This window comes from Stenotrophomonas genospecies 3, from assembly GCF_054473855.1.
In genome coordinates this window covers 82,476-138,634 of record NZ_JBTMUR010000009.1, presented here as the reverse complement: position 1 = coordinate 138,634, position 56,159 = coordinate 82,476, and the positions used below count along the sequence as shown (strand labels likewise).

48 protein-coding genes, 1 tRNA gene and 2 pseudogenes (1 of these 51 only partly in view) are annotated in these 56,159 nt (G+C 65.7%); 28 read left to right on the top strand and 23 right to left on the bottom strand.

The window, feature by feature from the left end; all coding sequences use genetic code 11:
* A protein-coding gene (locus tag ACX9OT_RS13585) for a monovalent cation:proton antiporter-2 (CPA2) family protein (RefSeq protein WP_134951290.1) crosses the window boundary here: on the bottom strand, nt 1-466 show its 5' end (the start). Its footprint begins 1,313 nt before the window's first position; only the first 466 of its 1,779 coding nucleotides appear in the window; its start codon is at nt 464-466; its stop codon lies beyond the left edge, outside the window.
* Nucleotides 467-807: 341 nt separating this feature from the next.
* On the opposite strand from ACX9OT_RS13585, the gene mgtE reads away from it, so the two are divergent.
* The 3 genes from mgtE to ACX9OT_RS13570 all read left to right on the top strand — a co-directional run bounded on the left by mgtE (nt 808) and on the right by ACX9OT_RS13570 (nt 5,721).
* Nucleotides 808-2,178, top strand: a complete 1,371-nt coding sequence (gene mgtE / locus ACX9OT_RS13580) for a magnesium transporter (protein WP_059035874.1) — start codon at nt 808-810, stop codon at nt 2,176-2,178.
* A 144-nt stretch (nt 2,179-2,322) separates the two neighbouring features.
* Nucleotides 2,323-5,043 (top strand): bifunctional acetate--CoA ligase family protein/GNAT family N-acetyltransferase, encoded by a 2,721-nt coding sequence (locus tag ACX9OT_RS13575; RefSeq protein ID WP_277778835.1) that lies wholly within the window; start codon nt 2,323-2,325, stop codon nt 5,041-5,043.
* A gap of 366 nt (nt 5,044-5,409) precedes the next feature.
* A complete protein-coding gene (locus ACX9OT_RS13570; protein WP_223224680.1) occupies nt 5,410-5,721 on the top strand; it encodes an integrase core domain-containing protein in 312 nt (103 codons plus the stop codon).
* Nucleotides 5,722-6,158: 437 nt separating this feature from the next.
* Here ACX9OT_RS13570 and ACX9OT_RS13565 read toward each other — a convergent pair.
* Nucleotides 6,159-6,584 (bottom strand): annotated as a pseudogene (locus tag ACX9OT_RS13565) (transposase); the annotation flags it as partial.
* A 211-nt stretch (nt 6,585-6,795) separates the two neighbouring features.
* On the opposite strand from ACX9OT_RS13565, the gene ACX9OT_RS13560 reads away from it, so the two are divergent.
* The 7 genes from ACX9OT_RS13560 to ACX9OT_RS13530 all read left to right on the top strand — a co-directional run bounded on the left by ACX9OT_RS13560 (nt 6,796) and on the right by ACX9OT_RS13530 (nt 13,778).
* Nucleotides 6,796-6,966 carry a hypothetical protein gene (locus ACX9OT_RS13560; protein ID WP_157805916.1) on the top strand — a complete coding sequence of 57 codons (171 nt, stop codon included), beginning with the start codon at nt 6,796-6,798 and terminating at the stop codon, nt 6,964-6,966.
* Between the two features lie 8 nt (nt 6,967-6,974).
* The gene (locus ACX9OT_RS13555; protein ID WP_152911143.1) at nt 6,975-7,160 is read left to right on the top strand and encodes a hypothetical protein; all 186 of its coding nucleotides are present in this window, start codon (nt 6,975-6,977) and stop codon (nt 7,158-7,160) included.
* Between the two features lie 51 nt (nt 7,161-7,211).
* Entirely contained in the window at nt 7,212-7,589 is a 378-nt protein-coding gene (locus ACX9OT_RS13550) for a hypothetical protein (protein WP_149908938.1), read from the top strand.
* 701 nt (nt 7,590-8,290) lie between these two features.
* Nucleotides 8,291-8,644, top strand: coding sequence for a transposase (locus ACX9OT_RS13545; RefSeq protein WP_053093390.1), 354 nt, complete (start codon nt 8,291-8,293; stop codon nt 8,642-8,644).
* Between the two features lie 301 nt (nt 8,645-8,945).
* On the top strand, nt 8,946-10,193 hold the full coding sequence (locus tag ACX9OT_RS13540; protein WP_049462126.1) for an HlyD family secretion protein: 1,248 nt from the start codon (nt 8,946-8,948) through the stop codon (nt 10,191-10,193).
* 623 nt (nt 10,194-10,816) lie between these two features.
* Nucleotides 10,817-12,943, top strand: coding sequence for a peptidase domain-containing ABC transporter (locus tag ACX9OT_RS13535; RefSeq protein WP_049462130.1), 2,127 nt, complete (start codon nt 10,817-10,819; stop codon nt 12,941-12,943).
* A 127-nt stretch (nt 12,944-13,070) separates the two neighbouring features.
* Complete coding sequence (locus ACX9OT_RS13530) at nt 13,071-13,778, top strand: alpha/beta fold hydrolase (protein WP_277778837.1); 708 nt, start codon at nt 13,071-13,073, stop codon at nt 13,776-13,778.
* Between the two features lie 157 nt (nt 13,779-13,935).
* On the opposite strand, the gene dkgB is transcribed toward ACX9OT_RS13530, so the two are convergent.
* Together dkgB and ACX9OT_RS13520 are read right to left on the bottom strand one after the other, a co-directional pair.
* Nucleotides 13,936-14,745, bottom strand: coding sequence for a 2,5-didehydrogluconate reductase DkgB (gene dkgB, locus ACX9OT_RS13525; RefSeq protein WP_071228575.1), 810 nt, complete (start codon nt 14,743-14,745; stop codon nt 13,936-13,938).
* Nucleotides 14,746-14,833: 88 nt separating this feature from the next.
* A complete protein-coding gene (locus tag ACX9OT_RS13520) occupies nt 14,834-16,048 on the bottom strand; it encodes an MFS transporter (protein ID WP_049424175.1) in 1,215 nt (404 codons plus the stop codon).
* A gap of 107 nt (nt 16,049-16,155) precedes the next feature.
* Here ACX9OT_RS13520 and ACX9OT_RS13515 point away from each other — a divergent pair, with 107 nt between their 5' ends.
* Entirely contained in the window at nt 16,156-17,058 is a 903-nt protein-coding gene (locus ACX9OT_RS13515) for a LysR substrate-binding domain-containing protein (RefSeq protein ID WP_277778838.1), read from the top strand.
* 329 nt (nt 17,059-17,387) lie between these two features.
* Here the strand turns inward: ACX9OT_RS13515 and ACX9OT_RS13510 are convergent, their stop codons facing one another.
* A complete protein-coding gene (locus ACX9OT_RS13510) occupies nt 17,388-19,508 on the bottom strand; it encodes a methyl-accepting chemotaxis protein (protein WP_277778839.1) in 2,121 nt (706 codons plus the stop codon).
* Nucleotides 19,509-19,691: 183 nt separating this feature from the next.
* Between ACX9OT_RS13510 and ACX9OT_RS13505 the strand changes: the two genes are divergently transcribed.
* Together ACX9OT_RS13505 and ACX9OT_RS13500 are read left to right on the top strand one after the other, a co-directional pair.
* Nucleotides 19,692-20,147 carry an Rrf2 family transcriptional regulator gene (locus ACX9OT_RS13505; RefSeq protein WP_032129154.1) on the top strand — a complete coding sequence of 152 codons (456 nt, stop codon included), beginning with the start codon at nt 19,692-19,694 and terminating at the stop codon, nt 20,145-20,147.
* Nucleotides 20,137-21,042, top strand: a complete 906-nt coding sequence (locus ACX9OT_RS13500; RefSeq protein ID WP_049398662.1) for an NAD(P)/FAD-dependent oxidoreductase — start codon at nt 20,137-20,139, stop codon at nt 21,040-21,042. Before ACX9OT_RS13505 ends, ACX9OT_RS13500 begins: the two co-directional genes overlap by 11 nt.
* Nucleotides 21,043-21,206: 164 nt before the next feature.
* Here the strand turns inward: ACX9OT_RS13500 and ACX9OT_RS13495 are convergent, their stop codons facing one another.
* The 4 genes from ACX9OT_RS13495 to ACX9OT_RS13480 form a co-directional block, all read right to left on the bottom strand.
* Entirely contained in the window at nt 21,207-22,427 is a 1,221-nt protein-coding gene (locus tag ACX9OT_RS13495; RefSeq protein ID WP_049460613.1) for an RtcB family protein, read from the bottom strand.
* 56 nt (nt 22,428-22,483) lie between these two features.
* A complete protein-coding gene (locus ACX9OT_RS13490) occupies nt 22,484-23,608 on the bottom strand; it encodes a slipin family protein (RefSeq protein ID WP_277778840.1) in 1,125 nt (374 codons plus the stop codon).
* A 357-nt stretch (nt 23,609-23,965) separates the two neighbouring features.
* A tRNA-Lys gene (locus ACX9OT_RS13485) sits at nt 23,966-24,039 on the bottom strand.
* Between the two features lie 682 nt (nt 24,040-24,721).
* Nucleotides 24,722-25,678, bottom strand: a complete 957-nt coding sequence (locus tag ACX9OT_RS13480; protein WP_277778841.1) for an aldo/keto reductase — start codon at nt 25,676-25,678, stop codon at nt 24,722-24,724.
* 169 nt (nt 25,679-25,847) lie between these two features.
* Between ACX9OT_RS13480 and ACX9OT_RS13475 the strand changes: the two are divergent.
* The 4 genes and pseudogenes from ACX9OT_RS13475 to ACX9OT_RS13460 all read left to right on the top strand — a co-directional run bounded on the left by ACX9OT_RS13475 (nt 25,848) and on the right by ACX9OT_RS13460 (nt 28,145).
* Nucleotides 25,848-26,705 (top strand): annotated as a pseudogene (locus ACX9OT_RS13475) (class I SAM-dependent methyltransferase).
* 63 nt (nt 26,706-26,768) lie between these two features.
* The gene (locus ACX9OT_RS13470) at nt 26,769-27,089 is read left to right on the top strand and encodes a hypothetical protein (RefSeq protein WP_277778842.1); all 321 of its coding nucleotides are present in this window, start codon (nt 26,769-26,771) and stop codon (nt 27,087-27,089) included.
* A gap of 135 nt (nt 27,090-27,224) precedes the next feature.
* Nucleotides 27,225-27,476 carry a hypothetical protein gene (locus ACX9OT_RS13465; protein WP_223224685.1) on the top strand — a complete coding sequence of 84 codons (252 nt, stop codon included), beginning with the start codon at nt 27,225-27,227 and terminating at the stop codon, nt 27,474-27,476.
* Nucleotides 27,477-27,605: 129 nt separating this feature from the next.
* On the top strand, nt 27,606-28,145 hold the full coding sequence (locus ACX9OT_RS13460) for a pseudouridine synthase (protein ID WP_049398657.1): 540 nt from the start codon (nt 27,606-27,608) through the stop codon (nt 28,143-28,145).
* A gap of 95 nt (nt 28,146-28,240) precedes the next feature.
* Here ACX9OT_RS13460 and ACX9OT_RS13455 read toward each other — a convergent pair whose 3' ends face one another.
* Nucleotides 28,241-28,615 (bottom strand): hypothetical protein, encoded by a 375-nt coding sequence (locus ACX9OT_RS13455; RefSeq protein ID WP_019336760.1) that lies wholly within the window; start codon nt 28,613-28,615, stop codon nt 28,241-28,243.
* 155 nt (nt 28,616-28,770) lie between these two features.
* Entirely contained in the window at nt 28,771-31,275 is a 2,505-nt protein-coding gene (hrpB, locus tag ACX9OT_RS13450; RefSeq protein WP_277778843.1) for an ATP-dependent helicase HrpB, read from the bottom strand.
* 67 nt (nt 31,276-31,342) lie between these two features.
* Between hrpB and ACX9OT_RS13445 the strand changes: the two genes are divergently transcribed.
* Complete coding sequence (locus tag ACX9OT_RS13445) at nt 31,343-32,140, top strand: TatD family hydrolase (RefSeq protein ID WP_277778846.1); 798 nt, start codon at nt 31,343-31,345, stop codon at nt 32,138-32,140.
* A gap of 76 nt (nt 32,141-32,216) precedes the next feature.
* Here the strand turns inward: ACX9OT_RS13445 and ACX9OT_RS13440 are convergent, their stop codons facing one another.
* From ACX9OT_RS13440 to ACX9OT_RS13420, 5 genes are all read right to left on the bottom strand, one after another.
* A complete protein-coding gene (locus tag ACX9OT_RS13440; protein ID WP_277778847.1) occupies nt 32,217-33,047 on the bottom strand; it encodes a Rossmann-fold NAD(P)-binding domain-containing protein in 831 nt (276 codons plus the stop codon).
* Nucleotides 33,048-33,097: 50 nt separating this feature from the next.
* Nucleotides 33,098-34,036, bottom strand: coding sequence for a 2-dehydropantoate 2-reductase (gene panE / locus ACX9OT_RS13435; RefSeq protein ID WP_277778844.1), 939 nt, complete (start codon nt 34,034-34,036; stop codon nt 33,098-33,100).
* 297 nt (nt 34,037-34,333) lie between these two features.
* Nucleotides 34,334-35,101, bottom strand: a complete 768-nt coding sequence (locus ACX9OT_RS13430) for a hypothetical protein (protein WP_277778729.1) — start codon at nt 35,099-35,101, stop codon at nt 34,334-34,336.
* 335 nt (nt 35,102-35,436) lie between these two features.
* Nucleotides 35,437-36,228, bottom strand: a complete 792-nt coding sequence (locus tag ACX9OT_RS13425; RefSeq protein WP_010482250.1) for an ABC transporter permease — start codon at nt 36,226-36,228, stop codon at nt 35,437-35,439.
* Nucleotides 36,225-37,193, bottom strand: coding sequence for an ABC transporter ATP-binding protein (locus tag ACX9OT_RS13420; protein ID WP_049400895.1), 969 nt, complete (start codon nt 37,191-37,193; stop codon nt 36,225-36,227). The genes ACX9OT_RS13425 and ACX9OT_RS13420 overlap by 4 nt, the downstream gene beginning before the upstream one ends.
* A gap of 84 nt (nt 37,194-37,277) precedes the next feature.
* Between ACX9OT_RS13420 and ACX9OT_RS13415 the strand changes: the two genes are divergently transcribed.
* On the top strand, nt 37,278-38,027 hold the full coding sequence (locus ACX9OT_RS13415; RefSeq protein ID WP_080291795.1) for a ferredoxin--NADP reductase: 750 nt from the start codon (nt 37,278-37,280) through the stop codon (nt 38,025-38,027).
* Between the two features lie 75 nt (nt 38,028-38,102).
* On the opposite strand, the gene ACX9OT_RS13410 is transcribed toward ACX9OT_RS13415, so the two are convergent.
* The 3 genes from ACX9OT_RS13410 to ACX9OT_RS13400 form a co-directional block, all read right to left on the bottom strand.
* Nucleotides 38,103-39,278: a lytic polysaccharide monooxygenase gene (locus ACX9OT_RS13410; RefSeq protein ID WP_277778717.1), complete on the bottom strand. Its 1,176-nt coding sequence runs from the start codon at nt 39,276-39,278 to the stop codon at nt 38,103-38,105.
* A 178-nt stretch (nt 39,279-39,456) separates the two neighbouring features.
* Nucleotides 39,457-40,629: a lytic polysaccharide monooxygenase gene (locus tag ACX9OT_RS13405; protein WP_277778716.1), complete on the bottom strand. Its 1,173-nt coding sequence runs from the start codon at nt 40,627-40,629 to the stop codon at nt 39,457-39,459.
* A gap of 233 nt (nt 40,630-40,862) precedes the next feature.
* Nucleotides 40,863-41,348: a DUF1203 domain-containing protein gene (locus ACX9OT_RS13400; RefSeq protein WP_032129137.1), complete on the bottom strand. Its 486-nt coding sequence runs from the start codon at nt 41,346-41,348 to the stop codon at nt 40,863-40,865.
* A 154-nt stretch (nt 41,349-41,502) separates the two neighbouring features.
* Here ACX9OT_RS13400 and ACX9OT_RS13395 point away from each other — a divergent pair, with 154 nt between their 5' ends.
* The 4 genes from ACX9OT_RS13395 (at nt 41,503) to ACX9OT_RS13380 (ending at nt 46,224) form a co-directional block, all read left to right on the top strand.
* Nucleotides 41,503-42,705, top strand: a complete 1,203-nt coding sequence (locus tag ACX9OT_RS13395; RefSeq protein WP_164080910.1) for a GGDEF domain-containing protein — start codon at nt 41,503-41,505, stop codon at nt 42,703-42,705.
* Nucleotides 42,706-42,773: 68 nt separating this feature from the next.
* Entirely contained in the window at nt 42,774-44,300 is a 1,527-nt protein-coding gene (locus ACX9OT_RS13390) for an alpha/beta hydrolase (RefSeq protein ID WP_277778715.1), read from the top strand.
* On the top strand, nt 44,297-45,043 hold the full coding sequence (locus ACX9OT_RS13385) for an ABC transporter ATP-binding protein (RefSeq protein ID WP_012512433.1): 747 nt from the start codon (nt 44,297-44,299) through the stop codon (nt 45,041-45,043). The genes ACX9OT_RS13390 and ACX9OT_RS13385 overlap by 4 nt, the downstream gene beginning before the upstream one ends.
* Nucleotides 45,040-46,224: an ABC transporter permease gene (locus tag ACX9OT_RS13380; RefSeq protein WP_277778713.1), complete on the top strand. Its 1,185-nt coding sequence runs from the start codon at nt 45,040-45,042 to the stop codon at nt 46,222-46,224. The genes ACX9OT_RS13385 and ACX9OT_RS13380 overlap by 4 nt, the downstream gene beginning before the upstream one ends.
* A gap of 34 nt (nt 46,225-46,258) precedes the next feature.
* On the opposite strand, the gene ACX9OT_RS13375 is transcribed toward ACX9OT_RS13380, so the two are convergent.
* Complete coding sequence (locus ACX9OT_RS13375; RefSeq protein ID WP_049460585.1) at nt 46,259-46,957, bottom strand: transposase; 699 nt, start codon at nt 46,955-46,957, stop codon at nt 46,259-46,261.
* Nucleotides 46,958-47,058: 101 nt separating this feature from the next.
* Nucleotides 47,059-47,856 carry an AraC family transcriptional regulator gene (locus ACX9OT_RS13370; RefSeq protein ID WP_459002501.1) on the bottom strand — a complete coding sequence of 266 codons (798 nt, stop codon included), beginning with the start codon at nt 47,854-47,856 and terminating at the stop codon, nt 47,059-47,061.
* A 77-nt stretch (nt 47,857-47,933) separates the two neighbouring features.
* Between ACX9OT_RS13370 and ACX9OT_RS13365 the strand changes: the two genes are divergently transcribed.
* Nucleotides 47,934-48,188: a hypothetical protein gene (locus ACX9OT_RS13365; RefSeq protein ID WP_049462828.1), complete on the top strand. Its 255-nt coding sequence runs from the start codon at nt 47,934-47,936 to the stop codon at nt 48,186-48,188.
* Between the two features lie 83 nt (nt 48,189-48,271).
* On the opposite strand, the gene ACX9OT_RS13360 is transcribed toward ACX9OT_RS13365, so the two are convergent.
* Together ACX9OT_RS13360 and ACX9OT_RS13355 are read right to left on the bottom strand one after the other, a co-directional pair.
* Complete coding sequence (locus ACX9OT_RS13360; RefSeq protein WP_049400878.1) at nt 48,272-49,273, bottom strand: energy transducer TonB; 1,002 nt, start codon at nt 49,271-49,273, stop codon at nt 48,272-48,274.
* A gap of 201 nt (nt 49,274-49,474) precedes the next feature.
* Nucleotides 49,475-50,104: a TIGR00645 family protein gene (locus ACX9OT_RS13355; RefSeq protein ID WP_032129129.1), complete on the bottom strand. Its 630-nt coding sequence runs from the start codon at nt 50,102-50,104 to the stop codon at nt 49,475-49,477.
* A gap of 110 nt (nt 50,105-50,214) precedes the next feature.
* On the opposite strand from ACX9OT_RS13355, the gene ACX9OT_RS13350 reads away from it, so the two are divergent.
* From ACX9OT_RS13350 to ACX9OT_RS13335, 4 genes are all read left to right on the top strand, one after another.
* Entirely contained in the window at nt 50,215-50,904 is a 690-nt protein-coding gene (locus ACX9OT_RS13350) for a glutathione binding-like protein (protein ID WP_032129128.1), read from the top strand.
* Nucleotides 50,905-51,048: 144 nt separating this feature from the next.
* Nucleotides 51,049-53,274 carry a S9 family peptidase gene (locus ACX9OT_RS13345; RefSeq protein WP_277778712.1) on the top strand — a complete coding sequence of 742 codons (2,226 nt, stop codon included), beginning with the start codon at nt 51,049-51,051 and terminating at the stop codon, nt 53,272-53,274.
* A 25-nt stretch (nt 53,275-53,299) separates the two neighbouring features.
* Entirely contained in the window at nt 53,300-53,815 is a 516-nt protein-coding gene (locus tag ACX9OT_RS13340) for a cytochrome c oxidase assembly factor Coa1 family protein (RefSeq protein ID WP_277778711.1), read from the top strand.
* Nucleotides 53,816-54,009: 194 nt separating this feature from the next.
* Nucleotides 54,010-55,809, top strand: a complete 1,800-nt coding sequence (locus ACX9OT_RS13335; RefSeq protein ID WP_277778710.1) for a DUF885 domain-containing protein — start codon at nt 54,010-54,012, stop codon at nt 55,807-55,809.
* The last annotated feature ends 350 nt before the right edge of the window (nt 55,810-56,159 follow it).

Here is a 56,159-nt window from a genome sequence, read left to right as displayed (position 1 = left end):
CCTGGAACAGCAGGATGGCGAACCCGAGCCGGCCATGGTCGCTGTTGATCGCCTTGTGTTCTGACAGCAGCTGCAGGCCGACCGCGGTGGACGACAGCGCCAGTGCCACGCCCACCACCAGTGCGCTCTTCCATTGGAAATGGTCGAGCAGCAACAGGCCGCCCAGCACCAGCCCGGACAGCGCCACCTGTGCCGCACCGGCACCAAACACCGAGCGCCGCATCACCTTCAGGCGGGCCGGTGACAGTTCCAGACCGATCACGAACAGCAGCATCACCACGCCGATCTCGGCGGCGCCGAGGATGCGGTCGGCGTCCTGCACGAAGCCCAGCCCGTCCGGGCCCAGCACCACGCCGGCCGCCAGGTAGCCCAGCACCGCGCCGAAGCCGAACTTCTTGAACACCGGCACGGCGATGACCGCCGCCAGCAGCAGCACCAGGGCCAGTTCCAGACCACCGCTATGCATGGGAATACCTGGTCATCGGGGAAGCCCGCAGTGCGTCCGTTCGGGTGGGGGAAGGGGAGGCGAGTGCCACCGCGTCATTATGCGCGCCGGCCTGTGTATGCACGAGAACAACTCGCCGGCCGTCGGCGCGGGGTGGCCGGGTTGACCTGCATGGCCCACGGGTCCAGACTGCCCGCCGCTGGCGGCGCGTCCGTCGGCATACGCATCCCGGAGTCCCCAACCCATGTCCAGCGACAGTAGAAGTCGACCTCGTTCGACGCCAGCGATGGCCACCGCCTGACATCGGGACGGTTTGCCTGCGTTGGCGTTGCGCGAGGTCGCACCCCCACAAGGCAAAACCGATGAACCAGAAGCAATTGCTGCGCCCGGTGGCCGATGCCGCCGCACTGGCCGCACCGCTGGCGAACTACAACACCGCCGACGCGGTGGAATTCCTCAATACGCTGGAACTGACCCGCGCCGCGGAAACGCTGGCTGCGCTGCCGTTGCCGCGTGCGGTGAAGATGCTCGAAGCACCGGAGCTGCACCGCAGTGGCGAACTGGTGGCCGCGCTGCCGCCGGCGCGGGCTGCGGCGCTGCTGGGGCTGATGGCCGACGACCGTGCCACCGACATCGTCCACGAGCTGGACGAAGAAGAACGCGCGCGGCTGATCCCGCTGCTGGGCACCGACGCCCGCCAGGCCATCCAGAAGCTGCTCAGCTACCCACCGAACACTGCCGGTGCGCTGATGACCACCGAGTACGTGGCGGTGCCTGCCAGCTGGACGGTGGCGCAGACCCTGCAGCACATCCGCCAGGTCGAGCGCACCCGCGAGACGGTGTACGCGATCTACGTGCTGGAGCCGGCCAGCCAGCAGCTGCAGCAGGTAGTGACCATGCGCCGGCTGATCACCGGCCTGCCCGAGGAATCGATCCTGGACGTGGCCCAGGTCAATCCGCCGGTGACGGTGGATGCGCTGATGGACCAGGAGGAAGTGGCGCGGCTGATCCGCCGCCACGATCTGCTGGCGATTCCGGTGGTCGACGCGCAGCAGCAGATGCTTGGCATCGTCACCGTCGACGACGTGCTCGATGCGCTGATCGAAGAGTCCACCGAAGATGCGCACAAGTTCGGCGGCATGGAGGCACTGGACAAGCCGTACATGCAGATCGGCTTCTTCGAGATGCTGCGCAAGCGCGCCGGCTGGTTGAGCGTGCTGTTCCTGGGTGAGATGCTGACCGCCAGCGCGATGCAGCACTACGAGGACGAACTGGCACGCGCGGTGGTACTGACCCTGTTCATCCCGCTGATCATGAGCTCGGGCGGCAACTCCGGCTCGCAGGCCACCTCGCTGCTGATCCGCAGCCTGGCACTGCGCGAACTGCGCCTGCGTGACTGGTGGAAGGTGGCCCTGCGCGAAGTGCCCACCGGCATGGTGCTGGGCGCGATTCTCGGCTGCCTGGCCATCGTGCGCATCGTGATCTGGCAGCTGGGCGGCCTGCACGACTACGGCGAGCACTGGATCCTGCTGGCGATCACCATCGGCGCCGCGCTGGTCGGCATCGTCACCTTCGGTTCGCTGTCCGGCTCGATGCTGCCCTTCATCCTGAAACGGCTCGGCTTCGACCCGGCCAGCGCTTCGGCGCCGTTTGTGGCCACCCTGGTGGACGTGACCGGCCTGGTGATCTACTTCAGCATCGCCGCGATGATCCTGCACGGCACGCTGCTGTAAGCCGGAGCCATCGTGCTCTGGTAGCTGCCGACCTTGGTCGGCATGCAGAACAAAAAGGGGACGGAGGGGATTAAGTCGTTCAAGGCACATGAGGCACAAACGACTTAATCCCCTCCGTCCCCTTTTTTTGGGTACCGTAGGCGCATGAGTACCTACCACCTGCAGTCCGTGTTCCGTCCGCAGTCGGTCGCGGTGATCGGCGGCAGTCCGCGTGAGCGTTCGGCCGGGCGCGCGGTGATGCGCAACCTGCGTGGCACTGGCTTCCCCGGCAAGGTGGCCTGGATCAACCCGCGGCATGCCGAGATCGATGGCATCCGCACGATCAAGCGGTTGAAGGATCTGGACTGGGTACCGGACCTGGTCGTCATCACCGCACCGGCGGCGATCGTGCCGCAGGTAGTGCGTACCGCCGCCGAACGCGGCGTGCAGGCCGCGATCATCCTCACCGCGCACCTGGGCGAAGGCCCGGGCTCGTTGTCGGAACAGGTGGAAACGGTGGCGCGCAAGCACGGCCTGCGCATCCTTGGCCCGCACTGCCTGGGCGTGATCGCACCGCATGCGCGGCTCAATGCCAGCATCGCCGCGCACTTCCCGCAGGCCGGTGACCTCGCGCTGATCTCCGAATCCTCGGCGATTGCGGCGGCGCTGGTGGAATGGGGTGTGGCGCGCTCGGTCGGCTTCTCCGCCGTGGTCTCGCTGGGCGACACGATGGACGTCGACTTCGGCGACCTGCTCGACTACTTCGCCACCGACTACCGTACCCGCGCCATCCTGCTCTACGTCGAGCAGATCAAGGATGCGCGCAAGTTCATGTCGGCCGCGCGTGCCGCCGCGCGTGCCAAGCCGGTGGTGGTGGTGAAGTCCGGCCGTGCCGAGCGCGTGCAGCCGGGCAGCCGCGATACCCATGTGCAGGCCCTGGCCCGCGCCGATGATGTGTACGGTGCTGCCTTCAACCGCGCCGGCCTGCTGCGCGTGGGGGCGCTGGACGAGCTGTTCACCGCCGCCGAATCGCTGGGTCGGTTGGGGACGTTCCCCGGTCGCCGCCTGGCCATCCTCAGCAACGGTGGTGGCGTGGGTCGCCTTGCGGTGGACCAGTTGATCGCGCTGCGCGGCACGCTGGCCAACCTGTCCGACAGCACCGTCGAGAAGCTCGACGCGGTGCTGCCGCAGGGCTGGTCCCGCAGCAATCCGGTCGACATCGTGGTTGACGCCGATGGTGACCGCTATGCCGCGGCCATCGAAGCGCTGCTGGCCGACAACGAGAATGATGCGGTGATGGTGGTCAATGTGCCGACTGCATTCACCTCGTCCGCTGATGCCGCACAAGCGCTGACCCGCACGCTCGGCCTGCGGCCGCGCCATCACCGCGACAAGCCGGTGTTCGCGGTGTGGCTGGGCAACGACGATCAGGCCACCGCGACGCTCAATGCGGCACGCGTGCCGACCTATCCGACCGAAGCCGAGGCGGTACGCGGCTTCCAGCATCTGGTGCGCTACCGCGAAGCGCAGAACGCGCTGATGGAAACGCCGCCCAGCCTGCCGCAGGACTTCAGCGTGGACGCGGCGGCCGCGCGTGCACTGGTCGATGCCGCGCTGGCCAACGGCCAGCAGTGGCTGGACCCGCTGGCCACCCATGAACTGCTCAAGGCCTATGGCATTCCGTCCGCGCCGGTGATGCATGCGCGCGATGCGCACGAGGCGATGGACCTGGCGCAGCCGCTGCTGGAACGCGGTGCTACGGTCGCACTGAAGATCCTGTCGCCGGATATTCCGCACAAGTCCGAAGTGGATGGTGTGCGCCTGAACCTGGCGGCGCTGCCGGCGGTGCAGAGCGCGGCCCATGCGATCCTGTCGCGCGCGCGCCAGCTGCGGCCGGATGCACGCATCGATGGCCTGCTGGTACAGCCGACCATCGTCCGCCCGAAGGCGCGCGAACTGATCGTCGGCATCGCCGATGACGCGACGTTCGGTCCGGTGATCGTGGTCGGTCGCGGCGGCACTGCCGTCGAAGTGATCAATGACAAGGCGCTGGCGCTGCCGCCGCTGGACCTGCGCCTGGCCCACGAGCTGATCGGCCAGACCCGCGCCTCGCGCATCCTCAAGGCTTACGGTGACGTGCCGGCGGCTGACGAGCGCGCACTGGCGCTGGCGCTGGTGAAGCTTGCACAACTGGCTGCCGATATCCCCGAGGTGCGCACGCTGGACATCAACCCGCTGCTGGTCGACGGCAAGGGCATCCTCGCCCTCGATGCCCGCGTAGCGGTGGCGCCGTCGCGCATCCTGCACAAGGGCCGCGGCCATCCGCGTTTCTCGGTGTTCCCGTACCCGAAGGAGTGGGAGCGCACCATCGAGCTGTCCGATGGCGGCCGTGCCTTCGTGCGCCCGGTGCGGCCGGAGGACGACGCACTGTTCCGTGCGTTCTTCGCCCGCGTCAGTGACGAGGATCTGCGCCTGCGTTTCTTCCAGTCGGTGAAGCACTTCAGCCACGAGTTCATCGCGCGCCTGACCCAGCTCGATTACGCACGCTCGATCGCGCTGGTGGCGATCGAACCGCGCAGCGGCGAAATGCTGGGTGCGGTGCGCCTGCACGCCGATGCCGATTACCATCGTGGCGAGTACGGCATCCTGATCCGTTCGGACCTGAAGGGCCACGGCATCGGCTGGCGGTTGATGGCGATCATGATCGAGTACGCCAAGTGGCTGGGCCTGGACGTGGTCGAAGGCCAGGTGCTGCGCGAGAACAGCACCATGCTGGCGATGTGCCAGAGCCTGGGCTTCAAGACCAGGCTGGATCCAGACGATCCGACGGTGATGATGGTGACCCTGCCGGTGCAGCAGGTCGAAGTACCGCAAACCCCGATGTAGAACCGAGGCTACGCTCGGATGTTCCAGAGGCAGCCGAGCACGGGCTTGTATGTTCCTTGTATGTTCCTCCCGGCTCCTACGCGGTATGTAGGAGCCGGTGTGGAGGGACTGACGAGCATGGATCTGCGGATATGAGCCGACAGACGAGCCGACAGACGAGCCGACAGACGAGCCGACAGACGAGCCGAGCGATCCCCATCCCGCACACGAACGTCGATAGGGGATCGCACGGCGCCCAAAGGGGATTGTCGATGTAGGCAAGCTAACGCCGGTGCGATACCACTTGTCGTGGTCAAGTTTTGGTAGACACGTAGACAGGGGATTTGAGGCGGTGGCTTTGTCGTAGTCGGCCGGGGATCGACACCCGTGCGCATCCTGCTGCGATCTGACAATGGCTTGGTGTTCAGCGGCCGCGACTACACGCGACTGATGCGCAGCTATGGCTCGAAGCAGGAGTTCATCACGCCACACTGCCCGCAACAGAACGGATTGATGGAGCGAGTGATCCGAACGCTGGAAGAGCAATGCGTGCACTGGCATCGTTTCGAAAGCCAGATGCACGCTACACGGTTAATCACTGACTGCATCGCCTTCGACGACCAACAGCGCACTCATCAGTGCGCTGAAGATGATGACCGCAGATGCGGCCTATACCGCTACATTAACCCCATGACCTGAGCAGAAACCGATGGGTCATTACATGGCTCGATAGTGTCCCCCAATGCGGCAATCTGGGTCGGGCACTGCCCCATATTTCGCAGGGAGTTGTTTAGAAAACTCCCAACATCAGGTATTCCTTACGAGTCTTGTGGAGAAGTCGATTTCTCATCCGCATAGAACGAAGTGGATGGCTTACATTGATGTCGCAAATGCCTCTTGGATCTCTGCGGCAAGTCACGCTACGGTTTGGTACACGTTAGGGTGATGCGCCCGCCAACAGCGTTCGGAGACGGGATGTCGGATTCGTTGTTTAGAAACCAAGTGTTGGATGCAAAGCGAAGTAGCTGGTTGAGTGGAATTGTGCTCACCCAATCCTTGGGGCTTTGGGCGTTTACTCTGTTTGCCGCACTCTCGGTGTTGACTGCTGTTTGGTTCTCGGTTCTAGGGGCGTATATGGCATCCACGATCGAGCTGGCGCGCAGACTCTGGTCTTTGCGTGCGAGATTAACGTCCATCACCTCCAGCATATTTGCGGCAAGCCTATGCCTCTCCAACGGACGACGGAAGTTGATGATCGTGGACTCATCCGGGATCGCATCGAGCCCGCTGAGCCGGTGGAACAGCCGCATCGAAGCAATCTAGTGCAGGGCTTCCTCCATGTCCGGATCGCTCAAGGCATACCACTGCAGCAGGTGGATGCGCAGTGTCGTCTCCATCGCATACGGTGGCCGAACCGCGCGACCGGGACGCAGATAATGCGGCTCAATCTAGGCCAGCAGTGCCTTCCACGGCACTATCTGGTCCATCTCGTAAAGGAAAATATCGCGCCGGGTCTGCTTGCGCTTGCGCAGGCCCTGCGCATCCCCAAATGTCAGCCGTATGATGCATTCCACTACGCAGCTAAATAGTGTCCCCCCAAAGCGGCAATCTGTGGCGGGCACTACTGCACAGTTCGCAGGAAGCTGTTCAGAAGCTCCTTAGCGAATGCTCTTGCTGTGAAAAGTAAGTGCCAACTGACCTCCGATTCAAATTTCCGGGAATCGTCCCGGATCCCCGTGCGTGGAAATGCACGTATTAAGAAGGAGTTGTACTATGCGCGAAATGACCATGGAAGAGATTAATAATGTTGATGGCGCGGTGCTGCCTTTGATGTTCGTTGGCGCAGTTGCTCTTTCCCAGGTAAGTTGGACCAGTGTTGCGTTCATGGCCGGCACGATGACTGGAATTGGCATCGGTGGTTCCGTTCTATACAATGCAAAATAACTAGTTTGATGTCCAATTCAAAGCGGGAGAATGATGTGCGTGAATTGACCGGTCTTGAAATTGAGAGCGTCGACGGTGCAGTTGTGCCGGTCGTCATTGGGATTGGAATCGCGTTTGGTAAAGGTTTTGTTGCCGGCGTTGGTATCGCTGGTGCTGGTTATGCGGGTTATCAGTTTTATCAGATGGCTTGGTAAATAGTTAGCTGGATCGCAGGGCTTTTGCCCTGCGATTCTTTGAGGGTTGATATGAAAATTACTGGTGGATTTGATGGGCGACATGGAAAGTTCTATTTTATTTCCTTGGTAGCAATGGCGTCTGCCTCAGCGCTGATGCTGGTGGCGGCGCTTCGGGGTGCTGCGCCTTTGCAGGTTCCTCAAGAGGTTGGAGTTTTCGTTGCCGCATTTTCGCTGCTGTGTTCGACGGCAAGTTACCTGTTAATAAAGAAAGTTAAGTGCTCGTTCCTGCTGCTTGGGGTTTCGGCTGTCGTATTTTCTGCTGCTCTATGGTCGTTTGGTGCGCCTTTTTCGTTCGTGCTGCTTCTGGCACTTCCAGCTCTGCTCTTGTCTTTCATCTCAGCTATTTTTCGGGATAAGGTCGATGTCCAGGTCGAGAGGGATGACTAGCGTTCTGTATCTATAGATTGGTTTATTTCTAGTCCATTGATCACTCATGGCTGTGCGAGATTTGTCGTCCTCATGGCCTGCATCTGCGGACGCTCTGAACAACTATTTCGGTAGTGCCGTCCGCTGGCCGGCAGCCTGAGAGACAATAGAGGCACACGTTGAGAAGCCATCCATGCAGCTGACATTGTTTGCGCTGTGCAATCTGTGGATGGTGCACTGGCAGTTACTGCTGGCATAGGGATCAATCCGTCTCGAGGTGCTCGGAAGGGGCACTTCGAGCACGAAAGGACATGGCAACCCACTGCGGCTGATGACTTAGGAGCATTCTGGTGCTGGAAATCCAGCACTCAGCAACGATTGTTCAGTGCATCCCAAGCGACCGCCCGTTACGTGAAGAAGGAGAGCGATCGTCTGCGTGAATACGTACCGCGTACCGACGAGCAGCAACTGATGCACGATTTGCTGCACAAGCGGCGGGCCCGGGTGGAGACACGCGTGCGCTCGTAGCAATCCTTCGGGGTAAGCGGAAGTGGCCCCCTAGAGAACTGTCAGATCTGTTCCGCGCCCTAGCTGGGACGCTAGCCGAGCTTGAAAGCGCGCTGTGGCGCTTGAGTCGCGATGGAGGGCACTGCGCGCTCTACAAGCGTCTGGTGACCACTCCTGGTGTCGGCTCTGCCGTCGTGGCTCACTTGATCTACTACATGACGCGCTGGCCGTTGGCTAACGTCGACGTATGGATCGCCTGCATCGACCTGGATCCCCGGCCCAATGAGTCTGGCGGCAGAACTGGGCGGCGTCGGCTGTCCAAACAGGGTACGCAGATGCTGCGCCAGATGCTCTACATGGCCGCGATGGGCCTCAAGCAGTGTCGCCGGGGGCAACCGCTCTACGATGAACTGTCAAAACGCGGTCACCCCTGCAGCACCATCTTCAACCTTCTGCCAAGGAAGCTGGCCAGGATCGCTTGGGATGTCTTCAAGAGTGGCCGCGATTTCGATCCGGCCATGCTGAAGGTGGGTAAAGCCCACTTCCAGCGGGCCTTACCACGAACATAGGATCTCGGCTCTACAACATCGTCCGGTCATCATGCTGGGTGGTGACGTAACGCGTGCCGATCAGAGCGTTGACGCCGGTTGTTCTGATGGCTGAACGCGGACCACGACGACGGCGTATGCCATCCTGGACGGCGCGCGGATGGCCCTGCGCGTCGGTGCGCTGAGTAGTTGGTGCTTCTCTCGGAAGAGATGAATGAATCATGGTCACTGTATGGGAGGAGAGCTGACGCATTTCGCTCTTTAACTCTGCGAAGAGACCTCGCTATCATCCAATGAACGCGGGCAAAGTTACTTTCTAAGAGTGTCTTCAGATCTGTTTCGCAGGGAAGTTCTGCAAGGAAAGCGCGCCGGTTGGTTGGGGTCGATTTCCATCACGCAACCGCTCAGGCTTTGGGTTTTTGCCATCGTAGCCTCTTCCACCGCACTAGTAGTAGTGCTGCTGCTTACATTTGGCACCTATACCCACCGTTCGCACGTGGGTGGACAGCTTGTGCCAGTCAATGGAATCGCGCAGGTCATGGCGCCCGCCAATGGGTTCATGTCGGAAGTCAGAAGTGCCGAAGGCGAGTACGTCGAAGCGGGTGAGGTAGTTGCGGTCCTGACTGTTCCGCGAGCCACCACCACTGATGGGGATACGCTGGCTGCGATGGAATCTCGCTTCGAGCGCAGGACGTCCGGCCTTGGGGCGGTACAGACTGCCAAGAAGATGCGGTTGAGCGCGCAGCAGAAGGGATTGCGTAGGCAGCTTTCCAACGCACAGCGGGAGCTGGCGCAGTTCGACGCCGAAGTGCTGACAAGACGGGATCAGATCAGGATTGCAGAGGAGACGCTGGAACGCCTCCGGCTCCTTGAAGAGGATCGTTACGTCAGCCTCCTCCAGATCAAGCAGCAGGAATCTGCAGCGCTCACACAGAAGGGTGAGATGCAGGCATTGCAGCGACAGGCCATTGCCACGCGCAGGATGATCGAGCAGATCATCCAGGCGCTCAATGAGCTGCCTGGCGAGCATGAGGCCGCGGAAGCGACATTCCAGCAGGATCTCGCCTTGCTTGAGCAGGAACGTGTGGAGAATGTCGCGCGCGGACGGTTGGCTATTGTCGCGCCAGTCTCTGGAATTGTAGCCAGCCAGCAGATCAAGGCCGGCCAAGCCGTGCAAAGCGGCCAGCCGATCATGAGCGTGCTGCCTGGGGATGGTCATTTGGAGGCGGAGCTGCTCGTTCCTAGCCGCGCGGTAGGATTCATAGAGCCCGATGATAAGGTCCTGCTCAGATACCAAGCATACCCTTACCAGAAATTTGGACACCATGAGGGGCGGGTTTCACGGATTAGTCGAAGCACACTGGGTGCAACACAGAACGGTGGCGCGACAGAACCGATGTATCGAATCACGGTCGTTCTCGCATCGCAAACCGTAAGCGCATACGGCAAGCCCGAGTCACTCAAGCCCGGAATGCTGGTGGATGCAGATGTTCTGGGTGAGACGAGATCGTTCTTTGAGTGGGCCCTTGAGCCTATCTACTCAATCAAGGGAACTGTATTCGGGCAATGACTGCAGCATTGGATGAGACATCGTGTCGCTGGCTAAGGCAGCCCATGCACAATGAACGTGTGCCAATTCTAGGGAGACTCACTGTGCGTGAACTGACCACGGATGAAGCTTTCGAAGTCGAGGGGGAAGCTGCTTGCATCAACGGTGCCGGTGCGCTAGTTGGCGGTCCTGCCGGGCCCGCTGCCGGTGCGTGCATCGGAGGTGGAATCGCCGTTGCACTTAACCCGTGCAGGTGTGTTCGTGCACTCCTACGCAGTTTGCTTGGAGGCACACGCTTCTGGAATGAACTGGCACGAGGAGAAAAGATCATGAAGTTTCCGGGTATCGACCAAAGGACTTTCGCCATCTGTGTGTGCTGCCTGGCCGTGATCGCGGCATCTTCAGACAGCCGGATATGGCCACTTCTCTGTGCTGGTGCGGTTGTGGTAGCTACCGCTAGATTCGCTGATACAAGACGCAAGCGGATTCAGAAAAATCATACGTCGCATTGAAGTCTGTGCGCGGTGGGGCAATCACGCGGCCGAGGGCGAACATGCGGCGTACTTGGTATAGGCCATTGGTACTGAAGTTTGCACCAGCCGCGTCTTTTTCAGATTGACTGGGATCTTGGGCTTGTCATCGGAATGAAAGCGATACTGCAGTCGGAGACAACGGAGTGTGGACTGGCGTCGATCGCGATGATCGCCGACTTTCATGGAAAGAAGATCGGCCTAAGCGAGATTCGCCGACGCTATCCGTTGTCGCTCAAGGGTGCCAAGCTGGGCCAGCTCATCCACATTGCACAGCAGTTGGGACTGTCTTCGCGGCCCTTGCGGCTTGAGATGGAGCACCTTTCCGAACTCAAGCTGCCTTGTATTCTGCATTGGAATCTGAACCACTACGTGGTGCTGGTAAAGGTGGGCCGCAGCGGTTTCAGGATTCTTGACCCCGCCATCGGTGAGCGGGTGCTTGCACTGGAGGAAGTGTCCGAGCACTTCACGGGTGTGGCGCTTGAGCTGACTCCCACTGCGGAGTTCCAGAAGGAGGCCCGGCCGGCCCCGATCTCACTACGGCAGCTGACGGGGCAGATCAACGGTCTGTGGCCCTCACTGGCGTTGGTCCTGCTTCTCTCGGTCGCACTCCAGATCTTCGTGGTCCTTGCGCCGTTCTATACCCAGTGGGTGGTGGATCAGGCACTGGTTTCGGCAGATCGGGATCTGCTTACGGTACTGGGGATAAGCTTCGGGCTTGCCATGCTGTTGCAGGTGGCCATCGGGCTGTTGCGCGGTTGGTCTGTCATTTATCTCTCCTCCACTCTGGGCTTGAGATGGATGGGGAATGTTATCGGGCATCTGCTGCGATTGCCGTTGGACTTCTTCGAGAAGCGACACCTGGGCGATATCATTTCTCGGGTCTCGTCGGTGCAATCCATCCAGAAGACGTTAACGACCAGTTTCGTCGAAGCGCTCATCGATGGCCTGATGGCGATCGTCACGCTAGGAGTCATGGTTCTCTACAGCTGGAAGCTGGCGTTGGTGACGCTGGCGGCGGTGGTGCTGTACACCTTGGTCCGCGCCACCGCGTACGCGCCAGTTCGCAATCGTACCGAGCGCCAGCTCGTTGCCAGTGCAAAGCAGCAATCGCATCTGCTTGAGTCGATCCGCGGCATGCAGAGCATCAAGATCGCCGTCCAGGAGCCGATGCGGAGGGCAGCCTACGAGAACCTGATGGTTGGCACGGTCAATGAGGAAGTTAGGCTTTCGAAGCTGACGCTCGGCTTCACCGTTACCAGTCAGCTGATCTTCGGAGTCGAGAGGATTGCTGTCATCTGGATTGGCGCGGTGCTGACCATGAACAATCTGTTCTCGGTCGGCATGCTGGTAGCCTATCTTGCGTACAAGGACCAGTTCGCACTACGAATGGCCGGTCTGATCGACAAGGCCGTCGAGTTCAGGATGCTTCGGCTGCATGGCGAGCGATTGGCGGATGTCGTTCTGAGTGAACCTGACCAGGATCTCGATCAAATCGAGACAGTGGTACCAATTTCGTCCTCCATCGAGGTCGAGAATCTCTCCTTCCGTTACGCCGAAGGTGAGCCCTGGATCGTCCGCAACTGTTCCTTCCGCGTGGAACAGGGTGAAGCAGTGGCCATCGTGGGCGCATCGGGTTGCGGCAAGTCGACCCTGATTAAACTGCTGCTCGGATTGCTCAAGCCCAGCGAAGGAAGCGTAAGCATCGGCGGGGTAGATATCCAGAAGCACGGTCCACGTGGCATCCGCTCCATGATCGGAGCGGTGATGCAGGATGACCAGTTGTTTGCCGGAAGCATTGCCGACAACATCAGCGGCTTCGATAGCGGCTTCGATGAACAGCGCATCGAGGAAGCTGCTCGGATGGCAGCCGTGCACGACGATATCGCGGGGCTGCCGATGGGCTATCACGGTCTTATCGGAGACATGGGCAACTCGCTTTCAGGCGGTCAGAAACAGCGCGTGATTCTGGCCCGTGCCCTCTACCGCCGGCCTCGGATTCTGTTTCTGGATGAGGCCACCAGCCATCTTGATGTCATGCGCGAGCGCTTGGTCAACGAAGCCGTGCAACGTATGAAGCTGACCAAGGTGATCGTGGCCCATAGGCCGGAGACCATAAGCAGCGCCGACCGTGTCCTGATAATGGAGCAGGGGCGGATCGTCCAGGAGGTGCGGCCACAGCGTGAGGCGTCGACGGCGCCTGCTTCCGATGCCGAGGAAGCAGGCGCGGCATCGGTCTGACTGGCGTCCCACAGGGTATCCAGAAGCGGGCGCCGGTCCGGCGTGCCTGGCTCATCCGGGGCACGTCCCCGCGCTCTGCGCGGTCGCTGGCATGGCTCCGTCACCGTGATGACGCGACAATAGCCCCATGACCAACCGTATCCCCCTGTTGCTGCTGCCCGGCCTGCTCAACGACGCCGAGCTGTGGCGCTCACAGTTGGCTGACCTGGCCGACATCGCCGATTGCACGGTGGGCGACCAGACCCGCGGCGAAACCCTGCAGGGCGTAGCCGAGGACGTGCTGGCGCAGGCGCCGGAGCGCTTTGCGCTGGCCGGTTTCTCGCTGGGCGGTTTCGTCGCCCAGCAGATCCTGCGCATCGCGCCGGAACGTGTGCTGCAGCTGGCGCTGATCGATACCTCGATCCATGCCGATTCGCCGGAACGTGCCGAGCAGCGCCGCAGCCAACGTGCCAGCGTGCGTCTTCCGGGAAAATTCCACGGCTTCGGTGACGTGCTGATGCGCAGCTACATCGATGCTTCTCGGCTGGATGACTACGTGCTGGTGCAGCGTGTGCGCGACATGACCGCGCGGTTGGGCGCCGAAGTGTTCCTGCGCCAGAGCGCGCTGGAGCGCCGCGACGGCCATGACGTGCTGGCCGGCTACCGCGATCCGCTGCTGATCGTCTGCGGTGCGAACGACCGCATCACGCCGCTGGCGGTGAGCGAGGAGATGCACGCCCTGGTGCCGCACTCGCAGCTGGTGGTGGTGCCCGATTGCGGGCACCTGGCACCGATGGAAAAGCCGGACGAGGTCAGTGCGGCCATGCGTGGGTGGTTGCTGCAAGGCGAGGGATAGCTCTGCCTTTGGTAGGTGCCGACCTTGGTCGGCACGATGTGTCATCGACTGACCAGAGGCCAGTGCCGACCAAGGTCGGCATCTACCTGTAGAGCCGAGCCATGCTCGGCTGCAGACGGCCCGGAGCCGAGCGTGGGCTCGGCTCTACAACAATGCCTCAATCCCAGGCCGGGGCAATCCCTTCCGGATTCGCGAGGCGATGGCCGCGATCCAGCTTGGCGATCTGCGCCATGTCTTCGTCGGTCAGGCGTACGGCCGCTGCTTCCAGGTTGGCTGCCAGGTTTTCGCGCTTGGTCGACGACGGAATGACCGAGAAGCCCTGCTGCAGCGCCCACGCCAGCGCAACCTGCGCCGGCGTAGCCTGGTGACGGCCGGCAATGGCCTGGATCACCGGGTCCTTCAGCACTTCGCCATAAGCCAGGCTCATGTAGGCGGTGATGTGGATGCCGTTGTCCTGCAGGAACTTCACCAGCAGGCGGTTCTGCAGGTACGGGTGGATCTCGATCTGGTTGGTGGCGATGGCTTCGGCGCCGAGGATCTCGATCGCCTTGCGGGTCTGCGCGATGGTGAAATTGGAGATGCCGATCTCGCGGGTCAGCCCCTGCGCCTTGGCTTCGGCCAGTGCCGGCAGGTATTCCTCCATCGGCACATCGACCTTGTCATTCGGTGACGGCCAGTGGATCAGCGCCAGGTCGACGCGGTCGGTGCGCAGCTTCTCCAGGCTGATGCGCAGGCTGGCCAGCAGCGCATCGCGCTTGAACTCGGTGATCCACACCTTGGTGGTCAGGTACAGATCATCACGCGGCACGCCCGACTCGGCGATGGCCTGGCCGACCTCGGCTTCGTTGCCGTAGATCTGCGCGGTATCGATGGCGCGGTAGCCGACCTCCAGTGCGTTGCGCACCGAGTCGATCACGGTCTGGTCTTTGAGGCGGAAGGTGCCGAGACCAAAAGCGGGGACAGTCATGGGAAGCTCCAACGGGGGGAAGGGAGTAGCAGAAGGAAGAGGGTAGGACAGGCACCGTATGCATGCCGGCAACGGTGCATTGCATGGATCAATGCGCGGTGGCGGCAATGCCGTCGGCGCGGTGGTCGACGCCATCACGGCGGTCGAGGCGGCCACTGAGCACGGTCAGCGCGTAGGCCAGTACGACCACCAGCGCGCCCAGCCAGGGCGTATGCATCAGGCCGATGTGCTCCACCACCAGACCGCCCAGCGAGGCGCCCATGGCGATGCCGACGTTGAACGCGGCAATGTTCAGGCCCGATGCCACGTCGGTGGCCTGCGGTGCATAGCGCTGCGCCTGCTTGACCACGTAGACCTGCAGGCCGGGCACGTTGCCGAATGCCACCGCACCCAGCGCCAGCACCGTCAGCAGCATCAACCAGGTGTTGTAGGCAGTGAACGTGAGCACGAACAGCACCAATGCCAGCAGTCCGAAGATGCGCTTCAGCGCGGGCACCGGGCCCAAGCGGTCGGCCATGCGCCCGCCCCACAGGTTGCCGATCGCCACCGACACGCCGTACACCAGCAGCACCAGGCTCACGGCGTTGGCCGGAAGGCCGGTGACGTCCTGCAGGATCGGCGCCAGGTAGGTGAAGGCCAGGAAGGTGCCACCGTAGCCCAGCGCGGTCATCGCATAGACCAGCAGCAGGCGTGGCTGGCCGAGCACTGCCAGCTGCTGGCGGAGGCTGGCCGGCGCACTCTGCGGCAGGTTGCGCGGTACGAACAGCAGCGCGCCGATCAGGGCGACCACGCCGAGGCCGGCCACCGCCAGGAAGGTCGCGCGCCAGCCCAGATGCTGGCCGATGAAGGTGCCCAGCGGCACGCCGGTCACCAGCGCCACGGTCAGGCCGGTGAACATGATGGCGATCGCGCTGGCCGCCTTCTCCTTCGGCACCACGGCGGTGGCGATGATCGCGCCGATCGAGAAGAACACGCCGTGCGCCAGGCCGGTGAGGATGCGGGCGATGATCAGCGAGGTATACCCGGGTGCCATCCAGGCGACGACATTGCCGAGCGTGAACAACACCATCAGCGCCACCAGCAGTTGCTTGCGCGGTACGCGTCCGGTCAGCGCAGTCAGCACCGGCGCACCGATGGCCACACCCAGCGCGTACAGCGAGACCAGCAGGCCGGCCGAGGGCAGGCTGACCTGCAGGTCGCCGGCGATGGTCGGGATCAGGCCGACGATGACGAATTCGGTGGTGCCGATGGCAAAGGCACCGAGGGTCAACGCCAGCAGGGCGAGGGGAATGCCACGGATCATGACAGGGTCCAGCAGGAGGAAGAGGCTGCGCAGTCTGCGCCGCCGACCTTTGCTGAAAAACCGGTCTTCACGCCAATCACTATTGCCGTGCAGTCAATAATAGGGGCATGAAGACCACTCTCGATGAAATGCAGGCGTTCCTTTCGGTGATCGACAGCGGTTCGATCAGTGCTGCCGCCGAGCAGCTGGGGCAGACGCCCTCGGGCGTGAGCCGCGCGCTGGGGCGGCTGGAGGACAAGCTGGGGATCACCCTGCTGACCCGCACCACCCGCCGCCTGCACCTGACTGCCGAGGGCGAGGCGTTCCTGCGCCATGCGCGCGCGATCATCGATGCGGTGGAATCGGCCGAGGAACAGATGGCGGCGCGCCGCGAACGCCCGGCGGGGCGCCTGCGCGTGGATGCGGCGATGCCGTTCGTGCTGCACGTGATCGCGCCGCTGGTGGCCGGCTATCGCGCGCGTTACCCGGAAGTGCAGCTGGAACTGAACAGCTCCGACCGCTACATCGACCTGCTCGAACGGCGCACCGATCTGGCGATCCGGATCGGCCCGCTGGCCGACTCCACCCTGCATGCGCGGCTGCTGGGCCGCTGCCAGCTGCGGCTGGTGGCCAGCCCGGCCTACCTGGCCAGGCACGGCGAACCGGCCAGCGTCGCCGCACTGGGCCAGCACACGCTGGTCAGCTTCAACGAGCCGGAATCGCTGAACCGCTGGCCGCTGCCCGGAGAGTCGGATGGGCTGCTGCTGGTGCGGCCGGATATCGCCGTGTCCAGTGGCGAGACGCTGCGCCGGCTGGCGGTGGAAGGTGTGGGCATCACCTGCCTGTCTGACTTCGTCACCGATCGCGACCGCAGCGCCGGCACCCTGGTGCAGGTGCTGGCGGCGCAGACGCTGGATGTGTACCAGCCGATCCATGCGGTGTACTACCGCAACACCGCCGTATCGTCGCGGATCAGCTCGTTCGTGGATTACCTGGCCGACGCGATGGCGCAGAGCGACTACGTGCGCTGAGGTTGCCGGCCAGCGGCCGGCACTACCGCATGCGCCGGTGGGCGCGGCCGCTCTGGTGGGTGCGGACCGTTGGTCCGCACTGATTCTGTCGTCGCCCGACCAACGGTCGGGCGCTACCCATGTGGCGGCGGACGCTGCCGGCCAGCGGCCGGCACTACCGCACGCGCCGGTGGGCGCGGCTGCTCTGGTGGGTGCGGACCGTTGGTCCGCACTGATCCTGCCGTCGCCCGACCAACGGTCGGGCGCTACCCATGCTGGGGCGGACGCTGCCGGCCAGCGGCCGGCACATCGCACGGGTGGTACCGCCCGCTGGCCGGCAACCGGATCACTCAGGCCGCACGCGCCAACGCGTCCTTCGCTGCCGCCGTGGTCGACAGATCGAACACATCCACCGCATCGATCAACCGGTTCGCCTGTTGTTCCAGGCTGCGTGCGGCGGCACTGGCTTCCTCCACCAGCGCGGCGTTCTGCTGGGTGGTGCCATCCATCTGGATCACGGTCTGGCTGACCTGCTCGATACCCGCGCTCTGCTCCTGCGAGGCCGCCGAAATCTCGGCCATGATGTCGGTCACGCGCTGCACCGATGCCACGATCTCGGCCATGGTGTCACCGGCCTCGCGCACGCGCTGCGCGCCGTGGCCGACCTGCTCAACCGAGGCTTCGATCAACGCCTTGATCTCCTTCGCGGCCGCCGCCGAGCGCTGCGCCAGCGTGCGCACTTCACTGGCGACCACCGCGAAGCCGCGGCCCTGTTCGCCGGCCCGCGCGGCTTCCACTGCCGCGTTCAGCGCCAGGATGTTGGTCTGGAATGCGATGCCATCGATCACGCTGATGATCTCGGCGATCTGCCGTGACGAGGTCTCGATCGCACCCATCGTCGCCACCACCTGGCCGACCACGCTGCCGCCCTGCGAGGCGACCGTGTGCGCGCCGATCGCCAGCTGGTTGGCCTGGCGTGCATGCTCGGCGTTCTGGCGCACGGTGGAGGTCAGTTCTTCCATCGACGCGGCGGTTTCTTCCAGATTGGCCGCCTGCTGCTCGGTACGGCGCGACAGATCATTGTTGCCGGCGGCGATCTCTGCAGCCGCAGTGTGGATGTTGCCGGAGGCGTGCTTGATGTCGGTGACGATGGTCGCCAGCTGCGCGGCGGTGGTGTTGGCATCGCCGGCGATGCGCGCGAACACGCCCTGGAAATCGCCATGCATGCGCGCGCCGAGGCGGCCATCGGCAATCGCGCGCAGCATGCTGGAGACCTCGCCGAGGTTCAGTTCGGTCGTCTGCATCAATCGGTTCAAGCCGTCGACCATCGCGCGGAAGTCATGCTCGAAGCGCGCGCTGTCGCCACGCTGGCCGAAGTCACCCCTGGCGGCGGCTTCGGCCAGGCGGCGGATCTCGCCATTGATCATGCCGAGATTGACCTTGGCGGTATCCAGTGCGTCGGTGATCACTGCCTTCTCGCCGGGCAGGCGTTCCATGTCCTGGCTGAGGTCACCGATGGCGTAACGGCCCATGATCGCAATCGCGCGCAGCTTCACCTGGATGTGCGCATCGACCAGCGCGTTGCTGTCGGCCACCATCGTGCCGAATGCGCCGGGGAAGGCACTGGCATCCATGCGGTGGCTGATGGTGCCGGCTTCATGCGCCTGTGCCATCGTGGCCTGCGCATCGAGCACGCCGCGCAGTGTGGACTGCACCGCCTGCATGGCCTGCGCGAGCCGACCGATCTCATCGCGGCTGCGCACCTGCACAACATGCTGCAGATCACCGGCGGCCACTGCACGCGCAGCGGCTTCCACCGCCAGCACCGGCTGCACCACCGCACGCCGCAGCCACCAGCCCAGGCCCATCAGCAGCAGCACGGCGGCCAGCACGGTCAGCGCCGCGCACAGCAGCAGCGTCTGCCGCGCCTGCTGCGAACGGGCCGCTACCGCCGCTTCGGCCACCTGCGTGGCGTGCGTACTCAACGCATCCAGCGCGGTTGCCACCGGGCGGTCCTTGCCGCGCACGAGGTTGTCGCCGGCGGCGGGATCGTAGCTGGCCTCGGCGAACGCCTGCAGCGCCGCGTGATAGTCCTGCTGCAGCTGCGCATGCAGGCCGATGAAGGCCTGCGCCAGTTCGCGCGTGCGTGCATCCGGGCTGCTGACCAGGCCCTTGGCCAGCTGCTCGACCAGACGACCCTCGCTGTCGAAGGCGTCCAGGTGGCGTTGGCGCAACGCGTCGTCGTGGCCGCGCAGCAGCACGTTCTTCCATTCCTGCACCTGGCCGCGGAACTCGCGCTGCAGGCGTTCGGCATCGCGGCTGTGCGCGACTTCGGGTGGAACCTCGGTGGACAACTTCAACCAGGCGGAGGCCAGGCCGGCCAGAGCGCACAGCAGGACCACCGCCAGACCAACAGAAACCGCGCCGAGCAGCTTGGACTGCAGGCGCGGAGCACGGACAGACGCATTCATGGGGAAGAACTCTCGGGAAGGGGCACTGCGGTATCGACCCGCTGCGCACGCCCTGAAGTGGGATGTTGATCACATTCGCGTTTCGTTTAGTGATGTGAAGGAGATGTTTCATAGGACAGATGTGTCCATATGGAACGAAAGCAGACCCTCGACAGAGGAATTAAATGTAACTAATGTTGTTACATGAAATCCGCGAACCCACTCTCCGACGCCCTGCACGTGATGGCGCACCTGGTCGGCCATGCCGCCCCGCGCACGTCCGAACAGCTGGCGTCCTGCCTGCCGACCCATCCGGTGGTGATCCGTCGTCTGCTGGCACAGCTGCACAAGGCCGGCCTGGTGCGCAGCACCCGTGGTCACGGCGGCGGCAGTCAGCTGGCACGCGATGCCGCGGCGATCACCCTGCATGACATCTATCTGGCGGTGGGAGCACCGCCGCTGGTCCAGGTCGGCGCTCGCGATTCCGGCGGTGGCTGCCCGATCCAGCAGCTGGTCAACAGCGCCCTGCTCGAAGGCGCGCGCGAGGCGCAGCGGTTGCTTGAGCAGCGCCTGCAGGCGACCACGCTGGACCAGCTCGGCGCCGACTTCGCCCGCCATCTTGCCCATCACCGTTCCCTGGAAGGTCACCATGAATCCTGATGTGCTCATCGTCGGCGGCAGCTACGCCGGCATTGCCGCCGGCCTGATCCTGGCCCGTGCCCGTCGCCCGGTCACCGTCATCGATGCCGGTTCACCGCGCAATCGCTTCGCCAGTCATTCGCACGGGGTGCTGGGGCTGGATGGCATCAGTGGCGCCGAGCTGCTGAAGACCGCGCGTCAGCAGCTGCTGGACTACCCCACGGTGCGTTGGGTGCATGCCGAAGTGGAGCACGCCCGCACCACCGCCGAAGGCGTGGAAGTGCGTACCGCCGATGGCCAGGTGCTGGCCGCGCGCAAGCTGCTGCTGGCCAGCGGCATCGCCGACCAGCTGCCGGAACTGCCCGGACTGGCCGAGCGCTGGGGCAGCACCGTGCTGCACTGCCCCTACTGCCACGGCTATGAAGTCGGTGGTGGTGCCATCGGCCTGCTCGGCGGCCATCCGATGTCCGCCAGCAAGGCGCCGCTGTTCGCCGACTGGGGCAATGTCACGTTCTTCAGCATGGGTCTGGAGATCACCGATGAGGAACGCGCCGCCATGCAGCAGCGTGGCGTGCACATCGAGACGTCACCCGTGCTGGGTGTGCAGGGCGACCAGCCGACCTGGCTGGAAGTGGAGCTGGCCGATGGCCGCCGTATCGCACAGCGGGCGTTGTTCGTGCCGGCCACCCAGGCGATGGCCACGCCGCTGGTGCAGCAGCTGGGGTGCACATTGGTCGAGAGCCCGCTGGGGGTGCTGATCGAGGTCGACATGATGAAGCAGACCTCGGTGCCGAACGTGTACGCCGCTGGCGATGCGACCACGGTCGGCAATATCACCCTGGCCACCGCCGAGGGCGTGCGTGCGGGGATCGGCGTGCATCATGCGCTGGTGGCCGAGGACAGCGTGCCGCGCTGACCCCCGACGCGACGTGCTGCTCTGGTAGATGCCGACCTTGGTCGGCGCCGTTTCATCCACGCATGGCGTGGAAGAGCAGTCGAGCAAGCTCGACGCTACGGATCCCGGGCATCCATTCGCCCGTGCCCGTCGAGCAGGTGCCGGCCGAGGCCGGCACCGTTCCATCATCCCTTCACGCACAGCACCTGCCGCAGCGTGTGCACCACGTCGACCAGGTCGAGCTGCGCCGCCATCACGTCGTCGATCGACTTGTACGCGGCCGGTGACTCGTCCAGCACGCCGCTGTCCTTGCGGCATTCCACATGCGCGGTGGCCTCGCGGTGCTGGGCCAGCGTGATCTGCTGCCGCGCAGCGCCACGGCTCATTACCCGGCCGGCACCGTGGCTACAGCTGTGGAAGCTGTCCGCGTTGCCCTTGCCACGCACGATGTAGCTGCGCGTGCCCATGCTGCCGGGAATGATGCCCAGCTCGCCCTCGCGCGCGCTGACCGCGCCCTTGCGCGTCACCAGCAGTTCCTGGCCGTGGTGCGTCTCCTTCTGCACGTAGTTGTGATGGCAGTTCACCGCCATCGTTGCCAGCTGGAACTTCGGCAGCCGGTGGCGCATCTCGGCCAGCACCCGCGACATCATTGCCTCGCGGTTCTGCCGGGCATAGTCCTGCGCCCACGACACCGCCTCGACGTAGTCATCGAACAGCGGCTCGCCCTCCATGAAGAACGCCAGGTCCTTGTCCGGCAGATGGAAGCCGAGCACGCGCCGGGCCAGTTCCTCGCGCGCCTTCTCGATGAAGTAGGTGCCGATCAGGTTGCCGGTGCCGCGCGATCCGCTGTGCAGCATCACCCACACCGTGTCCGTCTCGTCCAGGCACAGTTCGATGAAGTGGTTGCCGCCGCCCAGCGTACCCAGCTGGCGGTCCAGCTTGTCGGTGCGGATCCTGCGGTGCTTGTCCTTGATGTTCTCCAGACCGGCGGCCAGCCCGGACTGCACCAGCCGCGTGTGGATGCTGTCGGGCATGCGGTGGTGCTCGCCGCCGCGTCCGTTGCCGACCGGGATGCTGCGCTCGATGCTGTTGCGCAGCTGCCGCAGGTCATCGGGCAGGTCGTTGGCACGCAGCGTGGTGCGCACGGCGGCCATGCCGCAGCCGATGTCGACGCCGACCGCCGCCGGGATGATCGCACCGCGGGTCGGGATCACCGAGCCCACGGTCGCGCCCTTGCCCAGGTGCACGTCCGGCATCACGGCCACCCACGGCCCGACGAACGGGATCGCGGCGATGTTGCGCAGCTGCTCATGCGCCTGCGCTTCCAGTGGCACACCGTTGACCCAGCCCTTGATCGGCGTGGTGCCTTCGGCGTGCAGCCATTGATAGTTGTGTTGAGTGTCCATGTCTTCGTGTTTGTCCTTGATGGGCCGGCGGCGCGTCCCTGCGCCGCCGCGACCCCCTACCTGATCGTCACCAGCTGCTTCAGCACGCCATCCAGGCCGCCGAACACGGTGAGCTTGTCGATCTTCTCGGTGACCTTCTCCAGTGCCTCCAGCTCCTTCAAGCGCATCAGCACCGGGTTGTCCTCGATCAGCTTTGCGGTGTTGAGCTGCGAACGCGTGGCGTTGGCCTCCTCGCGACGGCGGATCACGCTGGCCTGGGCCTGCTTCTCGGCCAGCACCACACCGTTGAGGATCTCCTTCATCTCACCCGGCAGGATCACGTCCTTGATGCCCACGCCGAGCAAGCGCACGCCGTGGCCCTCGATCGCCGCCTGCACATGCGCGGCGATCTCGCCGTCCAGTGCCGCCTTGTCGCCCAGCAGCTCGTCCAGGCTGCGCGCGGCAATCGCCTGGCGCAGGCCGAACTGCAGCTGCCGGTAGACGAACTCGTCGGCATTGCTGAGCGTACGGTGTGCACGCACCGGGTCGACCACCTGCACGGTCGCGGCCAGGTTCACCCGCAGGGTCACCTTGTCGCGGCTGAGCAGTTCCTGGCCGGACACGTCCAGCGAACGTGCACGCAGCTCCACACGCTCCACCGATACGTTGCCATTGAAGTTCCAGAACGCGTGCAGGCCGGCGTCCAGCGTCTGTCGCAGCGTGCCATCGATGAACAGCAGGCCGACCGACTCGCTCGGCACGGTGCTGATCACTGCCACACGCGGCAGCACGCCCAACTGGCCCAGGCGCTGCTGCACGTCCGCCGGAATGCGCGGCTCGTCACCCAGCGCCATCACGCGCACCTGGGTGTCGACCGAACCCCGCCAGTACAGACGGCGGCTGCCCGGCGGCAGCACTTCATCGATGCGGCCGTTGCGCAGCAACAGACCGACCTCGCTGGCGCCGACGTTGGCCAGCACGAAGTGCGTGTCCAGCTCGGTGCCCAGCGCTTCGATCAGGCTGTCCTGGTCGCTGCTGGTATAGGCCGCGCCCTTCGATGCGGTGTGGATGTCCACGTGCGGGCGGCCGCCGAACGGCGACAGGCGGTGCACGCCCGGCAGCAGGATCTGCTGGAAACGACGGTTGCGATACACCAGGCCGCGCTCGCCGTCGCCGATCACGACCTTGATGGTCCAGAACATGGGAGTCTCTCCTTGTATGGCTCTGGTGGTTCGACCCGTTGCGGATGAATCGCCATGACCCGGGCCGATCAGGTCGTGGCGAGGCCGCCTGCACACGACGTGCAGGCAGCGGAAGAGGGCGGCCATCGGCGGACGGTCCACGCGCGGAGCCTTCGGTGCACCGGCACTGCTGCCGTCGTCGTTCCCGGCAGGCAGCACCGGTGCGGAACGTGGCTGGCAGTGGCGGCGGGCCGGGGCCCGGCGTGCGGTCCGTTGCCTTCCACGTTCCTGCCCGAAGGCGTTGTCCGTGGACGGCGACGATGGCCGCTGGGGCTTGCGCCCCGGGTGTTGCTTCAAGTCATGACGTGACAGGTCATGTGGTTTGGAGTGGGAATCGAACCCACGACAGACGGATTAAGGATCCGTTGCTCTGACCAAGCTGAGCTATCCAGTTGGGGACCGCGCGGAATCGAACCGCGTACCGGCGAACCGGCGCCTGCTTCCAGCAGGCGATCCAGGCGATGGCATGTTCGAGACCTCCGGCATACGCCACGGCAACGCCGCGCGCACCAGCCCGTGGTGGAAACGGGACCGTTGGAGAATCGAGGGTGCAGGCCATCGACATTATCGCGAGCGATAATGTTTTGATGCGATGCAGATAATGTCCAGGCGTCGCCACTCGCGCGAAGTAAATCCTTCGGCGGAGCGGAAAAAACCTGTGTCAGTGAGCGGCGGGTTGCCGCGCGGGGTGCAGTTCTGGCATCGCGGGTCCTTGTGCCGACGCAAACGAAAACGCCCCCGGGACTTGCGTTCCGAGGGCGTCGTCAAGCCTCGGAGATCGGGGTGGCCGATCTCCGCAGGGCGGGTATCAGGCCGTTGTCAGCTGGACTTCCTTGCCGAACACGCGCGCCAGCACGTCCATGCGCAGGCATGGCAGCAGTTTGGCGATGGCGACGGAATGCGCGTTCAAGGGAAGTTTCCAGTGGTTGTTGAAACGAGGTGCGCACGATAAACCACGATTTACTCGCGCGCAACCATTTTGTTCAATTATTTTCTTCGGCATTGTGCGATGCCGGCCAGCGGCCGGCACTACCGGACTGTGCAATGCCGGCCAGCGGCCGGCACTACCGGGTCTCAAGCTTCAGTGCTGGCGGCATCCAGCTGCGCGACATCCTGCACGCTCAGCGACACGTTGGCTGCGGCCAACAGATCGTGCAGCTGCTCGACGCTGGTGGCGCTGACGATCGGCGCGGTGATCGACGGCCGTGCGATCTGCCATGCCAGTCCGATCTGCGCGGCACTGGCGTTGTGCTTGCTGGCCACGTCATCCAGTGCCTGCAGGATGCGCAGGCCACGCGGATTCAGATAGCGCTTCACCACGTTCTCGCCACGCGCCGGGCTCTTGGCCGCATCGGCCGGCGTGCGGTATTTGCCGCTGAGGAAGCCACTGGCCAGCGCGTAGTAGCCGATCACGCCGATCTGTTCGCGCTGCACCAGCGGTTCCAGTTCCTTTTCGTAGCCGGCACGGTCATACAAGTTGTACTCCGGCTGCAGGGTTTCGTAGCGTGGCAGTTTGTAGTCGGTGGATACCTTCAGCGCATCGGCCAGGCGCGTGGCGCTGTAGTTGGAGGCACCGATCGCGCGCACCTTGCCGGCTTCGATCAGCCGGCCGAATGCGGCCAGGGTCGCTTCCAGCGGCGTTGACTCGTCATCCTCGTGGGCCTGGTACAGATCGATCACGTCGGTCTGCAGGCGGCGCAGCGAATCTTCCACCGCGGCGTTGATGTTGTCCGGGGTCAGGCCGGGGCGCTCGGCCCACTTGGCCACCTTGGTCGCCAGCACCACCTTGTCGCGCTTGCCGCTGCGGGCAAACCACTTGCCGATCAGCGTTTCCGATTCGCCACCGGCATTGCCCGGCACCCAGGCCGAATACACATCGGCGGTGTCGACCAGGTTGAAGCCGGCGTCGACGAAGGCATCGAGCAGGGCGAAGCTGGCCTTCTCATCGGCGCTCCAGCCGAACACGTTGCCACCGAAGGCGAGCGGACGTACATGCAGGCCGGAACGGCCCAGTTCGCGGGTTGCCGTCATGGGCACGGACTCCTTGGGGGAAGTGCTCCAGAATAAAACGCGTTGTGTGACCGTGCTGCGGCGGTGACCACAAAACAGTGTTCCGCGATACGCACGCAGCTAACGTTTTGTGAACACCTGGGACGCCGCGGCTGCTAGTCTCGCCGCATCTTCCGCTGGAGTCGCTCCGATGATGCCTGCTTCGTCCCTGCGTGGTTGCCGCCTGCTGCTTGCTTCGGCCCTGCTTGCCGCTGTTCCCGCGTTCGCCGCACCGGCCACGGTGGCACCGGCGAAGATCCAGGTGTCACCGACCATCGATGCGGCGGTGAAGGCGTCGACCCGTGATGCCAACAACGTCAAGCGCGATGGCTTCCGTCATCCGGCGCAGACGCTGTCGTTCTTCAAGGTGACGCCGGAAAAGACCGTCATCGAGATCACCCCCGGCAACGGCTGGTACTCGGAAATCCTGGCGCCGCTGCTGCAGGACAAGGGCCACTATGTTGCCGCCGTGGTCGACCCGATGGCGGTGCCCGAGGGCCGCGGCCGTGACTACCAGCAGCGCAGCCGCGACAGCCTGGAAAAGAAGTACGCCGGTGCGCCGGCACAGTTCGGCAAGACCGCCGTGGTCGCCTACGATCCGGCCAAGCCGGTGTTCGGCCCGGCCAGTTCAGCCGACGTGGTGCTGACCTTCCGCAACGTGCACAACTGGCGCAAGGCCGGCCAGGCGCAGGGCATGTTCCAGGGCTTCTTCAACGTGCTCAAGCCGGGCGGCGTGCTGGGCGTGGTCGAGCATCGCGCCAAGGCCGACGTGGCCGACGACGATGACACCGGCTATGTCGGCCAGCAGCAGGTGATTGCGATGGCCTAAGCCGCCGGCTTCAAGTTGGACGCGCGCAGCGAGGTCAATGCCAACCCGCGCGATACCAAGGACCACCCGAACGGCGTGTGGACGCTGCCGCCGACCAACCAGCACGACAAGGCCGATGATGCGAAGTACCAGGCGATCGGCGAAAGCGACCGCATGACCCTACGCTTCATCAAGCCGTAAGAGGGGTGCCGGTCAGGACGGCCGACATCGTTCCTGCTCGGCTCATCGCGCGTAGCGCGGCGCATGGCTGGTCCCAAGACCGGCCATGCGCCGGAATTCGATCGTATGCAAGGACATGAATTGTTGAAGAAGGTCTTTTACATCGCTGTCGCGGTGCTGGTGCTGGGGCGGTTGATCGATTTTGTGTTCTACGGTGGTCATGCCCACGATCTGATGGCGACGGTAGGGTTTGCCGTGCTGTTCGCGGGTACCCTTCTGGAGGAACGTTCGCGCAGGGCCGACCCGCCGGCCGCAGGCCTGCGGCGGCGGGCCAATGTCATCGCCGCGTGCGGCATCGCACTTGTGCTGGGCTCGTTCCTGCTGGAATGGAAGGTTTTCGGCTGAGCCGGCCGAGATTGGGGCGGCAGGAAAGCGCAGCCGCAACCACGCTCACCGCGCGCAGCGCAACGTATGGCTGGCCCCAGGTACGGCCATGCGCCGGAGTCCAATCGAATTCAAGGACATGGACCGTTGAAGAAGGTGCTGTATATCGTCATCGCGGTGCTGGTGCTGCCGCGGCTGTATGACTTTGTGTACCACGGTGGGCATGCTTACGACCTGCTGGGAGCGACGGGTTTTGCGGTGCTGTTCTTTGGCGGGGTGCTGGACGAACGCGCCCGCATGACCTGTCCGCCACCCGCGGCGCTGCGTCGCCGGGCCAATGTCGTCACGGCATGCGGTTTCGTGTTGGTGCTGGGGTCGTTCCTGCTGCAGTGGAAGGTATTCGGCTGAGCCCTTCGTGTTCGTGGTCGCAGGAAAGCGCAGCCGGGCATGGGCTATGCCGGCCGACTTGACCGGTACCTTTCGAGCCGCCGCACGCGGCATGGGACAATGCCCCACCCGCCGCCTGCCGTGCCCGCAATGCTGATCGCCTTCAACAAGCCCTTCAACGTGCTCTGCCAGTTCACCGACCGCAGCGTGCCGCCGCGGCCGACCCTGGCCGGGTTCGGCCTGCCGCCGCGCGTGTATGCCGCCGGTCGCCTGGACCATGACAGCGAAGGCCTGCTGCTGCTGACCGACAATGGCACGCTGGCGCACAAGCTGACCGACCCGAAGCACAAGGCTGACAAGACCTATTGGGTGCAGGTGGAAGGCATGCCCAGCGACGAACAGCTGCAACAGCTGCGCGACGGCGTGGTGCTCAATGACGGGCCGACCCTGCCGGCGAAGATCGAGCGCCTCGATCCGGCGCCGTCGCTGTGGACACGCGATCCGCCGGTGCGCTTCCGCAAGACCGTGCCTGACAGCTGGTTGGCGATCACGATCCGGGAAGGCCGCAACCGGCAGGTGCGGCGGATGACCGCGGCGGTGAACCTGCCGACGCTGCGGCTGGTCCGCGTGTCGATGGGGCCTTACCGGCTGGACGACCTGCAGCCGGGACAGTGGCTGCAGATCGGTTGATGCAGAAAGGGCCGGATACCTTCCGGTGTCCGGCCCTCATGTAGTGCCTTGGGGGTCAGCGCCCTTCCTGTGGAAAGGATCCGACCCCGGCAGGCTCAGGCGTCGCTGCCGATATCGCTGTGCTCGTCCACCACGGTGTCGTTGCGGCGGTCACGTGCGTTGATGCGCTGCGCCTGGCCATTCACCACGTGACCATTGGCTGCCTTCTTCTTCTGCTGCTTGCGGTACAGCGCGTAGCCGAGCAGGCCTACACCGACCGCAGCGGCGGCCACGGCCACTGCCGGATTGCGGCGCACGAACTTGGTTGCGGCCTTGCCGCCGGTCTTCACTGCGCCGATGGCGGCGCCGGTCTTGATCCAGTCCGCATTGCGCAGGCTGCCACCGGCGCTCTTCAGGCCATCGCCGGCGGTGTGGGCCAGCTCCAGGGCGCGCTCCAGAGCGCGGTCGGTGATTACGGTCAGCTTGCTCATGCGGGGGTCCTTTGCCTCGGGTCGAAGTCCAGTGTCGCGTGTTGCCCGTAAACGGTATGTCAGTCGAGGTCACACGTGGCGTGACTTTACCGCAGCCATTCAGGATCAGGCAGGGTCCGCAGCCGGTAGTGCCGTCCAGCGGCCGCCATTACCGGTCAGGTGCCACGCGGCTTGGCCCGATGGGTGGCCGTCGCCGTCCACGGGTCATCCGGCCATGGATGGCGCGGGTAACGGCCCTTCATTTCCTTCTTCACCTCGGCGTAGGTGTTTTCCCAGAAGTTGCGCAGGTCCTGGGTGACCTGCAGTGGGCGGCCACCGGGCGAGAGCAGGTGCAGGGTCAGCGGCACGCGGCCGTCGGCGATGCGCGGCGTGTCGGCCAGGCCGAACAGTTCCTGCAGTTTCACCGCCAGCACCGGCGGCAGCGGTTCGCCGCTCTCGCTGTCCAGCGCGTAGGTGATCGGCCGCTCCAGCCCGGAGGGTACGGTGATGCGGGTCGGTGCATGACGCTCGACCAGCTGACGCTGTGACCATTCCAGGGGCGACTTCAGCGCTTCGCCGAAGCTGGACTCGTCCAGCGCATCCAGGCGGCTCTTGCCGGCGAACGCAGGCTGCAGCCATTGCGCACGCGTGGCCAGCAGGGCGTCGTCGCTGCAGTCGGGCAGGCCGAGTTCGGGCATCCAGCGCCGCAGCGACTCCACGCGTGCCTGCCATTGGCGCAGGCCTTCGGTCCACGGCAGCGCCTGCAGGCCGAGTTCGGCCACCGCGTCGGTCAGCGCCTGTGCGGCGTGCTGCGGATCGACCCGGCCTGCCGAGCGGCTGTCCAGCACGATGCGGTCGAAACGGGTCTCGCGCAGTGCCACCAGGGCGCGACGCTCGCTGTCCCAGCGCACTACGTCCTCGGTCACGAAGCGCTCCGGCCAGGCCTTGCGCAGCTGGCCTTCGTCCACCGGTGCGGCACGCAGCAGCAGCGCGTCGCGTGCCTCGAAGCGCAGTTCACTGGCTACCAGCCACGGCTCGCCACGCAGGTCGCTCAGATCGTGCAGGCGTGCGCTGCGACCGTTGGCCAGCAGGTAGCGCAGTGGGTCGCTGGGGTGCTGGACACCGATGCGGTCCGGGAACGCGTGCGCGAGCAGGTCGCCCATTTCGTGCGCCTCGATGCTGGCCGGTGGTGCGGCCTCGCAGCGCAGGCGGCGACGCCACTGCTTGGCGGCGGCATCGATCGCGGCCAGGCCGCTGCGGTTGGCGTCGCCCGGTGCGCGGCCATTGCGGAACGCCGCCAGCGCACGCCAACGCGCGGCCAGCGCATCACCGCCCTGGCGCAACGGATCGCGCGCCTCCAGCAGGGCGGCCAGATCGGCGGCCAGCGCCTGTGCGCGGGCATCGGGCGCGGCCAGCAGCATCGCCGCCATCCGCGGATGCGTGCCCAGCGCCAGCACACGGCGGCCAAGTGCGGTGATCGCACCGCTGCTGGACAGCGCGCCGAGCCGCTGCAGCAGTTCGCGGGCGGCACCCATCGGGCCGGCCGGTGGCGGATCGAGGAAGCGCAGGTCGCTGCTGCCCCAGGCGGCCAGTTCCAGCGCCAGTCCGGCCAGCTCGACCTGATCGATTTCGGCGCGGCGCTGCGGCTCCAGCCGCTGCGACTGCGGCCACAGCCGCCACGCCACGCCTTCGGCCACGCGACCGGCGCGACCGGCGCGCTGGTCGGCCGATGCCTGCGCGATGGCCACCACGTCCAGCCGGGTGAAGCCGCTGTTGGGGTCGTAGCGCGGCTCGCGTGCCTGGCCGCTGTCGATCACCACGCGCACGCCCGGCAGCGTCACCGAGGACTCGGCCACGTTGGTGGCCAGCACCACGCGCCGACGACCATCACTGGCCGCTTGCAGGACCCGCGCCTGCTGCTCCACCGGCAGTTCACCGTGCAGGGCCAGCACTTCAACACCCGCATCCAGCGATTCCTGCAGCCCGGCCTGCACCCGCGCGATCTCGCGCTGGCCGGGCAGGAATACCAGCAGGTCACCCGGGTGCTCGGCCAATGCCTGCTGCACCGCGCGGCGCACCTGCAGTTCCAGCGCCTCATCGCGGCGCGCCGGGAAATGGCTGATCGCCACCGGGTAGCTGCGGCCTTCGCTGCTCAGCCGCGGTGCATCGAGGAAACGGGCCAGGCGCTCACCATCCAGCGTCGCCGACATCACCACCAGGCGCAGGTCATCGCGCAGCTGTGCCTGCACGTCCAACGCCAGCGCCAGGCCCAGATCGCCACTGAGGTGGCGTTCGTGGAATTCGTCGAACAGGATCGCACCGACCTCTTCCAGCATCGGGTCGTCCTGCAGCATGCGGGTCAGGATGCCTTCGGTAACCACCTCGATGCGGGTGCGCGACGAGACCTTGTTCTCGAAGCGGATGCGGTAGCCGACGGTGCCGCCCACCTCTTCGCCCAGCTGCCGCGCCATGAACAGCGCGGCGCTGCGTGCGGCGACCCGGCGCGGTTCCAGCAGGATGATCTTCCGCCCCTGCAGCCACGGTGCATCGAGCAGCGCCAGCGGCACCTGGGTGGTCTTGCCGGCGCCGGGCGGTGCCTCCAGCACCAGTCGTGGCTGCGCGGCGAGGTGCTGCTGGATCTGCGGCAGCAGCGGGGAAATCGGGAAGAGCGGGGCGTTCATGTGCAAAGGATAAAGGGCCATGGCAGCCGCAGGTACAATGCGCGGGCACTTTTCCCCCGCGATGACCATGCACCTGATCGATATCGGCGCCAACCTGACCCACGACTCCTTCGACCGCGACCGCGATGCCGTGCTGGACCGCGCGCGCCAGGCCGGCGTGGTGCAGATGGTCATTACCGGCGCCAGCCGCGAGCACTCGCCGCTGGCCGTGCAGCTGGCGCAGCAGCATCCTGGTTTCCTGTATGCGACCGCCGGCGTGCACCCGCACCATGCGGTGGAATACACCGAGGAATGCGACGCCGAGATGCGCGCGCTGCATGCCCACCCGGAAGTGGTGGCGGTGGGCGAGTGCGGGCTGGACTACTTCCGTGACTTCTCGCCGCGCCCGGCCCAGCACCGCGCGTTCGAGCGCCAGCTGCAGCTGGCCGCAGACAATGGCAAGCCGCTGTTCCTGCACCAGCGCGACGCGCATGCCGATTTCATGGCACAGATGAAGAACTTCGAGGGCCGCATCGGCCCGGCAGTGGTGCATTGCTTCACCGGTGAGCGCGACGAGCTGTTCGACTACCTGGACCAGGACTGGTACATCGGCATCACCGGCTGGCTGTGCGACGAACGCCGTGGCGCGCACCTGCGCGAGCTGGTGAAGAACATTCCGGCCAACCGCCTGATGATCGAGACCGACGCACCGTACCTGCTGCCGCGCACGCTGAAGCCGATGCCGAAGGACCGCCGCAACGAACCGATGTTCCTCTCGCATATCGTGGAAGAGCTGGCGTGCGACCGTGGCGAAGACGTGGTGGTGACCGCCGCGAATGCAACTGCCGCGACGCGTGCGTTCTTCCGCCTGCCGGACGCGGGTTGATCAGGTAGTGCCGGCCGCTGGCCGGCAGCAGCATGAACGCCGCAAACATCGCGCGGTTGCCGGCCAGCGGCCGGCACTACCGGAGCAGGTCGCGCAGGCCCTCACGGTAGCTGGGGAAGCGCGGCTCCCAGCCCAGCGCCTCGCGCGTACCGGTGCTGTCGATGCGCTTGTTGCTCTCGTAGAAGCGCCGCAGTGTCGGGCTCAGCGCGGGATCGTCCCAGGGCATGGCAGGTGGCATCGAAAACCCGCCCAGCTGCGCGGCGAAGGCCAGTACCTGCTGCGGCGGTGCCGGCTCGTCGTCGGCCGGCAGATACAGCCCATCCACACACGGCCGCTGCATCGATGCGGTAACGACCGTTGCCAGGTCATCCACGTGCAGTCGGTTGAACACCAGCCCAGGACGCACTACGTGGCGTGCGCGGCCCTGTGACAGCTGCAGCAGCGCATTGCGTCCCGGCCCGTACAGGCCGGGCAGGCGGAACACCGCCGAGGCGATAGCGCGCTGCTCCGCCAGCGCACGCCACTGGTCCTCGGCGCGTCTGCGTTGCATGCCGGTCGTTTCAGTGGCATCGGCCACGCTGGTTTCGTTGATCCAGCCGCCGGCCCGATCGGCATAGACCGACGTGGATGACAGATAGCCCACCCAGCGAAGTGCCGGACTTTCCTGCAGTTCCGGCAGCAGCAGACTCAGCGCCGGGTCACCCTCGGCGTCGGGCGGCACGCTGCACAGCACGGCCTCGGCCTGCGCGATCTCATCGAGCAGGGCGGGGGAAGGTGGCGTGTCAGCTCGCAGCTGATGGCGCGGTAGGCCATCGTGCGGTGCCGACGCCGGGTCGCGCACCGTGCCGGCCACGTGTATGCCCAACGCCCGCAGATGCGTAGCCAGCACGCACCCGCTCCAGCCCATGCCGAGGATCAACACCCGCGCCGGCACCGCGTTGGTCTGCAACGCGGCGCTCACGCGCTGCGCAGCGCCTGGTAGGCCTGCAGGCTGCTGTAGGCGACCTGCAGCAGCAGAGCTTCCTGGTCGGCCTTGCGCGCGCGCGCAAGCATGTCGCCGACGATCTGTTCTGCCTCCACCTGCTGGCCGGCTTCCAGATCGCGCAGCATCGAAGCCTTCAGTGCCGAGCCGGCCTGGGTGAGGGTGCCGCGTGCGGTGTCCTGCGCAGCATCGGGAATCGGCTCACCGGCAGCTTCGGCCACGGCCAGGCATTCGTCGTACAGGCCACGCACGATCGCCTCGCCATCATCGGTGGCGACGATGCTGCCGATATCCGCGCGCAGCAGGCAGGTCGCGGCGGCCAGCGCGGTCAGGAAGGTGTACTTGATCCACTGTTCCTGGCCAATGTGCTCGCTGGCCAGGTGATCGAGGTTGGCCTGCGCGCAGGCGGCGGCGAAGGCACGCACGCGTTCGGAGATGGCACCGCCGTCGCGCTCGCCGAAGGTGAGCTTGGCCGGCTTGCCCAGGTGCAGCACGGCGCCGTCGGGGGCCTTGGTGGCGCTGATGAAGCATAGGCCACCGAGCACAGCGTCGCGGCCGAAGCGCAGGTCCAGCGCGTTGTAGTGATGCAGGCCGTTGAGGATCGGCAGCACGGTGGTGTTCGCGCCCACGGCCGGAGCGATGGCATCGATCGAGCTGTCCAGGTCGTAGGCCTTGCAGCTGAGGATGACCAGGTCGAACGGCTTCTGTGCGGCAAGCGCGGGCAGGGCGTCGGCGGTGACGTGCTGCACCGGGAAGCTGGCATCGCCGAGCGGACTGCGGATGACCAAGCCGTCGCGGTCCAGCTGGGCGGCGCGTGCGGGGCGCACCAGGAAGGTCACGTCCACGCCAGCCTGAGCCAGGCGACCACCGAAGTAACCGCCGGTACCGCCGGCGCCGAGGATCAGGATGCGCATTGCACGTTCACCGTTTTCTGGGGAATCAGGAGTGCGATTGTGCCGGAGATTGCGGCCAACGGCGGAGCCCCTCGTGGTGGTTCGCGCAGTTGGTTTCATGAGCTGGGCCGTGTGTGCTGGGTTCGCGGGGGACGCCGTGAACCCGTCCATGGGGGCTTAGCCGCGCCATCCATGGCGCGGATACCCCCGCGAATCCAGCGCACACGACCCCTGACAGTTTCCGGGCGCGGCCACCACGGAAAGCAGATCAAGAGCGGAAGCGGGTCGCTCGCTGCGCGAGCTCGTGTAGAGCGGTGCTCAGGGTAGTTGTTCGCTGAAGTCTTCGGTGTAGCCCAATAGCAGTGTGGTGCGGGTGGCCAGCGTTGCAGCCAGTTGTGCCCAGGTGTCGTGCGTTCCGGCCGCGTAGATGCGCTGCAGGTCCGCGGCCAACGCGCTCGCCTCTGCAGGCGACGGTGCGCTGTCGCGCTGGAAGCCGAGCCACGATGCGCCGAGTCCGAACAGACGGTAGTCGTAGCGCTCCTGCAGATGCCGGATCAGGGCGTGGTTCTGGAAGATGTCCCAGTCCGCGCTGAAGTAGCCGTTGGGCAGGGCGGCGATCAGCAGGTCGTCACTGGCTACGGGCACCTGCTGCACGCAGACCGCGTCATCGATGATGAGATCAGGTGTCGCATTGGCAGCGACCAGCGCCTCGATGTCCTCGTCGCTGCACATCAACGTACCCGCCAACGCGGTCCACTGCAGCCGATGCGTGGAATGCTCAAGCTGCGCGACGACGTGCGCCAGCAACCGCTCGCGTGCCGCCAACGCATCTTCCGGCGTCGCCGGGTCTTCATCCTCGTACAGCGCGATGCGCTCGTCGTCGGACGCGTGCATGCTGGTGTAGCGGCACTGGCCGACATCGTCGAGCGTGCACAGATAACGATGAAGGGGATCAGCCGTCTGCAGCGAGGCCAGGCAACCCAGCACCTCATCCAGCATGGGCGAATCGCTCAGCAGGACATGGCTGAAGGCATCGATCGGACCATCCGACACGGCCTTGTCCAACGCAATGGAAGTGATCTTCATCTCTACAGCCTAGCCGTAATCCGAAACGAAAAGAGCCAAGCATCGGCCTTACCGTGAACGCTCCATCCACGCATGGCGTGGATCCATCGTGTCGACCAAGGTCGACACCTACCAACAGCGACCGGAAACTGTCAGGGGTGGGGCGGTGTGGGGGTGCAGGACCGTTGGCGCCATGGATGGCGCCATCGAGCCCCCACGGACGGGTTTACGGCGTGTCCTGCACCCCCACACCGCCCCGCCCAACTCGTGATGCTTCCGCCTCGGCTGTTGCTGTTGCCGGCCAGCGGCCGGCACTACCACTGCAGGTGCAGGGCCGCAGGCCCTGCAGGCACCCCTCAGCTACGCATGCCCACGCCACGGCGCAGCAACCACAGCGCCAGCGCCGTCAGCACCACCACGAATCCGATCATCAGCCCGTAGGCCACCGGCAGCGGCACATCGCTGCTGCCCAGCAGGCCATAGCGGAATGCATTGACCATGTAGAAGATCGGATTCGCGTGCGTGGCGGCCTCGGCCCAGCCCGGCAGCAGCTTCACCGAATAGAACACGCCACCCAGGTAGGTCAGCGGGGTCAGGATGAAGGTCGGCACGATCGCCACGTCATCGAATTTCTTCGCATACACCGCATTGATGAAACCGGCCAGCGAGAAGATCGTCGCACCCAGGATCACCGTGGTCAGCATCACCAGCGGGTGCGGAATGCGCACCGGGGTGAAGAACATCGCGATGATCAGCACGATCACGCCCACCATCAGGCCGCGCAGCACCGCACCGGCCACGTAGCCCCACAGGATCACCCAGTTCGGCATCGGGCTGACCAGCAGCTCTTCCACGTGGCGGCCGAACTTGGCGCCGAAGAACGAGGAGCTGATGTTGCCGTAGCTGTTCTGGATCACGCTCATCATCACCAGGCCCGGCACGATGAACTGCATGTAGGTGTAGCCGCCCATGTCCCCCACGCGCGACCCGATCAGGTTGCCGAAGATCAGGAAGTACAGGGTCATGGTGATCGCCGGCGGCACCAGGGTCTGGCCCCAGATGCGCATGATGCGGGCGACTTCGCGGCGCACGATGGTCATCAGTGCGACGCGGTTGCGCTGGCCGTCGGTCAGCTCGGTGGTGCTCATGCAGGCTTCTCCAGGTTGCCGGTGAGGCGCACGAACAGCTCCTCCAGGCGGTTGCTCTTGGTACGCATCGAACGCACACGGATACCGGACTCGTTGAGCGTGGCAAACACGCGGTTGAGGTCCATTGCGCGCGGCATGTCGATGTCCAGCGTGTGTGGGTCCGGTGCGGTCAGCGTCGCGCCCTCGATCACCGGCAGCTGCGCCGGCAGGTCACCGTCGATGTCCAGCAGGAAGCCTTCCACGTCCAGCTTGGCCAGCAGGGTGCGCATCGGCCCCTGCTCGACGATCTGGCCATGATTGATGATCGCCAGGTGGCGGCACAGGTACTCGGCTTCTTCCAGGTAGTGCGTGGTGAGGATGATCGTGGTGCCGGCGGCGTTGATCTCCTTCAGCACGCGCCACATGTCGCGGCGGATCTCGATGTCCACGCCGGCGGTCGGCTCGTCCAGGATCAGCAGGCGCGGGCGGGTCATCATCGCGCGGGCGATCATCAGCCGGCGCTTCATGCCACCGGACAGCGTACGGCTCATCACCTGTGCCTTTTCCCACAGGTGGGCGCGCTTGAGTTCCTCTTCGGCACGCTGCTCGGCTTCCTCGCGCGGCACGCCATAGAAACCGGCGTAGTTCACCAGGATGTCGAAGGGCTTTTCGAACAGGTTGAAGTTGATTTCCTGCGGCACCAGCCCGATCAGGCGCATGGTGGCGCTGCGGTTGCGCACCAGGTCGCTGCCGAATACTTCCACCTGGCCCTCGCTGAGGTTGACCAGGGAGCTGATGATGCCGATCAGGGTGGACTTGCCGGCACCGTTGGGGCCGAGCAGGGCGAAGAAGTCGCCCGGGGCCACTTCCAGGGAAACCCCCTTCAGGGCCTGGGTGCCGTTGTCATAGGTCTTGCGCAGGTCGCGCACGCGCAGGGCGGGCGCCGTATCGTTCTGGGATGCCAAGCTCGAAGCCTTCGCGCCCATGGGCTGGCGCTGGAGAGGGGCGGGGAGGGGCTATTATAGAAGACCCCGAGGGCTTGCCCCGGCTACACACTGTCCCGAAAAGTCGTGCCTGTTCAATTCCCCCTCAAGCTGGTCGGCTGCCGCATGCTGGCCCCGACCGTCGGCCACTACCAGTTCGTGCGTGACGATGGACAGCCGCTGGATTTCCAGCCCGGCCAGTTCATCCAGGTCCATTTCAGCTACGCCGACGGCACCGAAACCAAGCGCAGCTACTCGCTGGCGACCATCCACGACCACGCGCTGGGCCCGGGCGAGGCGGTGGATATCGCGGTCAGTTTCGTCCCCGGCGGCGCCGCCACGGCCCTGTTCGAGGCGCTGGAGCAGGGCGGCCAGATCAGTGCGTCCGGCCCCTATGGCCGGTTCTGCCTGAATCCCGGTGATCACAACGCCCGCTACCTGCTGATCGCCACCGGTACTGGCGTTACCCCGTACCGCTCGATGCTGCCGCTGCTGGAAACGGCCATGGCCGAGCGCGGCGTGCAGATCGTGCTGCTGCAGGGCGCGCGCAGCCCGGGTGAGCTGCTGTACAGCGAAGATTTCTACAGCTTCGCCGAAAAACACCCGAACTTCCGCTATGTTCCATGCCTGTCGCGCGAACTGCCGGCTGATCCGCACCCGGACGTGCAGCACGGCTACGTCCAGCAGGCGCTGGCCGGCTTCACCCCGGACCCGGCCACCGACATCGCCTACCTGTGCGGCAACCCGGACATGGTCGATGCCTGTGCCGAACTGCTGAAGGCCGCTGGCCTGGGCAACCCGCAGATCCGCCGCGAGAAGTACGTCAGCAGCAAGTAAGTCAGGGTAGTGCCGGCCGCTGGCCGGCAACCCCATGAAACGGAGGCGGCATCACGCCGCCCCCGGTGTCCTGCCTCAGTACGCGATCCAGGCGTCGCGCCACGCATAGCCGGTGCCCGGACGATAGGCATCGGCATTGATGTTGCACCAGGCGCCTTCCGGGAACGGGCGGCAGGCATACAGCTTGCCGTCAGTGCCCTTCACCACGGTCTCGCCCGGCTTGTAGTTGCCGAGGCCGGCCGGGTACACGAAGTCGAAGTCGCCGCCCGGCGGGTCGACCGGATCGATCGGGCCCGGCCCCGGCACCTGGGTTTCCAGCTGGAAGCGGTTGCCCGGCTTCAGGTACACGCGGTTGTCGGTGGCCGAGGCGACCGGCGTGATCACGCCGTTCTTCATCACGCCCACGCGCGCATGCTGTGCACTGGCATTGACCTTGCGGGCCAGGGCCAGCGGCCACTGAGTCGGGCTGGTCTGGCCAGCGGCCAGCTTGGTTTCCACGCGCTCCAGATCGTTGCCGTTGGCATTGAACACACGCAGGGTCACGGTGCTGTCCACGTCCAGTGCGCCATTGGCGGTCACCGCGCCGGCATCCTGCCACTGCGGCGGCGGAACCACGCCACCGCCACCTTCGAAGCGCACGTCCATGCAGGTGTAGAAGGCTTCCTGCGAATCCGAGCGCTGCCAGGTGTTGTAGATGATGTGCTGGCCACTGCGCTTGGGCAGCGGGCAGTCCAGCTTGTAGACACCGCCTTCGGACAGCGGCACGTTGCCCAGGGTGCAGAATTCCTGCAGGTCGGCCCAGCGCAGCGGGCTGCCCGGCTGCCAACCGTCACGGGTGACGTAGAACTTCCACTCGCGGGTGGCGTGCGGCGCCGGCGCCAGGAATTCGAAGGTGTAGCGGCCACGCGAATCGGCGCGCACCGGCGTGGTCGGCCAGTCGCTGCGATTCAGATCGAGGCCGCGGTACTTGGGGATGCTGGCGCTGCACAGCTCGCCATCGCGCACCAGGTCGCGGTGGTTGCCATTGGCGTTGCCGTGGGCGATCGCGCTCCAGTCATAGAACGGCTGCGCGCCGCCGATGGCCTTGGCCGCGGCACAGGCCGGGTTGGTCGGGTTTTCCGGATTGCCTTCGTGGCACTGCTTCACGCGGCTGAGCGGCTTGGACATGGTGCCGTGGGCGAGGGCGCTGCCGGACAGGGCCAGGCCGGCAACGACGGACAGAGCGAGGACTGCCCGGTGGGACAGATGCATGCAGGAACTCCTTTGCGAAGTGTGGGAAACCTCGCGCAGTCTTCACATGCAGGGCCGTCGGCAACATCGGACAAGTTTGAAATCGATGGCGGCTGTGTTCGATCTGCAACACGGTGCTCACTGTGCCGCCATCCGGGCGAAAGGCGGTGCACTGTGCACCGCCTCCCGCATCACTGCCTCAGTACGCGATCCACGCATCGCGCCATGCTGCACCCACGCCCGGCCGGTAGGCTTCGGCGTTGACGTTGCACCATGCACCTTCCGGGAACGGGCGGCAGGCATAAAGCTTGCCGTCGCCGCCCTTCACCACGGTCTGGCCCGGCACGTAGCTGCCGATTCCAGCGGGATACACGTGGTCGAAATCACCGCCCGGTGATGGCGTGCCGGGGTCGGGCACCTGGGTATCGAGCTGGAAGCGGTTGCCATCCTTCAGGTACACGCGGTTGGCGGTGGCCGAGGCCGTCGGTGTGATCACGCCATTGCTGAGCACGCCCACGCGTGCGTGCTGGGCGCTGGTATTGACCTTGCGGGCCAGCGCCAACGGCCACTGCGCGGCCGCAGTCTGGCCACTGGCCAGGGTCGCTTCCACGCGTTCGACATCATTGCCGTTGGCGTTGAACACGCGCAACGCCAGGGTGGTGCCGACCGGCAGCTCGCCGCGCGCGGTGACCGGGCCGGCATCCTGCCACTGCGCTGCGGGCGGGGTGCTGCCACCGCCTCCTTCAAAGCGCACGTCCATGCAGGTGTAGAACGCTTCGGTCGAATCCGAGCGCTGCCAGGTGTTGTAGATCACATGCTGGCCGCTGCGCTGTGGCAGCGTGCACTGCAGCTTGTAGGTGCCATCGGCCGACAGCGGCGTGTTGCCCAGCGTGCAGAACTCCTGCAGATCGGCCCAGCGCAGCGGGCTGCCCGGTTGCCAGCCGTCGCGGGTGACGAAGAAGCGCCAGTCACGCGTGGCGTGCGGCGCGGTTGCCTTGAACACGAAGGTGAACTTGCCGTTGGCATCTGGCTGGATCGGCGTGGTCTGCCAGTCGCTGCGGTTTACATCCAGCCCGCGGAAGGTCGGGTTGTTGCCGCTGCACAGCTTGCCGTCGGGCACCACGGCCTGGTGGTTGCCGTTGGCATTGGCCTGGTTGATGCCGTTCCAGTCGTAGAACGCCTGCGAACCGCCCACCGCTTTCGCGGCGGCGCAGGCCGGGTTGGTCGGGTTCTCCGGATTGCCCTGGAAGCAGGCATAGACGCGGCTGACCGGCGTGGTCATGGTGCCGTGGGCGAATGCGTTGCCGGCCAGGCACAGGCCCGCAGCGGCGAACGAGGTGGCCAGCAATAGCGGTGTGCATCGGAATGACATGGCGCTTCCTTGTGGTCGTCGAAAGAGAACGGTGACCGCAGGAGCTGCGCTGCACGGCGGACTTTCGGCGGCACCACAGCGAGTATCGAGTCGCGATGCAGACTGAGGAACCACGGAAGCGCCGATCCGTGACTGGGGGTGTGAAGCCCTTCCCGCAGGCTTCACGTGGGGCTGAACGGATGCGTTGGCGGTCACGGGATCGGCGTGGCATCGATCACGTCGTGGAGATCCTGCTACGTCGGCGCCATACCCACTCGATCTGCCTGGCACGAGAAGCAGCCGTGGGCCGCGTTGTGCAGCTGCACGAAGGCCACGGCAGGGTCGGCAAACAGCGCGTCCAGCCGGGCGGCAACATCAGTGCCCGCGCTGATCTCTGCGGCCAGCATCAATGCAGCCTGGTCATAGGCGCGCAACGAGATCGTACGGCGCTGTACATAGGCGGGTACCTCGCCCGGCGGCAGCACGCAGCGCGTTACGCCACGCTGCACGAAGATCGGGCCCGAGGCGTGATAGGGCGAGTGCAGCGGCAGGTGCACATGGGACAACAGCAGCAGCTCGCTGCCGCTGGGCGGATCGCTCAGGCCGATCCTGCAGGGGTGTCCTCCTGTTTCGCCGGCCCAGCGACGCTGGATGCCGAGCGCAGCCAGCGCGGTGTCACTCTTCTCGAACAGGTGCTGGAAGGGGCGGTGGTCGAGGCCACCGAGGTACCACGCATGCATGGGCGTCTCCTTGGTTTTCCCCGGATTCTGCGCACGCACCGGCCGTCATGCTCGCCGTTTTCAGACCCGGCATCGCCATCGGGCCAGGCAGTGCCACGGGGATCGCACCGCAAGGCGCTAAGATGCGCGCGCCGCCCCGGCCGATGAGCGCCGCATGTCCCTGGATTTCCCCACCATCACCGTGCTTGGCTTCCTGCTCTGCATCGGCATTGCGGTGGGGTTCTCATTGCTGCTGGTGGTGCTGCGCGGGCAACCGGTGCTGCGCCTGTGGACCGCCAGCCTGTGGCTGCTGACCCTGGGCGTGACCCTGCTGGCGCTGCGCCCCTACCTGCCGTTGGCGCCGGCCATACTGGCCGGGAATGCGGCGATGGCCGGTTGCGCGGTGCTGATGCTGCGCGGCGTGGCGCTGCATCTGGAACAGCCGCTGCCGCTGTGGCGGCCGTTGTTGATGGCAGCCGCGTTCATGGCCTGCATCTTCGCCTTCCTGGTGCTCTGGCCGGACCTGGGCGTGCGCCTGCAGGTGTTCAGTGTGTTCACGCTGCTGGTCGATGGCTGGATCGCATGGCTGCTGCTGCGGCATGCCCCCGTGCAGCAGCGCACCAGCTGCCGTCTGGCGGCGGCGGTGTTCCTGGCCGAGGCGGCACTGTACGCGGTGCGCCTGTTCCTGCCGGTGGCGCCCGATGCCGGTGAGGACATCATGCGCACCGGCACGCCGATGTTCGTCACCTACATTGCCGGGGTGATGCTGGAGCTGGCGCGATGTTTCGCGATGGTGCTGCTGCTGGTCGAGCGCATGCTGGTCGATCTGCGGCGTGCGGCACGCACCGATGGCCTGACCGGGCTGCTCAACCGCAGCGCGGTGCTGGCCGATGGCCAGGCGCAGTTGCAGCGGCTGCGTCGGCAGGGCCGGCCGCTGGCCCTGTTGCTGGTCGACGTCGATCACTTCAAGCAGATCAACGACCGCTGGGGCCACCTGGCCGGTGACCAGGTACTGCGTCACTTCGCTGCGCTGCTGCAGCATGGTTTGCAGGGCCACGACACGCTGCTGGGCCGCTACGGTGGCGAGGAGTTCGTGCTGGTGCTGGCCGGCAGCACACAGGGTGAAGCGATGGCGTGGGCCGCCGCGATCCGTACCGCTCTGCAGCAGAAGCCGGCGCGGCTGGGCACCGGGCCGGTGACGGTCACCGCCAGCATCGGCCTGGCCATGGACGACGGCCATGGCGACCTGTCCACGCTGCTGGCAGCGGCGGATGCGGCGCTGTACCGGGCCAAGGCCGCAGGCCGCGACCGCCTGGCCTGCGCCACGCCGGCGGAGATTTCGCGTCTGCCCATCGCCGACGACGCCGTGCCCGTGTAAGTTGAGTCACATCTTCCGCGGCAGCCCGTCGTGGTTGCCAGGAACGTCCTCCAGGGGAAACGAGTACGATGCAAAGACACCACCTCGCGTTGGCCGCAGCGTTGGCCAGCCTGATGCTTGCCGGTTGCAGCCAGTCACCATCACCCGGCGCCGAAAGCGCCAGCGATGCACCCAGCCGCCGTTTCGGCACGATCGACTTCCAGCCCTGCACGTTGTCCACCGAAGGCGCCAGCGCCAACGTGGAAGCGCAGTGCGCCACCCTGCAGGTGCCGGAGGACCGGGCCCAGCCCGATGGCCGACGCATTGGCCTGCGCATCGCCTGGCTGGAATCGGGCAGCAGCGGCTCCAGCCAGCCCGACCCGGTGTTCTTCCTGGCCGGTGGTCCCGGCCAGGCGGCCAGCGAAGTGGCGGTCATCGTCGATACCGCGCTGCGCCAGGTGCGCAAGCAGCGCGACATCTTCCTTGTCGACCAGCGGGGTACCGGTGGCTCCAACCCGCTCAGCTGCCTCGGCGCGGACGGCAAGGACCTGCAGATGGACGAGGACGCCGCTCCCACCGAGGCGTCGCTGCGCGACTACGCGCAGCGCTGCGCGGCCTCGCTGCAGGGGCGTGCCGATGCCCGCTTCTACACGACCACCGAAGCCATCGCCGACCTGGATGCGGTACGCCAGGCCTTGGGCGTGGACCGGATCAACCTGGTCGGCGGCTCCTACGGTACCCGCGTGGCCCAGCGCTATGCCGGTGCCTATCCGCAGCACACCCGCAGCATCGTCATCGATGGCGTAGTGCCCAATGAACTGGTGGTGGGCGGCGACTTCGCCACGACGTTCGAGGATGCGATCGCCCTGCAGTCGGCGCAGTGCCGCAAGGATGCCGCCTGCAGCAAACGCTTCCCGACCGACACCCGCGCGCAGCTGCGCAGCGTGGTCGAGACCCTGCGCCGTGCGCCGGTCTCGGTGGAGTATCGCGACCCCGGCACCAACCAGACCCGGCAGGATGTGCTGAGTCCGGACAGCGTGATCGGCCTGGCGTTCGCCTTCTCCTATGTGCCGCAGTATTCCTCGCTGCTGCCGCTGGTGCTCGATGAAGCCGCGCACGGCCGCTATGCACCGCTGGCGTCGCTGGCACGCGGTGCGAACCGCAGCATGGATTTCCAGATCAACCGAGGCATGCAGTGGTCGGTGATCTGCAGCGAGGATGCGCCGCGCTACAAGGCGCCGGCCGAGGACCCGGAGCGACTGTTCGGCAACGACGTGGCCAGCGCCTTCTTCGCGGCCTGCCCGGTATGGCCGTACCAGCCGGCGCCAGCGGCCAATGCCGTGCCGCTGCGCAGCGACGTACCGGCGCTGCTGCTGTCCGGTGAACTCGACCCGGTGACGCCACCACGCTATGCCGAACAGGTCCTCAAGGGCCTGCCGAATGGCCGCGCGCTGGTCGCCCGCGGCCAGGGCCACGGCACGCTGAGTGCCGGCTGCATGCCGCGCCTGCTCGGCCAGTTCATCGACAAGACCGATGCCAAGGCGCTGGATGCCGGCTGCCTGGACACGCTGAGCTACGTGCCGGCGTTCACCTCGTTCAACGGATGGGAACCATGATCGTCGCCGACAACCTGCACAAGGCTTTCGACACCCGCACCGGCCGCATCCAGGCGGTCTCCAACGTCGGCTTCCGCGCCGAGGACGGCCGCATCACCGGCCTGCTGGGCCCCAATGGTGCCGGCAAGACCACCACCATGCGCATGCTGTACACGCTGATGACCCCGGACCAGGGCAGCATCAGCGTCGATGGTGTCGATGCCGCACGCAATCCTGTGGAAGTACGCCGCCACCTTGGCGTGCTGCCCGATGCGCGTGGCGTCTACAAGCGCCTGACCGCGCGCGAGAACATCGCCTACTTCGGCGAACTGCATGGCCTGTCGGCCGAGCGCATCCGCGAACGCATCGAAGTGCTGTCGCATGCCCTGGACATGGGTGACATCCTCGACCGCCAGACCGATGGCTTCTCGCAGGGCCAGCGCACCAAGACCGCGATCGCCCGCGCGCTGGTGCACGACCCGCGCAACGTCATTCTGGATGAGCCGACCAACGGCCTGGACGTGATGACCACGCGCGCACTGCGCCGCTTCCTGCTGGGCCTGCGCGAAGAGGGCCGCTGCGTGATCCTGTCCAGCCACATCATGCAGGAGGTGGCCGCGCTGTGCGATCACATCGTGATCATCGCCAAGGGCACGGTGATGGCGGCCGGCAGCGCCGATGAACTGCGTGCGCAAGCCGGCGAATCCAACCTGGAAGACGCGTTCGTGAAACTGATCGGCAGCGAAGAGGGCCTGCACGCATGAGCATGATGTCGACCCTGATGACGGTGATGCGCAAGGAACTGCGCGACCTTTCCCGTGATCGCCGCACGCTGCTGCTGACCCTGCTGTTCGGGCCGCTGCTGTACCCGGTGCTGCTGCTGGGCATGGGCAAGCTGGCCGAGAGCCGGGTACGCACCCAGATCGAGCAGCCGCTGCAGATTCCGACCATCGGTGCGGACAACGCCCCCAACCTGGTGCGTTTCCTCGCCGCGCAGGGGCTGAACACCGCACCTGCACCGAAGGACCTGGCCGAGGCCATCCGCAGCCAGGAGATCGACGTGGCGCTGCGCATCAGCGATGACTTCGGCAAGGACTGGGCCGATGGCAAGCCGGCGCTGGTGGAGGTGATCAAGGACAGTACCCGTCGTGCCGCCGAAGTGCCCAGCGCACGTCTGGAGGCGGCACTGGCCACCTACAACGGCCAGGTGGGGGCACTGCGATTGATGGCGCGCGGCATCGACGCACAGGTGGCGCGGCCGCTGGATGTGGCGCGCCAGGACCTGGCCAGTGCCGAGGCCAAGCGCGGCATGATCCTGTCGATGCTGCTGCCGGTGCTGCTCACGCTGACCTCGTTCATCGGCGGCGCCTACCTGGTGATGGACGCCACCGCCGGCGAGCGCGAGCGGCAGTCACTGGAACCGCTGCTGGCCACGCCCGGCTCGCGCAGCGCGATCGTCAGCGGCAAGATCGCGGCTGCCTGCGTGGTCGGGTTCGTATCGCTGCTGCTGACCCTGGTGGCGTTCAAGGTGAGCGCACAGATCGCGCCCGGCAACATCGGCCGCCAGTTCAACATGAACGTCACCTCGATGCTGCAGATGCTGCTGGTGATGTTGCCGATGCTGATGATCGGCACCTCGCTGCTGACCTTCCTGTCGGCGGCGGCCAAGAGCATGAAGGAAGCGCAGAGCCACATGACCTGGCTGATGCTGCTGCCGATGATGCCCGGCTACGCGCTGGTGGCCTATCCGCTGAAGAGCGAGCTGTGGCAGTACGCCGTGCCGTTCCTGTCGCAGAACCAGATGCTGTTGAAGGTGATCCGCCACGAGACCATCACGCCGTCGGTCTGGGCCATCTATCTCGGTGCCAGCCTTGGCCTGGCCGCAGTGCTGTGGTTCGCCGCCGTGCGCCGTTACCACAACGAGCGTCTGGCGATCTCGGGCTGACTGCAAAAAGGGGACGGAGGGGATTAAGTCGTTTTTAACCCTCCGCCCCCTTCTTCTGAGGGCGCCCCCGCTTGCGCAGCACCACGGGGCGGCCCAGTGTCTGTTCCACCATCCGCAGGTAAGCTGCATTTCCCAACGGATGCTGCCCGGCACTGTGCGCGCGTATTGCCGGCAGGTCGGCGGACGCGTTCACGTCCCGCAGGAACTGCGCATAGAGCGTCGTCCGCTGTCGCTTGGTCGAGGCCAGTGCCCGAAAGGCGGGATGTTCTGTCAGCATCGGATCATCGCGGCGCTGCAGGTTTCCATGCACGCTCGACCAAGGGTGATCTTCCGGGGCGCCTGTCATGCCTGCACGAACCGGATTGAGTTCGATGTAGCGATAGACGCTGAGCAGATAGGCGTCGCTGTCCACCATCGAAGAATGGAAGCGGCCCTGCCAGAGTGGTCCGCTGCGCTCATGCCGCTGATTGAACGCCTGGACATAGTTGTTGCCCTGCATCCGCATCGCGTTGGCCAAGCCGGCCTGAGTGGAGGGTGTGGCCAATAGATGGACGTGATTGCCCATCAATACATAGGCATGCAGCGCGACCTGATGCTTCAGGAAGGCGCTGTGCAAAAGGTGCAGAAACAGCTGGCGGTCGATATCGTCAACGAAGATCGCCCCCTTGTTCACACCGCGCTGGGTTACGTGATACGGCTGTTCGGCCAACATCAGGCGTGCTTGTCGAGGCATGGCAGTTCAGGGGTTTCAAGGAATCATCAGCCTGCCGCTTCCGTGACCGCGAAGGGCATCAGGCGATGCCGCGAGTTGATGTGGGGGAGGGCAGAAGCGACTTAATCCCCTCCGTCCTCTTTTCCATACCGCGCAGGCGTCACCCCTATCTCGCGCTTGAACACGGCGATGAAGGCACTGGGTGTGTCGTAGCCCATCGACAGCGCGACGCTGATCACCGGCTCGCCGGACAGCAGGCGTGGCAGTGCCAGCAGCACCCGCAGGCGTTGCCGCCACTGGCTTGGCGACAGGCCGGTCTCGGCCAGCCAATGGCGGGCGAGGCTGCGGCTGGACAGACCGCTGCTGGCGGCCCAGTCCTCGATGCTGCGGTTGTCGTGCGGTGCGCGCGCCAGTGCGGCGGCAAGTTTCTGCAGTCGCCGGTCACGCGGTTGCGGCAGGGCCAGCGGCAATGGCGAGCTGGCGCCAATCTCATCGGCGATCACACCGGCCAGTCGTGCCTGTGTGGCATCCAGAGGAACATGCGGCCACTGCAGCGCCCGAATCACCGCGGCCTGCAGCAGCGGCCCCGGCTGGAAGATGCGAGGGGCTGCAGGCAGGTCGGTGCAGGCCTGCGCGCTGAAGTACAGGCTCCAGCCGTCGAACGCACTGGTACTGGCCAGTGCGTGGGGCAGCGAAGGCGGTATCCAGGCGACATGACCCGCCGGCAGCAGCCAGTGCAGGTCGCCCACCTCGATCCGCAGCAGGCCCTGATGTGCACCCAGCAGCTGCCCGCGGGCGTGCTGGTGGCGTGCCGTGCGGCGCGGACCCGGCAGGCGCAGCTGCGCCCCCAGCAACGCAGGCCCGTCGGCGGCATTGGCCAGTGCCGGGTCAATCAATGCGGTGGTTGTCTGATCTGCCATATCGATTGGCAGTTATACGGCAGAAACGTCGCGTCCGGGCTCCGACACTGGAGCCCACTTCAACGGAGCGCTTCCCCATGCAGCCACAGGACATTCTTCCGGACCATCAGAACGAGGTGCAGGTAAATGGCCTCACCGTGCGCAAGGGCAGCGTCGGTGCCTTCCTGGCCAGCGTCCGTGCCTGGCAGGATCCCACCAGCGATGATGCCACCCGCGCCACTGCCGAAGCCGACCTGCGTGCGTTGCTGCCCGGCCTGCATGCGCTGGGCCTGTTCCAGGTGCTGGCTGCGCGCGATCCGGCGTTGCAGCGCCTGATTGATGGCGCTGCCTGAAACGGACAAGGCCCGGACATGCCGGGCCTTGGCGTCATCAAGGGGCAGAAACGACTTAATCCCCTCCGTCCCCTTTTTTGCGGTCAGCCGCCCGGTGCGAACACCAGGGTGCGGCGGGTGGTGACCGGCGCGTTGACCGGCTCGAAGCGCCAGCGCTTGACCGCGTTCAGGGCTTCGCGGTCGAAGGTCCGTCCCGACGTCGCGCGCAGCACGCGGGCGCTGACCACTGAGCCGTCGGTACCGACGGTGATCTCCACCAGCACTTCGCCCGACGTTCCCGAACGCAGTGCCTCGGCCGGATAGCGCGGCGCCGGCGTGCTGACCGGGCGGAGGGTGGGAGCTGCCGCGGCGGCTGCCTGGCGTGCGGCGCTGGCCTGTTGGGCGGCGGCCTGCTGCTGTTTCTGTTCGGCATCGCGACGGGCCGCGGCCTGGCGCTCCGCCTCCTGGCGCTCGTTGTCGCGGCGTGCGGCATCCTGCTGCGCGGCAATCTGCTTGGCCGCATCGGCTTCCTTGGCGCGCTGCTCGGTCAGGCGCTGCTGTTCGGCCTGCTGCTTGGTCCGGTCTTCGGCGTCCTTCCTGGCCTTCTCGGCTTCGGTCTCGGTGCGCTTGGCCGCATTTTCCACGCCCTTGGCCAGGCCTTCCTTCAGGCGCGGCAGGGCGGGAGCGGAGGCATCCACCTTCTCGATCAGTGCCACCAGGCGCTGCGCCTCGGTGTAGTCCTCGCGGCCCAGGTGCTGCTCGGCGGCGATCAGGGTGTAGGGCAGCAGGTCGGTCAGCGCGCTCTTCACCGACGCGTCGTCCGGTGTCTTGTCGCGCAGGGCGAGGTAGTACTCGATGGCGTTGTCGCCGGCCGGCGCGTACATGCGGTTCTCGCGCAGTGCCTGGCTGGCCGATTCACGCAGCTGTTCGGTGCCCATGGACTGCACCTTGGCGGCGACCACCGGTGCGGCCGGTGCAGCGGTGGCGGGTGCGGCGGCCGGGGCCGGTGCTGCAGATTCTTCCTTTCCCGAGCAGGCGGCCAGCGCCAGTGCCAAAGCAACCGGCAGCCACCGGCGCGCGGCGGTGATCGTTGAGACGTGCGACATCCTGCTCCCCTCTAGAAGACGACGTGACGTAAATCATTGATACGCATGGCCGGGACCTGTGGTCCGGGCGCGGAACGATGACGTTTCCCGACGCCACCGCCGGCAACGGCGAGGGTGCAATCTAGCATCCCGGCCGCCGCCGCGTACAAGGGGCAGGGGCCGGGATGGGGCAGCGGCGAAGGACCGCTGCCGGTTGCCGCATCAGTGGTCGTGCGACTTGCTGTGGCTGTTGGACATCAGCTTGTCGGTCCAGGCAATACCGATCGCCGACAGGATGAACACGCAGTGGATGATGGTCTGCCACAGCACGCCTTCCTGGGTCATGGTCGTGCAGGTATCGACACCAGCGTTGTAGAAGCTGGTCGAAGCCGACGACACTGCTGCTGCCCATTGTTCCGGCTTGCACAGCGGCAGTCCCTTCAGCGCGCTGGTGGCGATGAAGGTCTTCAGCAGGTGGATCGAGGAGATGCCGATGATCGCCATTGCCAGCTTCACCTTCAGCACGCTGGCGTTGACGTGGCTCAGCCATTCCGGCTGGTCCGGGTGGCCTTCCAGGCGCAGGCGCGAGACGAAGGTCTCGTAGCCACCGACGATCACCATCACCAGCAGGTTGGAGATCATCACCACGTCGATCAGGCCCAGCACGATCAGCATGATCTGCTGTTCGCCCATCGAGACCGAGTGGGACAGCAGGTGCCACAGTTCCTTGCCGAACAGGAACACGTAGACGCACTGGGCAAGGATCAGGCCCAGGTACAGCGGCAGCTGCAGCCAGCGCGAGGCGAAGATCAGCGAGGACAACGGGGACAAGGGGCGAGGACTGTGGCTCATGCAGGACAGTGCGTTTCGGGGGAGCCGCGAGGTTACCGGCCCGTCGTGACGGTGCCAACCCAACTCTCGCACTAGACTTCAGGTTCCTTTCCGCACCCCGAGCCGCCGCCATGATCGACCTGTATTACTGGCCCACCCCGAACGGCCACAAAGTGACCCTGCTGCTGGAAGAAGCCGGCCTGGAGTACCGCATCCATCCGGTCAACATCGGCTCGGGCGACCAGTTCAAGCCGGAATTCCTTGCGATCTCGCCCAACAACAAGATGCCTGCGATTGTCGACCACGCCCCGGCCGATGGCGGCGCCCCGCAGAGCGTGTTCGAGTCCGGCGCCATCCTGCTGTACCTGGCCGAGAAGACCGGCCAGTTCCTGCCCAGCGACCCGCGCGGCCGCGTCACCACTCTGGAGTGGCTGTTCTGGCAGATGGCCGGCCTGGGCCCGATGAGCGGCCAGATGGGCCACTTCAACGTGTATGCGCCGGAAAAGATCCCCTACGCGATCGAGCGCTACGACAACGAAGTGCGCCGCCTGCACGGGGTGATGGACAAGCGACTGGCCCAGCACGCCTTCCTGGCTGGCGACGCGTACACCATTGCCGACATGGCCAGCTACCCGTGGATCGGTGCCTACGACAAGCTGCCGGTGGATTTCGCCGCGTTCCCGAACCTCAAGCGCTGGCACGAAGCGATTGCTGCACGCCCGGCCACCCAGCGCGCCTATGCCCTGCGCCAGCAGGTGAACCCCAACGCCGGCAAGCCGCTCAGCGACGAAGAGCGCAAGCACCTGTTCGGCCAGCGTTGACCCGGAACGGTGGGTGCCGACCGTTGGTCGGCACGCCTCATGGGCAGAAGGTCATGCTGCCTTCCCGCACCGGCTTGGTTAGGATGGAGGCTGACCGCCCCGCGTCCATCGCGGTGGCGGACCTGCCGTTTGCCGGGATCCTCCATGCGCCACCTGTTCGCTTCGCTCGCCCTCATGCTCGCCACCAGTACCGCCGCCCACGCTGAAAAGCTGACCCTGGAAGCCATCACCGGCCCGCTGCCGCTGTCCGGCCCGACCCTGATGAAACCGAAGGTCGCCCCCGATGGTTCGCAGGTCAGCTTCCTGCGCGGCAAGGACAGCGACCGCAACCAGCTGGACCTGTGGACCTACGACATCGGCAGCGGCCAGACCCGTCTGCTGGTGGATTCGAAGGAGGTGCTGCCCGGCACCGAGACCCTCAGCGATGAGGAAAAGGCCCGCCGCGAGCGCCAGCGCATCGCTGCGATGACCGGCATCGTCGATTACCAGTGGTCGCCGGACGCGCAGCGCCTGCTGTTCCCGTTGGGCGGCGAGCTGTACCTGTACGACCTCAAGCAGCAGGGCCAGGCCGCAGTGCGCCAGCTGACCCACGGCGAGGGCTTCGCCACCGACGCCAAGCTGTCGCCCAAGGGCGGTTTCGTCAGCTTCATCCGTGGCCGCAACCTGTGGGTGATCGACCTGGTCAGCGGCAGGCAGTTGCAGCTCACCCGCGACGGCAGCACCACCATCGGCAACGGCGTGGCCGAGTTCGTTGCCGACGAGGAAATGGACCGCCACACCGGTTACTGGTGGGCGCCGGATGATTCGGCGATCGCTTTCGCGCGCATCGATGAAGCACCGGTGCCGGTGCAGAAGCGCTACGAGGTCTACGCCGACCGCACCGACGTGATCGAGCAGCGTTACCCGGCCGCCGGCGACGCCAACGTGCGCGTGCAGCTGGGCGTGATCGCACCGGCCGCCGATGCGCAGCCGCGCTGGGTCGACCTCGGCAAGGAACAGGACATCTATCTGGCTCGTGTCGATTGGCGCGATGCGCAGCACCTGAGCTTCCAGCGCCAGTCGCGCGACCAGAAGCAGCTGGACCTGGTGGAAGTGGCGCTCGATTCCAATCGCCAGCGCGTGCTCGCCCACGAGACCAGCCCGACCTGGGTGCCGTTGCACAACAGCCTGCGTTTCCTCGATGACGGCAGCGTGCTTTGGTCGTCCGAGCGCACCGGTTTCCAGCATCTGTACCGCATCGACAGCAAGGGCAAGGCCACCGCGTTGACCCACGGCAACTGGCCGGTAGACGAACTGCTGGCGGTCGATGAGAAGGCTGGCAAGGCCTACTTCCGCGCCGGCATCGAGACCTCGCGCGAAAGCCAGATCTACGCGGTGTCGCTGCAGGGCGGTGAGCCGCAGCGCCTGTCGAAGGCACCGGGCATGCACAGCGCCAGCTTCGCCCGCAACGCCAGCGTCTATGTCGACAGCTGGTCCAACAGCACCACGCCGCCGCAGATCGAACTGTTCCGCGCCAATGGTGAGAAGATCGCCACCCTGCTCGAGAACGATCTGGCGGACCCGAAGCATCCGTATGCGCGTTATCGCGATGCGCAGCGCCCGATCGAGTTCGGCACGCTGACCGCGGCCGACGGCAAGACCCCGCTCAACTACAGCCTGATCAAGCCGGCCGGCTTCGATCCGTCCAAGCGTTACCCGGTGGCGGTGTACGTCTACGGTGGCCCGGCCAGCCAGACCGTCACCGACAGCTGGCCCGGCCGTGGCGACCACCTGTTCAACCAGTACCTGGCCCAGCAGGGCTACGTGGTGTTCTCGCTGGACAACCGCGGCACCCCGCGCCGTGGCCGTGACTTCGGTGGCGCGTTGTACGGCAAGCAGGGCACGGTGGAAGTGACCGACCAGCTGCGCGGCGTGACCTGGCTGAAGCAGCAATCGTGGGTGGACCCGGCGCGCATCGGCGTGCAGGGCTGGTCCAACGGTGGCTACATGACCCTGATGCTGCTGGCCAAGGCCTCGAACCAGTACGCCTGTGGCGTGGCCGGTGCGCCGGTGACCGATTGGGGCCTGTACGACAGCCACTACACCGAACGCTACATGGACCTGCCGGCGCGCAACGAAGCGGGTTACCGCGAAGCGCGCGTGCTGACCCATATCGACGGCCTGCGCTCGCCGCTGCTGCTGATCCACGGCATGGCCGATGACAACGTGCTGTTCACCAACTCGACCAGCTTGATGAGTGCGCTGCAGAAGCGTGCACAGCCGTTCGAACTGATGACCTATCCGGGTGCCAAGCACGGCCTGTCCGGTGCCGATGCGTTGCATCGCTACCGCGTCGCCGAAGCCTTCCTGGGACGTTGCCTGAAACCCTGATCACCCGCCGGGAAGGAGCCCGCCGATGACCCTGCCACCACCGATTCCCGCCCATCGACAGACGTCCGCCGGTTGGTGGTACCGTCATTGGCGCTGGGCGATGCCGTTGACGGTGGTGCTGGTGCTGGGCGGCGCCGGTGGCGTGGTGACCTGGAGCGTGCTGCGCTGGAGCGAGGCGGCACGCGAGAGCCCGCCGATGCGCGAAGCGTTGCGCCGCGCGGGCTGCAGCATCGAACTGGTGGAAGCCTTTGGCGAGCCGCTGCATATCGAATCGATGCCGCTGGGCAGCATGCAGACCGCGATGAACGGCCAGCGCGACGTCGGCCTGACCGTGGCCCTGGAAGGACCGCATGCGCACGGCCGGCTGTTCGTGCAGGGCAGCCGTCGCGATGAAGTCTGGGATTACCCGGTGATGTATGTACTGGCCGAAGACAAGCAGACCTTCGACCTGACTGCACTGGATGACGACGAGGCTGCGGGGGAGTGCGAGCTGCAGGCCTGCCGTGAGCGTGGCGAATGCCCGCTGACCGCCGCACTGTGACCGCAGGTCGCGCGGCCGGGTAAGGGCGGCCATGTAGAGTCGACTGTTAGTCGACTGCTCTCCACAAGACGCCTGAAAACCCCGCGCTGCGCGCGATAGTCGACTCTACCCATCAGCCGCGCCGTGACCTCCAGCCGATTGTCGCCATCGCCGTGAGCGCGTAAGTTGCGGGCAACCCTTTGCTGGAGTGTCCCATGAAGCCGATTGCGCTCGCTGTTGCCCTGGCCCTGACTGCCGCCCCGTTGCTGTCCGCACCACCGGCCCTGGCCGCGCCGGCTGCCAAGGCCGCGACTCCCGCCAGCCCTGCCTGGGTCGCCCGCAGCAATGCACTGGCGCAGATCCTGCTGGATGCGCAGGGGCCGTTCCAGCCGGAAGAAACCGGCTTCTTCGGCGTTCCCGGCTACGACGACAAGGTGGCCGACCTCGGCCCGGACAACGGCAAGCGCTACCGCGCCGCGATGGCCAAGGCCCGCGACGAACTGAAGGCGAAGCTGGCCACCGAGCAGGATCCCAATGTCCGCCAGGACCTGGAGATCATGATCCACGCCGCCAGCCAGAACATCGAAGGCAGCGAGCTCAACGAGAAGTACCTGTTGCCGTGGAGCGATGCGCCGCAGACGGTGTTCAGCGGCCTCAACCTGCTGCTGTCCGACCAGGTGCCGGCCGAGCGCCGGGCCAAGGCGATCGACCGCCTCAAGGCCTATGCCGGCCTGCAGCCCGGCGGCACCGCGTTCACCACGCTGGCGCGCCAGCGCTATGAAGAGCGCTTGAAGGACAGCAGCCTGCTGCAGCCGACGAAGATCGAAGTGCAGCAGTCGCTGGACAACGTCGAGACCTACATCACCGGCATCGAGTCGCTGCTGAAGAAGTACCAGATCGCCGGTGCCGATGAAGCAATGAAGGCGCTGGCCGGGCAGATGAAGGACTACGCCGCCTGGACGCGCACGACCGTGCTGCCGAAGGCACGTGCCGACGCACGCCTGCCGGCGCCGCTGTACGCCTACCAGCTCAAGCAGGTCGGCATCGACATCGACCCGAAGCTGTTGATGCAGCGCGCGCAGCTGGAGTTCATGGAAACCCGATCGGCGATGCAGCAGCTGGCGCCGCTGGTGGCGAAGGACAAGGGCCTGAAGGTGGCCGACCCGAGCGACCCGGTGGCGGTGATCCGCGCGCTGAAGGCCGACAAGATTGCCGACGATCATCTGGAAGGCCACTACCGCAAGGTGATCGACGCGATCGATCCGCTGATCCGCGAGCACGCCATCGTCGACGTGCCCAAGCGCGCGATGCAGATGCGCTTGGGCTCGGCCGCCGAGAGCGCCGCAAGCCCGGCGCCGCACTTCCTGCCGGCGCCGCTGGTCAACAATACCGGGCAGCAGGGCACCTTCGTGCTGCCGCTGGGCAACCCGGCGGCGGGCCCGGGCGCGCAGTACGACGACTTCAATTTCGGTGCGGCGGCGTGGACGCTGAGCGCGCATGAAGGCCGCCCCGGCCACGAGCTGCAGTTCACCGCCATGGTCGAGCGCGGCGTCTCGCTGGCACGCACGATGTTCGCGTTCAATTCGGTGAACGTGGAAGGCTGGGCGTTGTATGCCGAGGCCGAGATGGTGCCGTACGAGCCGCTGGACGGGCAGATGATCGCCCTGCAGTTCCGCCTGCTGCGCGCCGCACGCGCGATGCTGGACCCGATGCTCAACCTTGGCCTGACCGATCGTGCCAACGGCGAGCGCGTGCTGATCGAGCAGGTCGGACTGTCCAAGGCGATGGCCACCCAGGAACTGGATCGCTACATGGTGCGCATGCCGGGCCAGGCCGGCAGCTATTTCTACGGCTACACCCGCATCCTGGAACTGCGCATGCAGACCGAGCTGGCACTGGGCGCGAAGTTCGACCGCCTGGCGTTCAACAACTTCCTGCTCGACCAGGGCCTGCTGCCGCCGGACCAGCTGGCCGATGCGGTGAACAAGGTGTTCGTGCCGAAGTACAAGCGCTGAGCATCACCGGTAGTGCCGGCCACTGGCCGGCGCTGCGGGTTTCGTGCCAACCAAGGTTGGCACCTACCAGAGCGATGCGTCGGTTATTGCAGGGGTAGTGCCGGCCGCTGGCCGGCAATTGCCGTTGGTAGATGCCGACCTTGGTCGGCGCTGTGGGTTTCGTGCCAACCAAGGTTGGCACCTACCAGAGCGATGCGTCGGTTGTTGCAGGGGTAGTGCCGGCCGCTGGCCGGCAATTGCCGTTGGTAGATGCCGACCTTGGTCAGCGCCGCGGGTTTCGTGCCAACCAAGGTTGGCACCTACCAGAGCGATGCGTCGGTTGTTGCAGGGGTAGTGCCGGCCGCTGGCCG

What these genes read in the sequence shown, in the direction of transcription:
- mgtE (WP_059035874.1), top strand. Translation starts at nt 808, where the DNA reads ATGAACCAGAAGCAATTGCTGCGCCCGGTGGCCGATGCCGCCGCACTG.
- ACX9OT_RS13575 (WP_277778835.1), top strand. Translation starts at nt 2,323, where the DNA reads ATGAGTACCTACCACCTGCAGTCCGTGTTCCGTCCGCAGTCGGTCGCG.
- ACX9OT_RS13560 (WP_157805916.1), top strand. Translation starts at nt 6,796, where the DNA reads ATGCGCGAAATGACCATGGAAGAGATTAATAATGTTGATGGCGCGGTG.
- ACX9OT_RS13555 (WP_152911143.1), top strand. Translation starts at nt 6,975, where the DNA reads ATGTCCAATTCAAAGCGGGAGAATGATGTGCGTGAATTGACCGGTCTT.
- ACX9OT_RS13550 (WP_149908938.1), top strand. Translation starts at nt 7,212, where the DNA reads ATGAAAATTACTGGTGGATTTGATGGGCGACATGGAAAGTTCTATTTT.
- ACX9OT_RS13545 (WP_053093390.1), top strand. Translation starts at nt 8,291, where the DNA reads ATGACGCGCTGGCCGTTGGCTAACGTCGACGTATGGATCGCCTGCATC.
- ACX9OT_RS13535 (WP_049462130.1), top strand. Translation starts at nt 10,817, where the DNA reads ATGAAAGCGATACTGCAGTCGGAGACAACGGAGTGTGGACTGGCGTCG.
- ACX9OT_RS13530 (WP_277778837.1), top strand. Translation starts at nt 13,071, where the DNA reads ATGACCAACCGTATCCCCCTGTTGCTGCTGCCCGGCCTGCTCAACGAC.
- dkgB (WP_071228575.1), bottom strand. Translation starts at nt 14,745, where the DNA reads ATGACTGTCCCCGCTTTTGGTCTCGGCACCTTCCGCCTCAAAGACCAG.
- ACX9OT_RS13520 (WP_049424175.1), bottom strand. Translation starts at nt 16,048, where the DNA reads ATGATCCGTGGCATTCCCCTCGCCCTGCTGGCGTTGACCCTCGGTGCC.
- ACX9OT_RS13515 (WP_277778838.1), top strand. Translation starts at nt 16,156, where the DNA reads ATGAAGACCACTCTCGATGAAATGCAGGCGTTCCTTTCGGTGATCGAC.
- ACX9OT_RS13510 (WP_277778839.1), bottom strand. Translation starts at nt 19,508, where the DNA reads ATGAATGCGTCTGTCCGTGCTCCGCGCCTGCAGTCCAAGCTGCTCGGC.
- ACX9OT_RS13505 (WP_032129154.1), top strand. Translation starts at nt 19,692, where the DNA reads ATGAAATCCGCGAACCCACTCTCCGACGCCCTGCACGTGATGGCGCAC.
- ACX9OT_RS13500 (WP_049398662.1), top strand. Translation starts at nt 20,137, where the DNA reads ATGAATCCTGATGTGCTCATCGTCGGCGGCAGCTACGCCGGCATTGCC.
- ACX9OT_RS13495 (WP_049460613.1), bottom strand. Translation starts at nt 22,427, where the DNA reads ATGGACACTCAACACAACTATCAATGGCTGCACGCCGAAGGCACCACG.
- ACX9OT_RS13490 (WP_277778840.1), bottom strand. Translation starts at nt 23,608, where the DNA reads ATGTTCTGGACCATCAAGGTCGTGATCGGCGACGGCGAGCGCGGCCTG.
- ACX9OT_RS13480 (WP_277778841.1), bottom strand. Translation starts at nt 25,678, where the DNA reads ATGACGGCAACCCGCGAACTGGGCCGTTCCGGCCTGCATGTACGTCCG.
- ACX9OT_RS13470 (WP_277778842.1), top strand. Translation starts at nt 26,769, where the DNA reads ATGGCTGGTCCCAAGACCGGCCATGCGCCGGAATTCGATCGTATGCAA.
- ACX9OT_RS13460 (WP_049398657.1), top strand. Translation starts at nt 27,606, where the DNA reads ATGCTGATCGCCTTCAACAAGCCCTTCAACGTGCTCTGCCAGTTCACC.
- ACX9OT_RS13455 (WP_019336760.1), bottom strand. Translation starts at nt 28,615, where the DNA reads ATGAGCAAGCTGACCGTAATCACCGACCGCGCTCTGGAGCGCGCCCTG.
- hrpB (WP_277778843.1), bottom strand. Translation starts at nt 31,275, where the DNA reads ATGAACGCCCCGCTCTTCCCGATTTCCCCGCTGCTGCCGCAGATCCAG.
- ACX9OT_RS13445 (WP_277778846.1), top strand. Translation starts at nt 31,343, where the DNA reads ATGCACCTGATCGATATCGGCGCCAACCTGACCCACGACTCCTTCGAC.
- ACX9OT_RS13440 (WP_277778847.1), bottom strand. Translation starts at nt 33,047, where the DNA reads ATGGGCTGGAGCGGGTGCGTGCTGGCTACGCATCTGCGGGCGTTGGGC.
- panE (WP_277778844.1), bottom strand. Translation starts at nt 34,036, where the DNA reads ATGCGCATCCTGATCCTCGGCGCCGGCGGTACCGGCGGTTACTTCGGT.
- ACX9OT_RS13430 (WP_277778729.1), bottom strand. Translation starts at nt 35,101, where the DNA reads ATGAAGATCACTTCCATTGCGTTGGACAAGGCCGTGTCGGATGGTCCG.
- ACX9OT_RS13425 (WP_010482250.1), bottom strand. Translation starts at nt 36,228, where the DNA reads ATGAGCACCACCGAGCTGACCGACGGCCAGCGCAACCGCGTCGCACTG.
- ACX9OT_RS13420 (WP_049400895.1), bottom strand. Translation starts at nt 37,193, where the DNA reads ATGGGCGCGAAGGCTTCGAGCTTGGCATCCCAGAACGATACGGCGCCC.
- ACX9OT_RS13410 (WP_277778717.1), bottom strand. Translation starts at nt 39,278, where the DNA reads ATGCATCTGTCCCACCGGGCAGTCCTCGCTCTGTCCGTCGTTGCCGGC.
- ACX9OT_RS13405 (WP_277778716.1), bottom strand. Translation starts at nt 40,629, where the DNA reads ATGTCATTCCGATGCACACCGCTATTGCTGGCCACCTCGTTCGCCGCT.
- ACX9OT_RS13400 (WP_032129137.1), bottom strand. Translation starts at nt 41,348, where the DNA reads ATGCATGCGTGGTACCTCGGTGGCCTCGACCACCGCCCCTTCCAGCAC.
- ACX9OT_RS13395 (WP_164080910.1), top strand. Translation starts at nt 41,503, where the DNA reads ATGTCCCTGGATTTCCCCACCATCACCGTGCTTGGCTTCCTGCTCTGC.
- ACX9OT_RS13390 (WP_277778715.1), top strand. Translation starts at nt 42,774, where the DNA reads ATGCAAAGACACCACCTCGCGTTGGCCGCAGCGTTGGCCAGCCTGATG.
- ACX9OT_RS13385 (WP_012512433.1), top strand. Translation starts at nt 44,297, where the DNA reads ATGATCGTCGCCGACAACCTGCACAAGGCTTTCGACACCCGCACCGGC.
- ACX9OT_RS13380 (WP_277778713.1), top strand. Translation starts at nt 45,040, where the DNA reads ATGAGCATGATGTCGACCCTGATGACGGTGATGCGCAAGGAACTGCGC.
- ACX9OT_RS13375 (WP_049460585.1), bottom strand. Translation starts at nt 46,957, where the DNA reads ATGCCTCGACAAGCACGCCTGATGTTGGCCGAACAGCCGTATCACGTA.
- ACX9OT_RS13370 (WP_459002501.1), bottom strand. Translation starts at nt 47,856, where the DNA reads ATGGCAGATCAGACAACCACCGCATTGATTGACCCGGCACTGGCCAAT.
- ACX9OT_RS13365 (WP_049462828.1), top strand. Translation starts at nt 47,934, where the DNA reads ATGCAGCCACAGGACATTCTTCCGGACCATCAGAACGAGGTGCAGGTA.
- ACX9OT_RS13360 (WP_049400878.1), bottom strand. Translation starts at nt 49,273, where the DNA reads ATGTCGCACGTCTCAACGATCACCGCCGCGCGCCGGTGGCTGCCGGTT.
- ACX9OT_RS13355 (WP_032129129.1), bottom strand. Translation starts at nt 50,104, where the DNA reads ATGAGCCACAGTCCTCGCCCCTTGTCCCCGTTGTCCTCGCTGATCTTC.
- ACX9OT_RS13350 (WP_032129128.1), top strand. Translation starts at nt 50,215, where the DNA reads ATGATCGACCTGTATTACTGGCCCACCCCGAACGGCCACAAAGTGACC.
- ACX9OT_RS13345 (WP_277778712.1), top strand. Translation starts at nt 51,049, where the DNA reads ATGCGCCACCTGTTCGCTTCGCTCGCCCTCATGCTCGCCACCAGTACC.
- ACX9OT_RS13340 (WP_277778711.1), top strand. Translation starts at nt 53,300, where the DNA reads ATGACCCTGCCACCACCGATTCCCGCCCATCGACAGACGTCCGCCGGT.
- ACX9OT_RS13335 (WP_277778710.1), top strand. Translation starts at nt 54,010, where the DNA reads ATGAAGCCGATTGCGCTCGCTGTTGCCCTGGCCCTGACTGCCGCCCCG.